The 56,808-nt window shown below is 67.1% G+C and carries 50 protein-coding genes (1 of these 50 only partly in view); 36 read left to right on the top strand and 14 right to left on the bottom strand.

Annotated elements, in window-relative coordinates; all coding sequences use genetic code 11:
- On the bottom strand, positions 1 to 593 hold the 5' portion of the coding sequence (locus tag TBU01S_RS16105) for a response regulator transcription factor (protein WP_068637957.1). Its footprint begins 70 nt before the window's first position; 593 of the gene's 663 nt are visible here — the first part of the coding sequence; it begins with the start codon at positions 591 to 593; its stop codon lies beyond the left edge, outside the window.
- Entirely contained in the window at positions 586 to 4,047 is a 3,462-nt protein-coding gene (locus TBU01S_RS16100) for an ATP-binding protein (RefSeq protein ID WP_245650941.1), read from the bottom strand. The genes TBU01S_RS16105 and TBU01S_RS16100 overlap by 8 nt, the downstream gene beginning before the upstream one ends.
- A gap of 326 nt (positions 4,048 to 4,373) precedes the next feature.
- Here TBU01S_RS16100 and urtA (TBU01S_RS16095) point away from each other — a divergent pair, with 326 nt between their 5' ends.
- The 7 genes from urtA (TBU01S_RS16095) (at position 4,374) to TBU01S_RS16065 (ending at position 11,035) form a co-directional block, all read left to right on the top strand.
- Positions 4,374 to 5,624, top strand: a complete 1,251-nt coding sequence (gene urtA / locus TBU01S_RS16095) for an urea ABC transporter substrate-binding protein (protein ID WP_068637953.1) — start codon at positions 4,374 to 4,376, stop codon at positions 5,622 to 5,624.
- Positions 5,625 to 5,694: 70 nt separating this feature from the next.
- Positions 5,695 to 6,609 (top strand): urea ABC transporter permease subunit UrtB, encoded by a 915-nt coding sequence (gene urtB / locus TBU01S_RS16090; RefSeq protein WP_068637951.1) that lies wholly within the window; start codon positions 5,695 to 5,697, stop codon positions 6,607 to 6,609.
- Positions 6,610 to 6,647: 38 nt separating this feature from the next.
- Positions 6,648 to 7,892 carry an urea ABC transporter permease subunit UrtC gene (urtC, locus tag TBU01S_RS16085; protein WP_068637949.1) on the top strand — a complete coding sequence of 415 codons (1,245 nt, stop codon included), beginning with the start codon at positions 6,648 to 6,650 and terminating at the stop codon, positions 7,890 to 7,892.
- Positions 7,893 to 7,913: 21 nt separating this feature from the next.
- On the top strand, positions 7,914 to 8,657 hold the full coding sequence (gene urtD / locus TBU01S_RS16080; RefSeq protein ID WP_068637947.1) for an urea ABC transporter ATP-binding protein UrtD: 744 nt from the start codon (positions 7,914 to 7,916) through the stop codon (positions 8,655 to 8,657).
- Between the two features lie 30 nt (positions 8,658 to 8,687).
- Entirely contained in the window at positions 8,688 to 9,377 is a 690-nt protein-coding gene (urtE, locus tag TBU01S_RS16075; protein ID WP_068637945.1) for an urea ABC transporter ATP-binding subunit UrtE, read from the top strand.
- 22 nt (positions 9,378 to 9,399) lie between these two features.
- Positions 9,400 to 10,632, top strand: coding sequence for a formamidase (gene fmdA, locus TBU01S_RS16070; RefSeq protein ID WP_068637943.1), 1,233 nt, complete (start codon positions 9,400 to 9,402; stop codon positions 10,630 to 10,632).
- 58 nt (positions 10,633 to 10,690) lie between these two features.
- A complete protein-coding gene (locus tag TBU01S_RS16065; protein WP_068637942.1) occupies positions 10,691 to 11,035 on the top strand; it encodes an FmdB family zinc ribbon protein in 345 nt (114 codons plus the stop codon).
- A gap of 44 nt (positions 11,036 to 11,079) precedes the next feature.
- On the opposite strand, the gene TBU01S_RS16060 is transcribed toward TBU01S_RS16065, so the two are convergent.
- The gene (locus TBU01S_RS16060; protein ID WP_068637940.1) at positions 11,080 to 11,289 is read right to left on the bottom strand and encodes a hypothetical protein; all 210 of its coding nucleotides are present in this window, start codon (positions 11,287 to 11,289) and stop codon (positions 11,080 to 11,082) included.
- 235 nt (positions 11,290 to 11,524) lie between these two features.
- Complete coding sequence (locus tag TBU01S_RS16055) at positions 11,525 to 12,535, bottom strand: virulence RhuM family protein (protein WP_068637938.1); 1,011 nt, start codon at positions 12,533 to 12,535, stop codon at positions 11,525 to 11,527.
- Positions 12,536 to 12,866: 331 nt separating this feature from the next.
- On the opposite strand from TBU01S_RS16055, the gene TBU01S_RS16050 reads away from it, so the two are divergent.
- The 11 genes from TBU01S_RS16050 (at position 12,867) to TBU01S_RS16000 (ending at position 25,166) form a co-directional block, all read left to right on the top strand.
- Entirely contained in the window at positions 12,867 to 13,904 is a 1,038-nt protein-coding gene (locus TBU01S_RS16050) for an aliphatic amidase (RefSeq protein ID WP_068637936.1), read from the top strand.
- Positions 13,905 to 13,928: 24 nt separating this feature from the next.
- Positions 13,929 to 14,726, top strand: a complete 798-nt coding sequence (locus tag TBU01S_RS16045) for a CbbQ/NirQ/NorQ/GpvN family protein (RefSeq protein ID WP_068637934.1) — start codon at positions 13,929 to 13,931, stop codon at positions 14,724 to 14,726.
- A 14-nt stretch (positions 14,727 to 14,740) separates the two neighbouring features.
- A complete protein-coding gene (locus TBU01S_RS16040; protein ID WP_068637932.1) occupies positions 14,741 to 16,402 on the top strand; it encodes a nitric oxide reductase activation protein NorD in 1,662 nt (553 codons plus the stop codon).
- A 296-nt stretch (positions 16,403 to 16,698) separates the two neighbouring features.
- Positions 16,699 to 17,967: an urea ABC transporter substrate-binding protein gene (gene urtA / locus TBU01S_RS16035; RefSeq protein WP_068637930.1), complete on the top strand. Its 1,269-nt coding sequence runs from the start codon at positions 16,699 to 16,701 to the stop codon at positions 17,965 to 17,967.
- Between the two features lie 156 nt (positions 17,968 to 18,123).
- On the top strand, positions 18,124 to 19,707 hold the full coding sequence (gene urtB / locus TBU01S_RS16030; protein WP_068637928.1) for an urea ABC transporter permease subunit UrtB: 1,584 nt from the start codon (positions 18,124 to 18,126) through the stop codon (positions 19,705 to 19,707).
- 1 nt (position 19,708) lies between these two features.
- Positions 19,709 to 20,911 carry an urea ABC transporter permease subunit UrtC gene (gene urtC / locus TBU01S_RS16025; protein WP_068637926.1) on the top strand — a complete coding sequence of 401 codons (1,203 nt, stop codon included), beginning with the start codon at positions 19,709 to 19,711 and terminating at the stop codon, positions 20,909 to 20,911.
- On the top strand, positions 20,908 to 21,792 hold the full coding sequence (gene urtD, locus TBU01S_RS16020) for an urea ABC transporter ATP-binding protein UrtD (RefSeq protein ID WP_068637924.1): 885 nt from the start codon (positions 20,908 to 20,910) through the stop codon (positions 21,790 to 21,792). The genes urtC (TBU01S_RS16025) and urtD (TBU01S_RS16020) overlap by 4 nt, the downstream gene beginning before the upstream one ends.
- A 47-nt stretch (positions 21,793 to 21,839) precedes the next feature.
- A complete protein-coding gene (gene urtE / locus TBU01S_RS16015) occupies positions 21,840 to 22,532 on the top strand; it encodes an urea ABC transporter ATP-binding subunit UrtE (protein ID WP_068637922.1) in 693 nt (230 codons plus the stop codon).
- A gap of 197 nt (positions 22,533 to 22,729) precedes the next feature.
- A complete protein-coding gene (locus TBU01S_RS16010; protein WP_068637920.1) occupies positions 22,730 to 22,984 on the top strand; it encodes an AbrB/MazE/SpoVT family DNA-binding domain-containing protein in 255 nt (84 codons plus the stop codon).
- On the top strand, positions 22,981 to 23,394 hold the full coding sequence (locus TBU01S_RS16005; RefSeq protein WP_068637918.1) for a type II toxin-antitoxin system VapC family toxin: 414 nt from the start codon (positions 22,981 to 22,983) through the stop codon (positions 23,392 to 23,394). The genes TBU01S_RS16010 and TBU01S_RS16005 overlap by 4 nt, the downstream gene beginning before the upstream one ends.
- A gap of 26 nt (positions 23,395 to 23,420) precedes the next feature.
- Entirely contained in the window at positions 23,421 to 25,166 is a 1,746-nt protein-coding gene (locus TBU01S_RS16000; protein WP_068637916.1) for an ABC1 kinase family protein, read from the top strand.
- A gap of 83 nt (positions 25,167 to 25,249) precedes the next feature.
- Here TBU01S_RS16000 and TBU01S_RS15995 read toward each other — a convergent pair whose 3' ends face one another.
- Positions 25,250 to 25,969, bottom strand: a complete 720-nt coding sequence (locus tag TBU01S_RS15995; RefSeq protein WP_083953663.1) for a TetR/AcrR family transcriptional regulator — start codon at positions 25,967 to 25,969, stop codon at positions 25,250 to 25,252.
- Positions 25,970 to 26,042: 73 nt separating this feature from the next.
- Between TBU01S_RS15995 and TBU01S_RS15990 the strand changes: the two genes are divergently transcribed.
- The 4 genes from TBU01S_RS15990 to TBU01S_RS15975 all read left to right on the top strand — a co-directional run bounded on the left by TBU01S_RS15990 (position 26,043) and on the right by TBU01S_RS15975 (position 30,506).
- The gene (locus TBU01S_RS15990) at positions 26,043 to 27,638 is read left to right on the top strand and encodes a 4-hydroxyphenylacetate 3-hydroxylase family protein (RefSeq protein WP_068637912.1); all 1,596 of its coding nucleotides are present in this window, start codon (positions 26,043 to 26,045) and stop codon (positions 27,636 to 27,638) included.
- Positions 27,639 to 27,727: 89 nt separating this feature from the next.
- Positions 27,728 to 27,979: a type II toxin-antitoxin system ParD family antitoxin gene (locus tag TBU01S_RS15985; RefSeq protein WP_068637910.1), complete on the top strand. Its 252-nt coding sequence runs from the start codon at positions 27,728 to 27,730 to the stop codon at positions 27,977 to 27,979.
- Positions 27,980 to 28,113: 134 nt separating this feature from the next.
- Entirely contained in the window at positions 28,114 to 28,794 is a 681-nt protein-coding gene (locus TBU01S_RS15980; RefSeq protein ID WP_068637908.1) for a TetR/AcrR family transcriptional regulator, read from the top strand.
- On the top strand, positions 28,791 to 30,506 hold the full coding sequence (locus tag TBU01S_RS15975; RefSeq protein ID WP_068637906.1) for an acyl-CoA dehydrogenase family protein: 1,716 nt from the start codon (positions 28,791 to 28,793) through the stop codon (positions 30,504 to 30,506). The genes TBU01S_RS15980 and TBU01S_RS15975 overlap by 4 nt, the downstream gene beginning before the upstream one ends.
- 81 nt (positions 30,507 to 30,587) lie before the next feature.
- On the opposite strand, the gene TBU01S_RS15970 is transcribed toward TBU01S_RS15975, so the two are convergent.
- The 4 genes from TBU01S_RS15970 to TBU01S_RS15955 all read right to left on the bottom strand — a co-directional run bounded on the left by TBU01S_RS15970 (position 30,588) and on the right by TBU01S_RS15955 (position 33,191).
- Positions 30,588 to 30,959: a RidA family protein gene (locus TBU01S_RS15970; RefSeq protein WP_068637904.1), complete on the bottom strand. Its 372-nt coding sequence runs from the start codon at positions 30,957 to 30,959 to the stop codon at positions 30,588 to 30,590.
- A gap of 189 nt (positions 30,960 to 31,148) precedes the next feature.
- Positions 31,149 to 31,610: a methyltransferase family protein gene (locus TBU01S_RS15965; protein ID WP_068637902.1), complete on the bottom strand. Its 462-nt coding sequence runs from the start codon at positions 31,608 to 31,610 to the stop codon at positions 31,149 to 31,151.
- Between the two features lie 56 nt (positions 31,611 to 31,666).
- Positions 31,667 to 32,710, bottom strand: a complete 1,044-nt coding sequence (gene murB, locus TBU01S_RS15960) for a UDP-N-acetylmuramate dehydrogenase (RefSeq protein ID WP_068637900.1) — start codon at positions 32,708 to 32,710, stop codon at positions 31,667 to 31,669.
- Position 32,711: 1 nt separating this feature from the next.
- Positions 32,712 to 33,191 (bottom strand): PACE efflux transporter, encoded by a 480-nt coding sequence (locus TBU01S_RS15955; RefSeq protein WP_157659168.1) that lies wholly within the window; start codon positions 33,189 to 33,191, stop codon positions 32,712 to 32,714.
- 505 nt (positions 33,192 to 33,696) lie between these two features.
- Here TBU01S_RS15955 and TBU01S_RS15945 point away from each other — a divergent pair.
- From TBU01S_RS15945 to TBU01S_RS15935, 3 genes are all read left to right on the top strand, one after another.
- Complete coding sequence (locus TBU01S_RS15945) at positions 33,697 to 35,076, top strand: MFS transporter (RefSeq protein WP_083953665.1); 1,380 nt, start codon at positions 33,697 to 33,699, stop codon at positions 35,074 to 35,076.
- A gap of 158 nt (positions 35,077 to 35,234) precedes the next feature.
- Positions 35,235 to 36,647: a YdgA family protein gene (locus TBU01S_RS15940; RefSeq protein WP_068637898.1), complete on the top strand. Its 1,413-nt coding sequence runs from the start codon at positions 35,235 to 35,237 to the stop codon at positions 36,645 to 36,647.
- A gap of 144 nt (positions 36,648 to 36,791) precedes the next feature.
- Positions 36,792 to 38,795 carry a methyl-accepting chemotaxis protein gene (locus tag TBU01S_RS15935; protein ID WP_068637968.1) on the top strand — a complete coding sequence of 668 codons (2,004 nt, stop codon included), beginning with the start codon at positions 36,792 to 36,794 and terminating at the stop codon, positions 38,793 to 38,795.
- 60 nt (positions 38,796 to 38,855) lie between these two features.
- On the opposite strand, the gene TBU01S_RS24400 is transcribed toward TBU01S_RS15935, so the two are convergent.
- The 5 genes from TBU01S_RS24400 to TBU01S_RS15915 form a co-directional block, all read right to left on the bottom strand.
- Positions 38,856 to 39,761 carry a sensor domain-containing diguanylate cyclase gene (locus tag TBU01S_RS24400; RefSeq protein ID WP_174524545.1) on the bottom strand — a complete coding sequence of 302 codons (906 nt, stop codon included), beginning with the start codon at positions 39,759 to 39,761 and terminating at the stop codon, positions 38,856 to 38,858.
- Positions 39,758 to 42,349, bottom strand: a complete 2,592-nt coding sequence (gene dosP, locus TBU01S_RS15930) for an oxygen-sensing cyclic-di-GMP phosphodiesterase DosP (RefSeq protein ID WP_174524544.1) — start codon at positions 42,347 to 42,349, stop codon at positions 39,758 to 39,760. The genes TBU01S_RS24400 and dosP overlap by 4 nt, the downstream gene beginning before the upstream one ends.
- Positions 42,350 to 42,388: 39 nt before the next feature.
- Entirely contained in the window at positions 42,389 to 43,966 is a 1,578-nt protein-coding gene (locus TBU01S_RS15925; protein WP_068637897.1) for a methyl-accepting chemotaxis protein, read from the bottom strand.
- Positions 43,967 to 44,393: 427 nt separating this feature from the next.
- Positions 44,394 to 44,633 (bottom strand): helix-turn-helix domain-containing protein, encoded by a 240-nt coding sequence (locus TBU01S_RS15920; RefSeq protein ID WP_245650942.1) that lies wholly within the window; start codon positions 44,631 to 44,633, stop codon positions 44,394 to 44,396.
- 82 nt (positions 44,634 to 44,715) lie between these two features.
- Positions 44,716 to 47,805, bottom strand: a complete 3,090-nt coding sequence (locus tag TBU01S_RS15915; protein WP_068637893.1) for a transglycosylase domain-containing protein — start codon at positions 47,803 to 47,805, stop codon at positions 44,716 to 44,718.
- A gap of 222 nt (positions 47,806 to 48,027) precedes the next feature.
- On the opposite strand from TBU01S_RS15915, the gene TBU01S_RS15910 reads away from it, so the two are divergent.
- From TBU01S_RS15910 to TBU01S_RS23975, 11 genes are all read left to right on the top strand, one after another.
- Positions 48,028 to 49,047, top strand: coding sequence for a sulfate ABC transporter substrate-binding protein (locus TBU01S_RS15910; protein WP_068637891.1), 1,020 nt, complete (start codon positions 48,028 to 48,030; stop codon positions 49,045 to 49,047).
- Between the two features lie 14 nt (positions 49,048 to 49,061).
- A complete protein-coding gene (locus TBU01S_RS15905; protein ID WP_004338061.1) occupies positions 49,062 to 49,277 on the top strand; it encodes a TOBE domain-containing protein in 216 nt (71 codons plus the stop codon).
- A 7-nt stretch (positions 49,278 to 49,284) separates the two neighbouring features.
- Entirely contained in the window at positions 49,285 to 49,968 is a 684-nt protein-coding gene (locus tag TBU01S_RS15900; RefSeq protein ID WP_068637889.1) for an RBBP9/YdeN family alpha/beta hydrolase, read from the top strand.
- A 165-nt stretch (positions 49,969 to 50,133) separates the two neighbouring features.
- A complete protein-coding gene (locus tag TBU01S_RS15895) occupies positions 50,134 to 50,631 on the top strand; it encodes a rhodanese-like domain-containing protein (protein WP_068637887.1) in 498 nt (165 codons plus the stop codon).
- Between the two features lie 24 nt (positions 50,632 to 50,655).
- Positions 50,656 to 51,633 (top strand): cysteine synthase A, encoded by a 978-nt coding sequence (cysK, locus tag TBU01S_RS15890; protein ID WP_068637885.1) that lies wholly within the window; start codon positions 50,656 to 50,658, stop codon positions 51,631 to 51,633.
- Positions 51,630 to 52,610, top strand: coding sequence for a serine O-acetyltransferase EpsC (epsC, locus tag TBU01S_RS15885; RefSeq protein ID WP_088178890.1), 981 nt, complete (start codon positions 51,630 to 51,632; stop codon positions 52,608 to 52,610). The genes cysK and epsC overlap by 4 nt, the downstream gene beginning before the upstream one ends.
- Positions 52,594 to 52,833: a helix-turn-helix domain-containing protein gene (locus tag TBU01S_RS25000; protein WP_068637883.1), complete on the top strand. Its 240-nt coding sequence runs from the start codon at positions 52,594 to 52,596 to the stop codon at positions 52,831 to 52,833. Before epsC ends, TBU01S_RS25000 begins: the two co-directional genes overlap by 17 nt.
- Before the next feature lie 101 nt (positions 52,834 to 52,934).
- Positions 52,935 to 53,873, top strand: coding sequence for a family 2A encapsulin nanocompartment shell protein (locus TBU01S_RS15875; protein ID WP_068637881.1), 939 nt, complete (start codon positions 52,935 to 52,937; stop codon positions 53,871 to 53,873).
- Positions 53,842 to 55,755, top strand: a complete 1,914-nt coding sequence (locus tag TBU01S_RS15870; protein WP_083953660.1) for a family 2A encapsulin nanocompartment cargo protein cysteine desulfurase — start codon at positions 53,842 to 53,844, stop codon at positions 55,753 to 55,755. The genes TBU01S_RS15875 and TBU01S_RS15870 overlap by 32 nt, the downstream gene beginning before the upstream one ends.
- 44 nt (positions 55,756 to 55,799) lie before the next feature.
- Complete coding sequence (locus tag TBU01S_RS15865; RefSeq protein WP_068637879.1) at positions 55,800 to 56,237, top strand: hypothetical protein; 438 nt, start codon at positions 55,800 to 55,802, stop codon at positions 56,235 to 56,237.
- Positions 56,238 to 56,262: 25 nt separating this feature from the next.
- On the top strand, positions 56,263 to 56,793 hold the full coding sequence (locus TBU01S_RS23975; protein ID WP_157659166.1) for a hypothetical protein: 531 nt from the start codon (positions 56,263 to 56,265) through the stop codon (positions 56,791 to 56,793).
- The last annotated feature ends 15 nt before the right edge of the window (positions 56,794 to 56,808 follow it).

The raw sequence follows: 56,808 nt of genomic DNA, 5'->3' as shown, positions 1-56,808 counted from the left end.
ATGTGCTCGAGATGCTTGTTGACGGTGCGCGGGCTCATGTCGAGGATTTCCGCCACGTCGCGATTGGTCTTGCCGCGCGCCACCCATTCCAGCACGTCCATTTCGCGCGGGGTCAGCGGATTGGGAAGCGGGCTCGACGGCGCACCTTCCTCCGCAGCCTCGCTGCTACGAGTTTGCATCGCAGCGTTCATTTCGCGCGCGACACGCAGATGGGCCCGCAGCCGGGCAACCAGTTCGTCAGGCACCACGGGCTTCACCAGGTAGTCGATGCCGCCGGCCGACAGGCCTTCGACCAGGCGCTCGGTTTCCGCCAGCCCGGTCATGAAGATCACCGGCACGGTGCGCATGCCCGAGACCTGCTTGAGCCGGCGGCAGGTCTCGAAACCATCCATGCCCGGCATGCAGGCATCGAGCAGCACCGCGTCGGGAATGACGCGCTCGACCCGCTTCAGCGCGGTGGCGCCATCGGTCGCCACCAGCACGGTATAGCCGGCATCGTCGAGCGCCTCGGCGATCATGCGCACGGTGTCGGGCGCATCGTCGATCAGCAGCACGACCGCGCGCTCACGCGGCGTGCCATCCAGTTCAGTCATCGGCAGCCTCATCCAGCACTCGAAGCAGGGAGTCGAAGCGCAGCGCCATCGTCATCTCGCGCAGCGAGCCCAGCGGCACCTGCAGTTCGGGATGCAGGACCTCGAGTTCGTCGAGGCGGCGGACCAGGCCCTGCAGGTGGCCGAGATCGGCGAAGTCGCGCAGTTCGGCGCGGACGCGTGCGGACAGTCCCGACAGCCCGGGGGCCGGTGCGGCGGCGAGCGGACCAGCGGCCGGCGGCGACGCTTCGCCGGCCTCTCCCGCGCCCCGCCGCAGTGCATCCGACGCCGATGCCTGTACCGGCATGGCCTGCCCGGCGCCTGCACCGTGCGCGTCCGCATAGATCCAGCTCAGTCCCAGCCAGGCGCTCAGGCGCGCGAAGAGTTCGGTTTCCAGCACCGGCTTGACGATGAAATCGTCGCAGCCTGCCGCCTCACGCCGCTGCAGCAGGTTCTCGTAGGCATTGGCCGATACCATCACGATCGGCATGCCGTGACCGGCGTCACGCAGCCGGCGGCACAGCGTCCATCCGTCGAGCAGCGGCATCGACACATCGAGGAACACCAGATCGGGCCGCAGGCTGTCGAGCAGGCCCGGCACTTCGTCCGGCTGGCTGCACTCATGCACCAGGAAGCCGCGCGGCCGCAGCATGTCGGCGATCAGGCGGCTCTGGCCGGGCTGGTCGTCCACCACCAGCAGGCAGCGGCGGCGGCCGGCATGGCCGCGGATCTCGCGCTCGGGCCGCATTGCCAGCCTCGGCCGGGCGACGCGCGGCAGGTGGAGCTTGACGCGGAACACGCTGCCGCGCCCCGGCGTGCTGCTGACGGTGAGCTGGCCGCCGGCGAGCTCGACCAGCAGGCGGGTGATCGTCAGCCCCAGGCCGGTGCCCGGTACGCTGGCCACATCCGCCCCGGCGCCGCGCTCGAAGGGCAGGAAGATGCGCTCCATGTCCTCCGGCGCGATGCCGCAGCCGGTGTCGCAGACTTCGAACACCGCGGTCTCGCTGCGCCAGGCGATCTTCAGCCGCACTTCGCCGCGCTCGGTGTAGCGCACCGCGTTGGCAAGCAGGTTGATCAGGATCTGGCGCAGGCGGCCGGTGTCGCCCTGCACCACTTCGGGCATGCCGTCGCCGGACTCGGTACGGAAATCCAGCCCCTTCTTCATCGCTTCGAGGCGGAACATCTTTTCGATGTGAGCGAGAAATTCGCCGAAGCGGATTTCCTCGCGCCTGAACTGCAGGCGGCCGGCCTCGATGCTGGCGATGTCGAGCAGGCCGTCGATCAGCCCCAGCAGGTGTTCGCCGCTGCGCTGGATGGTGGAGATCGCATCGCGCCGCCGCCGCGGCAGGTCGGTGTCGCGCAGCATGATCTGGCAATAGCCGAGGATGGTGTTGAGCGGTGTGCGCAGCTCGTGGCTGATGCCGCGCACGTAGCGGCTCTTGGCCGCGTTGGCGGCCTCGGCATCTTCCTTGGCCTGCTGCAGCTTGGCATCGGTGTCGCGGTGGGCCTCGATCTCGCGCAGCAGCAGCTGGTTCTGGCGCTCGGACTCTTCCTGCGCCACGCGCCGGCTCTCATTGACCAGCACCAGCCACCAGATGCCCAACGCGGCCAGCAGCACCAGCACCGCGAAGATGCGCACGAAGGCGATGCCGAGATCGGTCTCGCCGGCTTCGGCGGCGATCAGCTCCTGCTGGTAGACCAGTGCCACCACTGCGGCGAGCACCAGGCAGCAGACCGAGAACACCAGCAGGAACTGCCCCACCCGCCGCGCCACCCGCGCCGAGGCCGGCGAGGGCATCCAGCCCGCCACCAGCGGCGCCAGACGCCCAAGCAGGCTGGGCGCCGGCTTGCAGCGGTCGCGGCAGCGCGCATCCAGCGTGCAGCACAGCGAACAGATCGCGCCGCCGTAGGCCGGGCACTGCGCCATGTCTTCGGACTCGAAGCGGTTCTCGCACACCACGCAGCGCAGCAACTGCGCCGGCCGCCACTGTGTCTCGCGCGGCCGGGCGAGGTAGTATCGGCCGCCGGTGGCCCAGGCGAGCAGCGGTGCGAGCACGAAGGCGGTGCCGAGCGAGATGAAGGGCGCGAAAGCCTGCGCCGCGGCACCCAGATGGCCGCCGAAGGCGACGATGCCCAGCACCGAACCGGCCAGCATCGAGCCCACGCCCACCGGATTGATGTCGTACAGGTAGGCGCGCTTGAACTCGATGCGGCGCGGCGACAGGCCGAGCGGCTTGTTGACGACGAGATCCGCCACCACCGCGCCGATCCACGCCACCGCCACGGCGGCATACACCCCGAGCACCTGCTCCAGCGCCTCGAATACCCCCAGCAGCATCAGCATCAAAGCGATCAGCACATTGAAGATCAGCCATACCACCCGCCCCGGATGGCTGTGGGTGAGGCGCGAGAAGAAGTTCGACCATGCCAGCGAGCCGGCATAGGCATTGGTGACGTTGATCTTGACCTGACAGATGATGACGAAGATGCAGGCCAGCGCCACCGCCGCACGCGGATCATCCACCACGTGGCTGAAGCCGGCCAGATACATCTGCGTCGGCTGCAAGGCCTTGTCCGGCGGCACCATCGCCTGCAGCGCGACGAAGGCGAGGAAGGCGCCGCCCAGCATCTTCAGCGCGCCGGGAATGATCCAGCCCGGACCGGCGGCGATCACCGAAGCCCACCAGCGCAGCGTGTTGCGCCTGCCCGGCGGCGGCAGGAAGCGCAGGAAGTCGACCTGCTCGCCGATCTGCGAGATCAGCGCCACCGCCACGGTACAGCCGGCGCCGACCGCCAGCCAGTCGAAGGTATTGCCGCCGTGGCGGCCGCCAAAGTCGGTGAAGGCGGCGTACAGCCCGGGTTCGCGCACCAGCATGAAAAAGAAGGGCGCCAGCAGCAGCACGACGAACACCGGCTGGGTCCACGCCTGCAGGCGGCTGATCCAGGTGATGCCGTGCGTCACCAGCGGGATCACGACCAGCGAGCTGAGCAGATAGCCCCACTGCAGCGGCAGCCCGAACCACAGCTCCAGCGCCAGCGCCATGATCGCCGCCTCGATGGCGAAGAAGATGAAGGTGAAGGAGGCGTAGATCAGCGAGGTGATGGTCGAGCCGATGTAGCCGAAGCCGGCGCCGCGCGTCAGCAGATCCATGTCCAGCGCCTCGCGCGCGGCGTAGTAGCTGATCGGCAGGCCGGTGAGGAAGATCACCAGCGCCACCAGGCCGATCGCCCATACCGCGTTGGTGAAGCCCCAGTTCAGCGCGATGGTGCCGCCGATCGCTTCCAGCGCGAGGAAGGACACCGCGCCGAGCGCGGTATTGGCGATGCGCGAGAACGACCACTTGCGAAAGCCGAGCGGCGCGTAGCGCAGTGCGTAGTCCTCCAGCGTCTCGTCCGCGACCCAGGCGTTGTACTCGCGGCGGATGGGGAGAATGCGCTGGGTGGCGGGAGCGGTCACGGCGATGGGCTGCGAATGGAAAAATCGGGTCGGCCCCGAGGTTCAGCAAAAGGCATTCCTGTCCGGCACATCCTGCAGCTGCGGCCCCAGGGCGGCACCGCGTCCGCCGCGCATGCACCGCGCCGGTGCATGCCGTTGATGCCCATGCACCGGCACGCGGCATCGCGGCTGTGCGCTGCACAAGACCATAGCGCCGCCGCCCACGCATCCCCATACGTCGTTTGACGTATTCGCCGCATCGCACCCGATGGGTAATTTGTGCACCGCAGCGAGACGACAAGCCGTCCCGCCTCCCGCACCGCCGCCCACCCATCAAGGAGCGATCCATGTCCGACCAGCACCTGCCCTCCTCCCCGCGCCGCAAGTTCATGCTCGGCGCCGCTGCCCTCCCGCTCGCCCTGGCGATGTCCCGCATCGGTCATGCCGCCGCGCTGCCCACTGCCCAGGTCAACACCACCGGCCTGGCCGTCACCGACACCGAAGTCGTGGTCGGCCAGCTGCACTCGGCCACCGGCACCATGGCGATCTCCGAGACCGGCTCGATCCAGGCCGAACAGCTCGCCATCGACCAGATCAACGCGATGGGCGGCATCCTCGGCCGCAAGATCCGCGTCATCAAGGAAGACGGCGCCTCCGACTGGCCGACCTTCGCCGAGAAGTCGCGCAAGCTGCTGGTCAACGACAAGGTCGCCACCGTGTTCGGCTGCTGGACTTCGGCCTCGCGCAAGGCGGTGCTGCCGATCTTCGAGAAGGAAAACGGCCTGCTCTACTACCCGACCTTCTACGAAGGCCTGGAGCAGTCGAAGAACGTCATCTACACCGGCCAGGAAGCCACCCAGCAGATCCTGTACGGCCTCGACTGGGCCAAGCAGGAAAAGAGCGCCAAGACCTTCTTCCTGATCGGCTCCGATTACATCTGGCCGCGCACCTCGATGAAGATCGCGCGCAAGCACGTCGAAGCCTTCCAGGGCGGCAAGATCGTCGGCGAGGAGTACTACCCGCTCGGCCACACCAACTTCAACTCGCTGATCAACAAGATCAAGATCGCCAAGCCGGACTGCATCTTCGCCGCCGTGGTGGGCGGCTCGAACGTGGCCTTCTACAAGCAGTTGAAGGCGGCCGGCATCACCGGCGCCAGGCAGTTCCTGCTGACCCTGTCGGTCACCGAGGACGAGATGCTGGGCGTCGGCGGCGAAAACTTCGCCGGCTTCTACTCCTCGATGAAGTACTTCCAGTCGCTCGACAACGCGAACAACAAGGCCTTCGTCGAAGCCTTCAAGAAGGCCTACGGGCCAAAGGCGGTGATCGGCGATGTCACCCAGGCCGCCTATCTCGGCCCCTGGCTGTGGAAGGCAGCGGTCGAGAAGGCGGGCAGCTTCGACGTCGACAAGGTTGTCGCTGCCTCGCCGGGCATCGAGCTGCCGACCGCGCCCGAAGGCTACGTGAAGATCCACGAGAACCACCACCTGTACAGCAAGGCCCGCATCGCCGAAGGCCAGCCCGACGGCAGCTTCAAGGTGGTGGCGGAATCGCCCGAGCTGATGGTTCCGGACCCCTTCCCCAAGGGCTACCAGTAAGCCCCGCCAGCCGCCGCGCCGCTCACGGTGCGGCGGCGCTGCCCCATCCGACCTTCCCCGGAGAAGCGCCATGTCCTTCGACGAAATCTACAACATCACCCTGATGCAGGGTTTTGCCGGCCTGAGCCTGTTCGCGGTGCTGCTGCTGATGGGTCTGGGCCTGGCGATCATCTTCGGCCAGATGGGCGTCATCAACATGGCGCATGGCGAGTTCATGACCATCGGCGCCTACACCATCTTCCTGCTGTCCAGCCTGACCGAAAGCCATGCGCCAGGACTGATGCAGGCCTATTTCCCCTTCGCCATCCTCTGCGCCTTCATCGTCGCCTTCGCCTTCGGCTGGCTGGCGGAATGGGCGCTGATCCGGCACCTGTACAAGCGCCCGCTCGACACCCTGCTCGCCACCTGGGGCCTGTCGCTGGCGATGCAGCAGGCTTTCCGCACCCTGATCGGGCCGAAGGAAGTCAGCCCCACACTGCCCGACTGGCTGATGGGCTCGTGGGAAGTCACCGAAGGCCTCGACATCCCGATCAACGGCATGTTCGTGCTCGGCCTGACCGTCCTCGTCACCGGCGGCGTGCTGCTGGCGCTCTACAAATCGCGCTGGGGTCTGCGCGTGCGCGCCACCGTCGCCAACCGCGCCATGGCCAACGCCACCGGCATCAACACCACCCGCACCGACCGCGTCACCTTCGCCATCGGCTGCGGCATCGCCGGCGTTGCCGGCGCGGCCTTCACCACCATCGGCTCGACCGGTCCGACCAGCGGCTCGCTGTACATCGTCGACGCCTTCCTGGTGGTGACCTTCGGCGGCGCCGCCAGCCTTTGGGGCACCGTGGTGTCGGCCTTCGGCATCGCCCAGACGCAGTCGATCTCGGAGTTCTTCCTGTCCGGCTCGATGGCCAAGGTGCTGACCCTGCTGCTGATCGTGACCATCCTGATGCTGCGCCCGCAAGGCCTGTTCGCATCCAAGGTACGCCGCTGATCCGGCGCCCTGACACACGAACCAACGGAGAGCCAATCATGGATGCATTCAAAACCTGGCTGGATCGCAGCGGCCTCGCCAGCATCGCGATCCTCGCCGTCCTGCTGCTGGTGGTGTTCCCGCTGGCGATGGACAGCTTCCGCCTGAACCTGGTCGGCAAGTACCTGAGCTACGGCTTCGTCGCCGTCGGCCTGGTGATGCTGTGGGGCTACGGCGGCGTGCTGAGCCTGGGCCAGGGCGTGTTCTTCGGCCTCGGCGGCTACGCGATGGCGATGTTCCTGAAGCTGGAAGCGTCCGACCCGCAAAGCACCGCCATCCAGTCGACGCCGGGCATCCCCGACTTCATGGACTGGAACCAGCTCACCGCGCTGCCGCTGTGGTGGGAGCCGTTCAACTCCTTCGGCTTCACGCTGTTCGCGGTGGTCGCGGTGCCGGTGCTGCTGGCCTTCATCATCGGCTACGCGATGTTCAAGCGCCGTGTCGGCGGAGTGTATTTCGCCATCATCACCCAGGCGGTGGCGTTGATCCTGACCGTGCTGATCATCGGCCAGCAGGGCTACACCGGCGGCGTCAACGGCATGACCGACCTCAGGACCCTGCTCGGCTGGGACATCCGCAGCGACGAAGCCAAGACCGTGCTGTACTTCGTCACCGCCGCGCTGCTGCTGGCCTCGGTGCTGCTGTGCCGCTGGGTCCAGCTCAGCAAGCTCGGCACGCTGCTGCTGGCGATGCGCGACAAGGAAGACCGCGTGCGCTTCTCGGGCTACGACGTGTCGATGTTCAAGGTCTTCGCCTTCTGCCTGGCGGCGGCGCTGTCGGCGATCGGCGGCGCGATGTTCACGCTGCAGGTCGGCTTCATGTCGCCAACGCTGATCGGCATCGTGCCCTCGATCGAGATGGTGATCTTCGCCGCGGTCGGCGGGCGCATGAGCCTGGTCGGCGCGGTGTATGGCGCGCTGCTGGTCAACTTCGGCAAAACCTACTTCTCCGAGACCTTCCCCGACCTGTGGCTGTTCCTGATGGCCGCGCTGTTCATCGGCGTCGTCATGGCCTTCCCCAACGGCCTGGCCGGCCTGTACGAGAGCCACGTCAAGCCCTGGCTGGCGCGGCGCAAGGGCGCCGCCGCCAAGGCCGGCGAGCCGCCTGCCGGCACGCCGGGCGAAGCCGGCCAGCAGGCAAGCGCTCCGGCTTCGTCCAGCCCCGCGGCCTCCCACTCCACGCAAGCAGTCGCGGCGGACGGCGGCCTCGGCATCGGCACCAAGGTCAGCAGCCAGTCGGCCTGACGGCACAGGGAGACAGACATCATGAGCAACACCGACTTCGTCCTCGCGGTGGAAGACCTGACGGTCTCCTTCGACGGCTTCAAGGCCATCGACAGCCTCAACCTCTATGTGGATCGCGGCGAGCTGCGCGTGGTCATCGGCCCCAACGGCGCCGGCAAGACCACGCTGCTCGATCTCATCTGCGGCAAGACCAAGGCCTCGGCCGGCAGCATCAAGTTCAAGAACCAGGAAATGACCAGGCTACCCGAGCACATGATCGTGCGCGCCGGCATCGGGCGGAAGTTCCAGACCCCGTCCATCTACGAAAACCTCAGCGTGTTCAAGAACCTGGAAGTCTCCTACCCGCGCGGCCGCGGCGTGTTCGGCGCGCTCGGCTTCAAGTGCGACGAGGCAGTGAAGGCCAAGGTCGACGAAATCGCCGACATGATCGGCCTCGCCGACCGCCTCGAGCTCGAAGCCGGCCTGCTGTCGCACGGCCAGAAGCAGTGGCTGGAGATCGGCATGCTGCTGATGCAGGACCCCGAGCTGCTGATGCTCGACGAGCCGATCGCCGGCATGAGCGCGCGCGAACGCGAACTGACCGCCGAGCTGCTCAAGCGCATCTGCCGGAACCGCTCGGTGATCGTCATCGAGCACGACATGGAGTTCGTCGCCCGCATCGCCCACAAGGTCACGGTGATGCACCAGGGGAAGATCCTCGCCGAGGGCGCGATGGACAAGGTGCAGTCCGACCCCAAGGTCATCGACGTCTACCTGGGCCACTGATTCCGGCCACACCCCCCAATGGAGAACACCATGCTCAAGGTATCCAACCTCGTCGTGAACTACGGCCAGAGCGAGGCCCTGCACGGCATCTCGTTCGCCGCGCAGCGCAATGAAGCCGTCGCCATCATGGGCCGCAACGGCATGGGCAAGACCACCTTGTTCAAGTCGCTGATGGGCGTGCTGCCGCTGAAGTCCGGCAGCGTCGAGGTCGACGGCGTCGAAGTCGGCAAGGACGAAAGCTACCGCCGCGTCGCCAAGGGCATCGCCTACGTGCCGCAGGGCCGGATGATCTTCCCCACTCTCACCGTGCAGGAAAACATCGAGACCGGGCTGGAAAACGCCAGGGTCAAGAAAGTGCCCGAGGAAATCTACGCCCTCTTCCCGGTGCTGTGGGACATGCGCCGGCGCAAGGGCGGCAACCTGTCGGGCGGCCAGCAGCAGCAACTGGCGATCGCCCGCGCGCTCGTCACCGAGCCCAAGGTGCTGCTGCTCGACGAGCCCACCGAGGGCATCCAGCCCTCGATCATCAAGGACATCGCGAAAGCGCTGAACGAGATCCGCAAGATCCGCCGGATCACCATCGTCGTGTCCGAACAGGTTCTGTCCTTCGCGATGGACGTGGCCGACCGCCTGTTCGTCATCGAAGGCGGACGCCTCGTCCATGAAAGCGCGCGCGCCGACACCGACGAAGCCCACATCAAGCAGTTCCTCTCCGTGTAACCCATCAAGAAAGAGGTGTGCCATGCCTGAAACCCTGATCAAGGTCGATCTGAAGCAGTCCCCCTACGAAAACGAGATGGTGCACAACCGCTGGCACCCGGACATCCCGATGGCGTGCTGGGTCAAGCCGGGCGACGACTTCGTGCTCGAAACCTACGACTGGACCGGCGGCGCGATCAAGAATGATGACGATGCCGCCGACGTGCGCGACGTCGACCTGTCGACGGTGCATTTCCTGTCCGGCCCGGTCGGCGTCGAAGGCGCCGAGCCCGGCGACCTGCTGGTGGTCGACCTGCTCGACATCGGTGCCAAGGACGAGAGCCTGTGGGGCTTCAACGGCTTCTTCTCCAAGACCAACGGCGGCGGTTTCCTGACCGAGCACTTCCCCCATGCGCAGAAGTCGATCTGGGACTTCGAAGGCATGTTCACCAAGAGTCGCCACATCCCCGGCGTGCGCTTCGCCGGCCTGATCCACCCCGGCCTGATCGGCTGCCTGCCCGACCAGAAGATGCTCGACACCTGGAACGAGCGCGAAGTGGACTTCATCGCCACCCAGCCCGACCGCGTGCCGCCGCTGGCCAACCCGCCGGCACCGAGGACCGCGCACATGGGCAAGCTCAAGGGCGAGGCGCGCGACAAGGCCGCCGCCGAAGGCGCCCGCACCGTGCCGCCGCGCGAACATGGCGGCAACTGCGACATCAAGGACCTGTCGCGCGGCGCGCGCGTGTTCTTCCCGGTGTACGTCAAGGGCGCCGGCCTGTCGGTGGGCGACCTGCACTTCTCGCAGGGCGACGGCGAAATCACCTTCTGCGGCGCCATCGAGATGGCCGGCTGGGTGCACATGCGCGTCAGCCTGATCAAGGACGGCATGGCCAAGTACGGCATCAAAAACCCGATCTTCAAGCCCAGCCTGATCACGCCGAGCTACAAGGACTACGTGATCTTCGAAGGCATCTCGGTCGACGAACAGGGCAAGCAGCACTACCTCGACGTGCATGTGGCCTACCGCCAGGCCTGCCTCAACGCCATCGAATACCTGAAGAAGTTCGGCTACTCCGGCGCCCAGGCCTACTCCATCCTCGGCACCGCGCCGGTGCAGGGCCACATCAGCGGCGTGGTCGACATCCCCAACGCCTGCGCCACGCTGTGGCTGCCGACCGAAATCTTCGAGTTCGACATCAACCCGGCGGCCGCCGGCCCGACCCGGTTCATCGATGGCGCCGTCGACATGCCGATCGCCTACGACAAGACCTGACCGCCACACGCCAGACGGGTCGCCGCCCTGGCGCGGCGGCCCGTGCCGGGAGCACACCATGCCAACCTACGAATACTTCTGCGAAGACTGCGGCGACTTCTCCGCGCTGCGTCCGATGAGCGCCCGCAACGAAGCCTGCCCCTGCCCCCACTGCGGCACCGCCGCTTACCGCGTGATGCTGAGCGCTCCCACGCTGGCCACAATGGACAGCACCAGCCGCAGCGCCCACGCCACCAACGAACGCGCCGCCCACACACCGATGACGAGCGCCGAATACGCCGCGCGCCACAAGCACGGGCCGGGCTGCGGATGCTGCGGCGGCAAGCCCTCGAAAGCCACCCTGCGTGCACCCGACGGCTCGAAGGCCTTTCCGACCAAGCGGCCGTGGATGATCAGCCACTGAAGAATCCAGCCACGACCGGACACGCAGCCCGCAGTTCGACTGCGTCAACGCCCCAGATCCTCCGCCACGCTTTTCACCACGGCACGGAAGAATGCCGCGCGCGGAAAGTCGGCAGACGAAGCGATGGTACGAACCAGCAGGCTGGGGTGTCCCGACAGCAGCAGCACATAAATCCAATGGTCGGACTTCACTTCGGCCAGCAGTCCCGATCCCGGCAGCAGGCTCCAGCCGGCGATCACCTGTCCGTCGTTCATCGGGCCCAGCGTGGCCAGTAGATCGTGGAAGTGAAGCAGGCCCGGCGAAACCGCGGTATGAGCAACCGCCGAATAGAGCGCGATGCTCTCCGGCAGGCGCCGGGCGACGAGCCAGGGCAGCCGCTCCCGTAGACAGCGAGGAACAAGCAGCGCACAACACGGCTGCCAGCATCAAGCCCGTACGCATCAAGCAAGACGCGTCATTGCTCCGCCTCCCAAACAGCCCTGTCACGAGTCATGGTTTCAGGCGTTTCTTCAGGGCATTTTCCAGAGCCTTCAGTTCGGCTTCGTCCTGCTCGTCGGCCTGACGTGCCTCGTCCTGTTTGCGGCGCCGGTCATAGTCCAGGTAGCGCAAGCCCGTGGTGCGCTCCATCTGCGCGTGGCTCACTTTGCCTGCATGCGTGAGCACAGGAAAGCCATTGCTGCTGATGATCTGGTCCACGTTCTGGCGCCAGAAACTCATGCGAATCTCCTCGCGGCGCTTGGTACGCAGCTCCGCCGTTTCCAGAAAGATCACCACCAGTCGGTTCAGGGTGTCGATCTCGTCCTCGGTCAGGTAGTTCTTGGCGATCAGAATGTCCTGCTTGCGCACCTTGTCGCCCGGCCAATGCAACAGGCCGAAGTATCTGTCGTCGGGGTTGGCACGAGCCACGATCAGTTCCGCCGCGGTCTGCTGCGTCACGGCGTAGAGCAACAGGTTCTGTACCGTGGCAAAGAATATCTGCGTGGCCTTGTCGGTTTTGTCGTAGTCGCTCGCCAGGGAAAACAGATCGCGAACCTTTTGATAAAAGCGCTTTTCCGAGGCACGGATGTCCCGGATGCGGGCCAGCATCTCGTCGAAGTAGTCCGGGCGGCCATCCGGGTTCTTCAGCCGCTCGTCATCCATCGCGAAGCCCTTGAGCAAGTACTCCTTGAGCACCGTGGACGCCCAGCGGCGAAACTGCACCCCGCGCGGCGAGCGCACCCGGTAGCCCACGGCCAGAATGGCATCCAGATTGTAGAGCGTGACGCTGCGCCGCACCTGGCGGGAACCTTCGGTTTGAACTGTCAAGGATTCCTTGACAGTTGTCGCCGGGTCCAACTCCCCGTCCCCAAAGATGTTCTTCAAGTGCAGCGAAATATTCTGCTTGGTAGCGTCGAACAACTCGGCCATTTCAAGCTGGGTCAACCAGACCGTCTGCTGCTCGGCCCTCAGCTTGATCTGGCTGCGCCCGTCTTCGGTGGTGTAGAGGATCAGTTCGCTCATACGGCCGGCGTCTCGTTAAGGTGGCATTCGAGAATTCTATCTTGAGGCATCTCACGCAAGACCTTCGCCTGGCACTCCAGACCCGGGAATCCCGTGCTCTCGCAGCAACCGCCCCGGAACACGGCCTCGCGCCGGTGGCGCGCAACACCAAGGATTGCGCCGGTCTGTCCGTCGCGGTCTTCAAACACTGAACGCACTGATGCAGCGGCTCCCTACGACCTCATCCGGCACTGCCCCCAATACGTCAAACGACGTATTTGTGCATCGCACAATCCTTCCCACAATGGCGCCAGGCCTTTCGACCACCCGCCCTACACCGGAGACCCAGCCGATGAGACACGGAGACATTTCCAGCAGCGCCGATTGCGTGGGCGTTGCCGTCGTCAATTACAGGATGCCCCGCCTGCATACCCGGGCGGAGGTGCTGGACAATGCCCGCAGGATCGCCGACATGGTGGTCGGCATGAAGCAGGGCCTGCCCGGCATGGACCTGGTGATCTTCCCCGAGTACTCCACCCACGGGATCATGTACGACCCCAAGGAGATGTACGACACCGCCGCCACCGTGCCCGGCGACGAAACCGAAATCTTCGCCGCCGCCTGCCGCAAGGCCAGGGTCTGGGGTGTGTTCTCGCTGACCGGCGAGCAGCATGAGGAGCACCCCAACAAGGCTCCCTACAACACGCTGATCCTGATGAACGACCAAGGCGAGATCGTGCAGAAATACCGCAAGATCATGCCCTGGGTGCCGATCGAAGGCTGGTATCCGGGCGACTGCACCTATGTCTCCGACGGCCCGAAGGGGATGAAGATCAGCCTCATCATCTGCGACGACGGCAACTACCCCGAGATCTGGCGCGACTGCGCGATGAAGGGCGCCGAACTGATCGTCCGCTGCCAGGGCTACATGTACCCGGCCAAGGACCAGCAGGTGATGGTGTCGAAGGCGATGGCCTGGATGAACAACTGCTACGTCGCGGTCGCCAATGCCACCGGCTTCGACGGCGTGTATTCCTATTTCGGCCATTCCGCCATCATCGGCTTCGATGGCCGCACGCTGGGCGAATGCGGCGAAGAGGACATGGGCATCCAGTATGCCGAACTGTCCACCGGCCTGATCCGCGATTTCCGCAAGAACGCGCAGTCGCAGAACCACCTGTTCAAGCTGCTGCACCGCGGCTACACCGGCAAGATCAACTCCGGCGAGGATGCTGCCGGCGTCGCTGCCTGCCCCTACAGCTTTTACGGCGAGTGGATCAACGACCCTGAAGGCACGCGCAAGAAAGTGGAAGCCATCACCCGCTCGACGGTGGGCACGGCGGAATGCCCGATCGACGGCATTCCCAACCAGGAAACCCGGCACCGCTGAACGCCCCCCCCTGCCGAGCCGCACATGGACCTCTCTTCCTACCGCATCGCCACCGAGCCCTACTACCACCCGACCGGCCACGAGATCGCGCTCTACGAGCACGCCTATGCCCACCGCCTGCCGCTGGTGCTGAAGGGCCCCACCGGCTGCGGCAAGACGCGCTTCGTCGAGTACATGGCCTGGCGCCTCGGCAGACCGCTGATCACGCTGGCCTGCAACGAGGACATGAGCACCGCCGACCTCGTCGGCCGCTACCTGCTCGACGCCGACGGCACCCGCTGGCACGACGGTCCGCTCGCCACCGCGGTGCGCCACGGCGCCATCTGCTATCTCGACGAAGTCGTCGAGGCGCGGCAGGACACCACCGTGGTCATCCACCCGCTCACCGACAGCCGCCGCATCCTGCCGCTCGACAAGAAAGGCGAGATCGTCACCGCCCACCCCGACTTCCAGTTGGTGGTGTCCTACAACCCCGGCTACCAGAGCCACAGCAAGAGCCTGAAGCAATCCACCCGCCAGCGCTTCGCCGCGCTGGAGTTCGGCTATCCCGCCGCTGCGGCCGAAACCGACATCGTCGCCCATGAGGCCGGCATCGAGCCGACACTCGCCGCGCGCCTGGTGGATATCGCGGTCAAGTCGCGCCGGCTGCGCGAGCGCGGGCTGGAAGAAGGCATCTCCACCCGGATGCTGATCTATGCCGGCATCCTGATCCGCGACGGCCTGCCGCCGATCGACAGCTGCCGCATGGCAATGACCGCACCGATCACCGACGATCCGGACATGCAGGCCGCGCTGGACGCGATCCTGGAAGCGACGTTCTGACACGGCGAGCTGCCATGCCCTCGGCGCCGACCAGCGATGCCCCTGCCTCGCACCTGACCCGGCTGACCCACCTGCTCCACGCCTTCGGCGTCGATGATGGCGAAGTCCAGCTGCTAGAGCGCCCGCCGCAGGACGGCCCGCCGGCACGCCCGGTGCTGCACGGCGCCACCCTGCTGCTGCCGGCCGTTCCCAGCGGCTGGCACGGCGATGGTGGCCACTGCCACCTCGCCGCCACACTTCACGCCATCGGCCACCTTCTGTATTCGCCGCGCCGGCAGCCGACGGGCAAGCGCAAACCGATGGGGCTGGCGCTCGCCGCGGCGATCGAGGACGTGCGCGTCGACCGCCTGCTGATGCGCCGCTATCCGGGCATCGCGCGGCTGATCCGCCACCTGATCCGCACCCAGAACGAACTGCCGCAAGTCGGCTTCGAAGCCCGCATCGCCCGCTTGCAGCGCGTGCTGCTCGATCCGCGGGCCGGCGACAATGACATCTGGGTCATCAAGGGCCGCGCGCTGTTCGAGGAGCAGACGGACCAGCTGGACGACGCCGAGGCTTTCCAGCCCATGATCGACGTGCTCGCCTACGACCTCGGCCAGCTGCGCGTGCGCATGAACCTGCAGACCCATGCTCCGCCCTTTCCCTGGCACGACGACAACAGCCACCTGTGGGCGCACGCCGCCGACGCCGAGCAAGCAGATATCCCATTGCGCCGCCCGCCGCCACCGGCCGGAGAGGCCGGCGCCGCTGCTGCGCAGACATCGGCCTCGCCGCCTGAAACGGTGGCCCTGCCCGAAATCGCCCGTCACGATTATCCCGAGTGGCACCATCAACTGGCACGTGTACGCAGCAACTGGTGCACCGTGATCGAACGCGCCGTACCGCCTCCGGCCCCCGACGAAACCGGAATACGGACGAGCGACAACCTGCGCCTGCAACGCGGCCTGCGCCTCGACCGCCGCGAACGCATCCGCCGCCAGTGGGAAGGCGAGGACATCGACCTCGACGCCGCCACCGAAGTCTTCATCGACCGCCGCCTCGGCCTTGCCCCCGATCCCCGCCTGTTCCGCCGCGCCGGCCGCGCCCCGCACCACGCCAGCATCCTGCTGTTGCTCGACCTGTCGGCCTCGACCGCCGATCTGCTGACCGACGGCCGCAGCGTGCTCGCGCTCGAACACGAAGCCGCCGGCATGCTGATGGCGGCACTGCGGGCGGGTTCCGACCGGCTGGAAGTCGCCGGCTTCGACTCCGACGGACGCCAGGCAATCAATTACCTGCGCCTGCTCGACTTCGGCCAGCCGATTCCAGCCGAACCGGCGTCGCTCCTCGCCTTCGCGCGCAGCGGCCTGTCGACGCGCATGGGTGCAGCCATCCGCCACGCCACATCCCGCCTGACCACGGAGCGCAACGACACCCGGGTGCTGCTTCTGCTTTCGGACGGCGCCCCCTCCGACATCGACGTCTTCGATGAGCGCCATCTCGTCGAAGACGCCGCCTTCGCCGTCGGCGAAGCGAGACGCAAGGGCATCCGCTGCTTCTGCCTGACGCTGGACCGCCAATCCGAAGCCTATGTGCGCCGCATCTTCGGCCGCGGCAGCTACCGCATCATCGATGACGCACACAGGCTCGCCAGCGCATTGCGCGACACCTGCGCGCGGGTGGTGGACAGCAGTTGACGCCCCAAGGCAGTGCCGGAGAGCCTGGCCGCTAGCAGACATAACGGCCCCCGGACAGCCGCCATGCACACAACTGATGCCGACGGGCTCGGCAGGCGTTCGCATTGCGCACGACATTGGTGCGCCGCACCGCTTTTTCAGCGCAATGCACCGTTCGAGAGCGTGAAAGGGCGAGCCGCAAAATCCTGCTGAACCGCCGCAGTCAAGGGCTTCCGGGCGAATGGCACAGCCTTTGCTAAAGGGACGACAAACCCGCCAATCCGGCGGCATTCAGCCCTTCGGAGGACATCTTCACCATGAGCCCGCGCCATTTCAGCCTCAAGACTCTCGCTGCCGCCGTCGCCGCGGCCGGCCTGTCCCTGTCCTTCTCCGCGCAGGCTGCGGACACCATCAAGGTCGGCGTGCTGCATGCGCTCTCCGGCACGATGGCGATTTCCGAAACCGCGCTCAAGGACATGGCGCTGATGACCATCGAGGACATCAACGCCAAGGGCGGCGTGCTGGGCAAGAAGCTGGAGCCGGTCGTCATCGACACCGCCTCCAACTGGCCGCTGGCGGCGGAAAAGGCCAAGCAGCTCATCGGCCAGGACAAGGTGGCCGTCACCTTCGGCTGCTGGACTTCGGTGTGCCGCAAGTCGGTGCTGCCGGTTTATGAAGAAAACAACGCACTGCTGTTCTACCCGGTGCAGTACGAGGGCGAGGAGCTGTCGAAGAACGTGTTCTACACCGGCGCTGCGCCCAACCAGCAGGCCATTCCCGCAGTGGAATACCTGATGAGCGAGGACGGCGGCGAAGCCAGGCGCTGGGTGCTGCTGGGCACCGACTACGTGTATCCGCGCACCGCCAACAAGATCCTGCGCGCCTTCCTGAAGGCCAAGGGCGTGGCCGACAAGGACATCATGGAGACCTACACGCCTTTCGGCCACAGCGACTACCAGACCATCGTCGCCGACATCAAGCGCTTCGCCGCGGGCGGCAAGACGGCGGTGGTGTCCACCATCAACGGCGACTCCAACGTGCCCTTCTACAAGGAACTGGGCAACGCCGGGCTGAAGGCCACCGACGTGCCGGTGGTCGCCTTCAGCGTCGGCGAGGAAGAGCTGCGCGGCCTCGATCCCAAGCCGCTGGAAGGCCATCTGGCGGCGTGGAACTACTTCATGAGCGTCAAGAACCCGGCCAACGACGCCTGGATCAAGCAGTGGAGCGACTACGCCAAGGCCAAGCGCCTGCCCGGCCAATCGACCAAACCGCTGACCAACGACCCGATGGAAGCCACCTACGTCGGCATCCACATGTGGAAGCAGGCGGTCGAGAAGGCCGGCAGCACCGAGCCCGACAAGGTCATCGCGGCGATGGCTGGCCAGAGCTTCGAGGCGCCCAGCGGCTTCACGCTGACGATGGACGAGAAGAACCACCACCTGCACAAGCCGGTGCTGATCGGCGAGATCCGCGGCGACGGCCAGTTCAACGTGGTGTGGAAGACGCCCGCGCCGGTCAAGGCCCAGCCCTGGAGCCCCTACATCGAAGGCAACGACAAGAAGAAGGACGAGCCGGAAAAGCAGTAAACCTCCTCTTCCGTCCCTCGCCCTGGCGGATCGCCCGGGCACGGCGTGCGCCGTGTCCGCGGCCCCCTGCGTCCGACACCGGTGCGTGCCGCGCCACTCGCTGCAATTCGCGTGCCGCCAGGCGCAAGCCGCACCGTTTCTTTCGAGTGTTTCCCCATGACTGGATACTTGCGAACGCTGGCCCTGCTGGCCTGCCTGGCACTGCCTTGCCTGGCGCACGCGCTGACGCCCGAAGCCGCGCTGGCGATGGCCCGGGGCGAAGGCAGCAGCCGCATCGCCGCCATGCAGGCGGCCATCGCCGACGACCCCGACGAGCGCACCGCCGCCTTCCTGCGCGCACTGGCCGCCAACGAAGTGGCGGTCGCCGACGGCCGCGCCCTGATCGTGCGCAACGGCCAGGCGCAGGATCCCGTCAGCGGCGAAACCCTGCCGCTGCCAGCGAGCGCGGAAGGCGTCATGAACAACAACCGCATGCGCGGCGCGATCAACGCCGCGCTGGCCGCGCTCGACCTGTTCGCCGCCGATGCCGGCAAGCGCCTGCAGGCCGCACACGCCATGCGCCAGGGGGCATCGGCCGAGCGCCTGCCGCTGGTGGATAAAGCCCTTGCCCAGGAAACGGATGCGCGCGTGAAGCAGGCGCTGGAACAGATCCGCGCCTCGGTGCACCTGAATGCCGAACTGCCCGCCGAACGGCTGGCCGCGATCGCCACGCTGGCCGGGGATGCCAGCCCCGCCACCCGCCTGCTGCTCGGCGAGCGCATGGCCGCCGAAACCGACGACCAGGTGCGAAGCGAGCTGCAGCGCGCGCTGCGCAAGATCGACGACAGGCTCGCCTGGGGCGAGCGCCTGGGCGTGGTCTTCACCGGCGCGAGCCTGGGCAGCATCCTGCTGCTGGTGGCGCTCGGCCTGGCCATCACCTACGGCCTGATGGGCGTCATCAACATGGCGCACGGCGAACTGATGATGATCGGCGCCTACGCCACCTACCTGGTGCAAGGCGTGTTCCGGCAGTATTTCCCCGGCGCCTTCGACGCCTACCTGCTCGCCGCGGTCCCGGCCGCCTTCCTCGCCTCGGCGCTGGTCGGCGCCATCCTCGAACGCAGCGTGATCCGCTTCCTGTACGGCCGCCCGCTGGAAACCCTGCTGGCCACCTGGGGCATCTCGCTGATCCTGATGCAGCTGGTGCGCACCGTGTTCGGCGCGCAGAACGTGGCGGTGGAGAACCCCTCGTGGATGAGCGGCGGCTGGCAGGCGCTGCCCAACCTGACGCTGCCCTACAACCGCATCGTCATCATCGGCTTCGCCTTCGCGGTGCTGGCGCTGGTGGCCTGGATCATCTCGCGCACGCGCATGGGCCTGTTCGTGCGCGGCGTCACCCAGAACCGCCCGATCGCCTCGTGCATGGGGGTCAATACCGCGCGCGTCGACACCATGGCCTTCGCGCTCGGCAGCGGCATCGCCGGGCTGGCGGGCTGCGCGCTGAGCCAGGTCGGCAACGTCGGCCCGGACCTGGGGCAGAGCTACATCGTCGATTCCTTCATGGTCGTGGTGCTGGGCGGCGTCGGCCAACTGGCGGGCACGGTCTACGCGGCACTGGGGCTGGGCGTGCTGAACAAGTTCCTCGAAGGCTGGACGGGCGCGGTGCTGGCCAAGATCGCCGTGCTGGTATTCATCATCGCCTTCATCCAGAAGCGCCCGCAGGGCCTGTTCGCAATGAAGGGCCGCAGTGCGGAGGCATGACATGCAAGCTACCACTTCTTCGACTCCTGCCGTACCCGCGGTACAACTCCCGGGCCGCAGGCCGCTGCTGACGCGCAAGGGCTGGGGCGCGTTCTGCGCCGCGCTGCTGGCGGTGTGCGCGCTCGCGCCGGTGCTGAATCTGTGGGTACCGCCGGACAGCGCCTTCCACCTGTCGGACTACGCGGTGGCGCTGCTCGGCAAGATCATGTGCTACGCGATCTGCGCGCTGGCGATGGACCTGATCTGGGGCTACACCGGCATCCTGTCGCTGGGCCACGGCCTGTTCTTCGCCCTCGGCGGCTACGTGATGGGCATGTACCTGATGCGCCAGATCGGCACCGAAGGCAACTACGGCAGCGACCTGCCCGACTTCATGGTCTTCCTCGACTGGAAGGAACTGCCCTGGCACTGGATGCTGTCCGACAGCTTCGCCGCCACGCTGATCCTGATCGTCGCCGTCCCCGGACTGTTGGCCTTCGTGTTCGGCTGGTTCGCCTTCCGCTCGCGGATCAAGGGCGTGTATTTCGCCATCATCACGCAGGCGCTGACCTACGCGGCGATGCTGCTGTTCTTCCGCAACGAGACCGGTTTCGGTGGCAACAACGGCTTCACCGACTTCAAGCGCATCCTCGGCCAGCCGCTCGCCACGCAGGAAATGCGCATGCTGCTGTTCGTGCTCACCGGCTGCACCCTGCTGGGCTTCTTCCTGCTGGCGCGCTGGCTGGTTCGCAGCAAGTTCGGCCGCGTATTGCAGGCGATCCGCGACGCCGAGAGCCGGGTGATGTTCTCGGGCTACTCGCCGCTGCCCTACAAGCTCACGATCTGGGTCATCAGCGCGATGATGTGCGGCGTGGCCGGCGCGCTGTACGTGCCGCAGGTCGGCATCATCAACCCCGGCGAGATGAGCCCGGCCGCGTCGATCGAGATCGCGGTGTGGGCCGCGGTGGGCGGGCGCGGCACGCTGATCGGGCCGATCGCCGGCGCCTTCCTGGTCAACGGCGCGAAGAGCTGGCTGACGGTGGTGGCGCCGGAGTTCTGGCTGTACTTCCTCGGCGCGCTGTTCATCGCCGTCACGCTGTTCCTGCCGCAAGGCATCGCCGGCCTGGCGCGCAAGCTGCGCCGCAGCGGCGGCGATGCCCGGCCCCTTGCAGGCGCACAGGCGGAAGGCCGCAGCCCCGCTGCCAAAGAGGAGACGCGCGCATGACTCCCGAACTGATGAAGGCGGGCACGGCCCGCTTCGAACGCCACCTCGAACGCGAGGCCCAGCGCCGCGCCGCGCTCACCGAATCGGGCGGCCGCAGCGCCGGCTATGCCCGCCACGCGGTGGCGGGCGAAGTGGACGTGACTCACGGCCGCATCCTGTACCTGGAAGACGTGCACGTCAGCTTCGACGGCTTCAAGGCCATCAACGGCCTGAACCTGGACATCGCCCCCGGCGAGCTGCGCTGCATCATCGGCCCCAACGGCGCGGGCAAGACCACGATGATGGACATCATCACCGGCAAGACCCGGCCCGACAAGGGCACGGTGTTCTTCGGCTCGACCATCGACCTGCTGCGCCACAACGAGCCCGGCATCGCGCAGCTCGGCATCGGCCGCAAGTTCCAGAAGCCCACGGTGTTCGAACAGCTCAGCGTGTTCGAGAACCTCGAACTCGCGCTGAAGACGCACAAAGGCGTGAAGCACTCGATGTTCTTCCAGCTCGACAGCGCGCAGAGCGATCGCCTGGCCGAGGTGCTGCACACCATCCACCTCGCCGGCAGCATGCGCCGCATGGCGGGCGAACTCTCCCACGGCCAGAAGCAATGGCTGGAGATCGGCATGCTGCTGATGCAGGACCCCAAGCTGCTGCTGCTCGACGAACCCGTCGCCGGCATGACCGACGAGGAAACCGCGCGCACCGCCGAACTCTTCCTGCGCCTGAAGGGCAGGCACTCGCTGATGGTGGTGGAGCACGACATGCACTTCATCCGCGCCATCTCGGAAAAAGTCACCGTGCTGTGCGACGGCGCGGTGCTGGCCGAAGGCACGCTCGACGACGTGCAGGCCGACGAGCGCGTGATCGAAGTCTATCTGGGGCGCTGAAGCCCCGGCATGCCCTCTCCCGATGGATAAGCGATAAAGACCGAACCATGCTCAAAGTCCACAACCTGCACCAGTACTACGGCGGCTCGCACATCCTGCGCGGGGTCGGCCTCACCGCCGAGCCGGGCCGGATCACCGTGCTGCTGGGCCGCAACGGCGTCGGCAAGACCACCCTGCTCAAGAGCCTGATGGGCCTGGTGCCGATCAGGGACGGCACGATCGAATGGCAGGGCCAGTCGCTGTCGGGCCGCGCGCCCTATGAACGCGCCCGCGCCGGCATCGGCTTCGTGCCGCAGGGGCGCGAGATCTTCGGCCGCCTCACGGTCGAGGACAATCTGCGCATGGGCCTGGCCTACCAGCGCGCCGGCACGCCGATACCGCCCGACCTGTACGAACTGTTCCCGGTGCTGAAACAGATGCTGCAGCGCCGTGGCGGCGACCTGTCGGGCGGCCAGCAGCAGCAACTGGCGATCGCACGCGCGCTGGCGCCGGGGCCGCAGCTGCTGATCCTCGACGAGCCCACCGAAGGCATCCAGCCCAGCATCATCAAGGACATCGGCCGCGTGATCCGCATGCTCGCCAAGGAACGCGGCATGGCCGTGCTGCTGTGCGAGCAGTACTACGACTTCGCCGAGGAACTGGCCGACGCCTACCTGGTGATGGAACGCGGCGAAGTCATCGCCCAGGGGCCGGGCAGCGAGATGCAGGAGAAAAACATCCGGAGCCTGGTGGCGATATAGCCTAGAGCTAGGCGAACGGCGGGTGGGGCAAGCCTCGCGATGAGGCGAGATGCGGAGCGCCGACACCGTGGACACGCCAGGCGCAATCGAGGCCGGCGAATCGATTCGCGACCTGAAAGGGCTGCAGGCGTGGATGCCGCCTTGTCTTACCAGTAAGACACGGATAGGATGGCCGACAGGCCCCCTCGGAGTACGCCATGACCACGGTCATTCTCTCATCCAAGGGCCAACTGGTGCTGCCCGCCGAGGTGCGGCAGCACTTTGGCCTGGTCCCCGGCAGCCGGCTCGAACTGGTCGAGGAACCGGACGGCATCCGGCTGATCGTTCCCCATCCCGCGCCCCAGGCAGACGTGGAGTCCGGCTACGGCATGCTCAAGCCTCGATCCAGGGGCAAGCCGCGGCGCCTGGCGGATTTCGATGCCGCCGGTCTGCTTGCCAAAGCCAGGCCATGAAAGCCGTCGACACCAATGTGCTGGCACGCTTCTTCGTGGATGACCCGGACGATCTGGAAGCCGCGCGCCGGCGCCCTGCCGCGCTGGAGGCGATGCGGGGCCGTGTGTTCGTTTCCGTCACCGTGCTGCTGGAGCTGGAATGGGTGCTGCGCGGCTTCTACGAACTGCCGCGTGCGTCCATCCACCGCGCCCTGAGCGCACTATGCACGTATGGCAACGTCGTCGTCGAGGACCGTGCCCGCGTGCTGGCGGCCTTGCAGGCCTTCGAGCAGGGGCTGGACTTTGCCGATGCGCTGCACCTGAGCCGCGCCGCATCCTGCACGGCGCTGCTGACGTTCGACAAGCGCTTCATCAAGCGGGCGTCCAGCTTGCCGGATGCCATTCCATGCGAGCAGCCCCGCTCGTCCTGAATGATGCTCCCGTGTGAGGAAACGCGATGTTCTGGCAGGCTCTGACCACGATGCGCGATCTGGGGCGCTTGCACGAAATCGCCTCGATCCTGGTCCGTTACGGATTCGGCGACGTCGTGCGGCGGATGGGGCTGGCCAACGCCCTGGAACGCGCGGGGACGGCGCTGCACTGGCGTGAAGCGGCCGACTTCGCCCACATGACGCCGCCCGAACGGGTGCGGCGGGCGCTGGAAGACATGGGGCCGGCCTTCGTCAAGCTCGGCCAGGTGCTCGCGACCCGGGTCGATCTGCTCGAACCCGAGTGGATCGCCGAATTCGGGAAACTGCAGGACAGCGCACCGCCCGCGCCCTGGGCTGCCGTGCATCAGCAGCTCGGCGAAGACCTCGGTGCGCCACCCGAGGAAGTCTTCGCCGCGTTCGAGCCCGAGCCGCTGGCAGCCGGCTCGATTGCACAGGTTCACCGGGCGCGTCTCGACGACGGCAGCGAGGTCGTGGTCAAGGTGCGGCGGCCGGGCATTCGCCCGATTCTGGAAGCCGACCTGCGCTGGCTTGCACGCCTGGCCGAACTTGCCGAGGCCGAGAGCCCCGAATGGCGTGTCCTGCATCCGCGCGAGATGGTGCGCCAGTTCGCCCAGTCGCTGCGCAACGAACTCGACTTCGCCGGCGAATGCCGCAACGCCGATCGCATCGCAAGAAACTTCGCGGGCTATGCCGACCAGGACTCTGCCGCTGCCGTTCCCGGCAGCGGGGAGCCGGATCCCGCCGGTGACCCGGCCATCATCGTCATTCCCCGCGTCTATTGGCAATGGATCGGCGAGCGGGTCTGCGTACAGGAATTCATCGGCGGTATTTCCGGGCGCAGGCTGCAAGCCGTAGAGCAGGCCGGCCTGGACCGCAAGCTTCTCGCCCGGCGCGGCGCCAATGCGGTACTGAAAATGATCGTCGAGGACGGGCTGTTCCACGCCGACCCTCACCCGGGCAACGTGTTCTACCTGCCGGGCAATCGCATCGCCTTCATCGACTTCGGCATGGTCGGACGACTCTCGGAAGAACGCCGCGACGAGTTGATCCGGCTGATGCTGGGGCTGGTGAAGAACGATGCCCGCAGCGTCGTCGACGTCATGCTCGAATGGGCGAACGACGGTGCGGCAAATGAACAGGAGCTGTTGCTGGAAATCCAGTCCTTCGTCGACCGCTACCACGGCGTGCCACTGAAGCAGCTGCGCCTGAGCGAACTGCTGAGCGACCTCGTGGCGATCCCGCGACGCCACCATCTCGTGCTGCCCAACGATCTGGCCTTGCTGGTCAAGGCCTTCGTCACCCTCGAAGGCCTGGGCCGCGAACTCGACCCCGGTTTCGACATGGCCAACCAGGCCCTGCCCCTGCTGGAGCGTACCATGCAGGCGCGCTACTCCCCGGCTGCGCTGCTCAAACGGGGGCAACGGTCAGCAGGCGAGGTTTTCTCCTTGCTGGCGAGCCTGCCCCAGGATCTCTCCCGCCTGCTGCGCCTTGCCCGTCGCGGCCGGCTGGAGATGCACATCGACGTCCCCCATCTGAAACGGCTCGGCGATCAACTCGATCGCGCCGCCAACCGCCTCGTGATCGGAGTCGTCGTCGCCGCGCTCATCGTCGGTTCGTCCATCGTCATGACCGTGCCGGGAGGACCGACGCTCCTGGGCTTGCCGGTCTTCGGCCTCATCGGCTTCCTCGGCGCGATGGTCGGCGGCGTATGGCTGCTGCTCTCCATTCTGCGCAGCGGAAAAGGACGATGAATACTGACGGGGCAGGTGAATACCTGCACCGCGGTCGAACCGGGTGCATGCGATCGCCGGGCTGATGCCCCACATGAGCGACGTCAGCCCCGCACACACCTCAAGCTCGCCGACAGCCGGCGAACCAGCGAATCCATGTAGCGCTCGAACAGCGCGTCCGGGTTCTGCCTGAACAGCCGGATCCGCCCGGTGTTGTTCAGCACCAGCACGCCGACGATGTGGGCGAATGCGGCGGTGGTCTCGGCCACCGCTTCGTCGGCATCCAGGCCCAAGGTCTTCAATTGCTGCTCGACCGGTCGCAGCGCGGCCATCAGCCGTTCGTTCAGTTGCTGGTTCAGCTCCGGCGTCAGGCCCCGCGGCTTGACGCCGTCGAACAGGTAGAAGCCCAGGTCCAGCTCCTTCGGGTTGTCGCGGTAGAACACGTAGAAGGCGGTGGCCTTGGCCCGCAGCAGCTCGACCGGCCCGGCCGCGTCCGCCCCTGCCGCATCGACGACGCCGTTCAAGCGCTGCAGCGACTCGCCGAGCAGCGCGCCGTAGATCTCTTCCAGGTTGGCGAAGTAGCTGTAGATGGCACCGGGGGTGTAGCCCGCCCGCTTGGCGATCTCCCGCAGGCTCGCCCCGTCCAGTCCCAGCTCGAAGAAGGCCGAGCGCGCCGCATCCAGGATCAGCGCACGGCGCGCCTGGTTGAGCGTGTTTTCCCTGATTGCCCTCGATTCCGTCCGCGACTCGGCTGCCATTCCGGCAGCGGCCGCACGGGCGCGTGATCGAGGCGGACTCTGGCGGGCGGTCGTTGACTTGGACATGAGCAGAATTCTACACTGCGCGACATATTGAACACTGTTCAATACAGTCAACGCCACTCAAAAAGGAGCCACCATGTCTGCCACCAACACCAGCGGCCTGATGGACGGCCGGCAATTCCGGGAATCCCTGCGGAAGTACGAGCCCGTCGTCTATGTCGATGGCCAACGGATCGAATCGGTCGTCGATGCTCCTTCGCTGCAGCCCGGCATCAATGCCCTTGCCGTCACCTACGACTTCGCCCACGACCCCGCGCTGGCACCGCTGATGCTCGCGAAGCAGACGGCCTCGGGCAGGACGGTCAACCGCATGCTGCACGTCAACGAATCGGCCGGCGACCTGCTCAACAAGCTCGAAGCGGTCCGCGTGCTCTGCCAGGAGACGGGCTGTGCGCAGCGCTATCTGGCGCACGACGCGCTCAACGGCATCGGCCAGGCGATGGCCAAGCTGGACGATGCCAGGGGTTCGACCGAATACCGCGCGAAGTTCGCCGCCTGGCTGCAGAAGGTGCAGGACGAAGACCTGACGCTGGGCATCGCGATGACGGACGCCAAGGGCGACCGCAGCAAGCGCCCCAACCAGCAGCTGAACCAGGACGTCTATGTCCATGTCGTCGAACGCAATGCCAAAGGCATCATCATTTCCGGCACCAAGGCCATCGTCACCGGCGCGCCCTACGTGCACGAATTCCTCGTCATGCCCTCGCGCAACATGCGCGAAGACGACAAGGACTTCGCCCTCTGCTGTGCGGTGCCGGTCGACGCGCCGGGCATCACCATCGTCGCCCGGCCGGCCGGCCGCCCCGGCGAGAAGCCCGAGCACGGCGCGCCGCTGTTCTCGCGCAAGTACGGCCAATCGACCGGCGTGGTCATCTTCGACAAGGTCTTCGTGCCCTGGGAGCGCGTGTTCCTGGCCGGCGAATGGGAGTTTTCCGGCGACATCACCTACAACTACGCCACCCATCACCGCCACAGCTGCATCGGCGCGCGGGCGGGCTTCGGCGACCTGCTGATCGGCGCCGGCGCCCTGATGTGCGAAGCCAACGGCCTCGATCCGGACAAGAAGGCCAATCTGCGCGACCCGATGGTCGAGCTGATCAAGATCACCGAAGGCTTCTACGCCTGCGGCGTCGCCGCGAGCGTCTATTCGGTGCAGGACCCGTACTCGAAGAGCTTCATGCCCGAGCCGGTGTATTCGAACATCGGCAAGCTGCTGCTCTCCACCCAGATCTACGACATGCACCGGCTCGCCCACGAAGTCTCCGGCGGCCTGATCGTCGCCCTGCCGGGACCGGACGAGGACCACAACCCGGCCACGGCGGCGACGCTGGCCGAAGTGCTGCGCGCCAACCCGGCCATCCCCTACGACAAGCGGATCGAAGTGTCCCGCTTCATCGAAGACCTGACCGCTTCCTACCAGGGCGGCTGGTACTCGCTGATCAGCCTGCACGGCGGCGGCTCGCCGACCGCACTGAAGCAGGAAATCTGGCGCAACTACCCGGTGGGCAACAAGGTCGAGCTGGTCGAGCGCCTGCTGGAACGCGGCGTGCTGGCCGAGGACGGCCGCTCGATCAGCAGGAACAAGCAGCCCGGGCGCTGCTGCGACGCCGGCTGCAGCCAGCCCGGCCAGCCGGTGATGGTGCCGCTGCCGAAGGTCGGCAGAAGCGGCTGAAAGCGGGCGCCACCTTCAGGCTGCGGCCCGGGAGCGGCCTTGCTGGAACCGGCATTACCAATTCTTGCCATGCCGCCTAAGCTCAGGCCATGAGCACGATGAACATCTCATTGCCCGACAGCCTGAAGGCCTTCGTGGATGAGCAGGTCAACGAACGCGGCTACGGCACCAGCAGCGAGTACGTGCGCGAATTGATCCGCAAGGATCGGGATCGCCAGCATGTGCGCGGCCTGCTGCTGGCAGGCGCTGCTTCTGCGCCCACCTCGCCAGCCGATGCCGCTTACTTCCAAAGCCTGCGCGAACGGGTGGCCAAAGCGGCAGAATCTGGCTCCGGGAATTGAAGGCCAGGCCACATCGACGTCTGGCCGCATACTGCACGATCAACTTGCAGCGTCATCGCCATCCCGATCGACATGCTTGCATTCCACGATGAAGTGAATTAGCGTTCACAAAATGAATCTCTGTTCACTTCATCATGGCCTATCGCAAGACAGAACGCATCGAAGCACGCCTTGCCGACAACCGGCAGCGCATCCTGGACGCCGCGCGCAGGCTGGTTTCCGAGGGCGGCTGGGCCGAGGCGCAGATCGGCCACGTCGCCTCCGCCGCCGGCGTGGCGACCGGTTCGGTGTATCGCTACTTCCCGTCCAAGGTGGATCTGTTCGTCGAAGTGCTGTCCGTCGTGTCCCAGCGCGAAGTCGACGTGCTGAAGGCCATCGCGGAGAGCGACGACGCGCCCTGGCAGACCCTCCACGTCGCGGTCTCGACTTTCGTCGAGCGTGCGATGCGCAACCGGCGGCTGGCCTATGCCCTGATCGCCGAGCCCTGCGAACGGGAACTCGATGAAGCCCGGCTGGTGTATCGCCATGCCATCAGCAAGCAGATCATGCGCATCGTCAAGGATGGCCAGGCGCAGGGCGACTTCCGTGCAGATCTCGACCCGAGCATTGCCGCCACGGTGATCGTGGGCGGCTTCATGGAAAGCCTGATCGGTCCGCTTTCGCCCCTCAACGCCGATTTCGACCGCTCGGGCAAACGGACGCCCGACGCGGTTCACGCCCTGGCAAGCCAGATTGCCGATGTCTGCTGCGCGGCAGTCGCCACACAGAACGGCAAGCTTGCTTCATTCGACGCCACCCGAAGGAGACAGAAATGAACGCCCCGATTCCCTCGAGCAATGCGCTCAAGCCGGCATCCGACCGCCATTCCACCCATGTCGTCAGAAACCAGGCCGCGATGCCGACCGGCTTCAACGCCTTCGACGACGACGTGGTGCTGAAGGCCGCCATCGAACGCGAGGCGCCATGGGCCGCGTCGCGCTGCTCGGCCATCGGCAAGCTGGCCGGCGACGACGCAGTGCAGGAGCTCGCCCGCCAGGCCAACCGCAACGCTCCCGAACTGAAGACCCACGACCGCTTCGGCAACCGCATCGACTGGGTCGAACTGCATCCCGCCTGGCACGAGTTGATGTCGCTGGCCTGGAAGCACGAAGTGCCGACGCTGTCGTGGACCAGCAAGGAGAAGCAGCCGCATTTCGCCCGCGCCGTGCTCTCCTATCTGTGGAACCAGATCGAGCAAGGCACCGGCTGCCCGACCGGGATGGCCTATGCGTCCTACGCCGGCTTCCGCCACGAGCCGGCGCTGAAGATCTGGGCAGAGAAGAGCCTCGGCACGGTCTATGAAAACAGCCGCCGCGAAGTGGCCGACAAGCCCTCGGTGGTGATCGGCTACGCGATGACCGAGAAACAGGGCGGCTCCGACCTGCGCGAAACGCAGACCACCGCGGTGTTCTCGCACACGGCCGATTATCACGGTGCCACGGCCCACTGGTACGAGCTGACCGGCCACAAGTGGTTCTGCTCGGTGCCGCAGTCCGACGGCTTCTTCACCCTGGCCAAGGTCGATGGCGGCGTCACCTGCTTCTTCCTGCCACGCACGCTGCCCGACGGCAGCCATAACCGCTTCTTCATCCAGCGGCTCAAGGACAAGGCCGGCAACCGCTCCAATGCCAGCAGCGAAGTGGAATACAGCGGCACCCTGGCGATCCGCGTCGGCGAGGAAGGCGCCGGCCTCAGGGAAATCCTCTCCCACTCCCACCTGACCCGGCTGGACTTCGCCGTCGGCTCCGCCGGCCTGATGCGCCAGGCGCTGACGCTGGCGCTGAACCACGCCACCACCCGCAACGGCTTCGGCTCCAGCCTGGCCCGGCGCCCGATGATGGCCAACGTGCTGGCCGACATGGCGGTGGAAGTCGAGGCCGCGACGCTGATGGCCTTGCGCATCGCCAGGGCGACGGACCATATCGACACCGATCCGCAGGAAAAGGCCTTCGCTCGCGTGACGACGCCGATGGCCAAGTACTTCAACTGCTCCCGCGTCGTCGCCGTCGCCAACGAAGCCCTGCAATGCCACGGCGGCAACGGCTTCGTCGAGGACGGCCCGATGGCCCGCCTGTACCGCGAAGCGCCGCTCAACAGCGTTTGGGAAGGCACGGCGAACATGATGTGCATGGACGTCCGCCGCGCGATGCTGAAGGACGCCAGCTGCCGCGACGCCCTGTTCGCCGAACTGGCCGACGTGCGCGGCCAGGACACGCGCTTCGACGCCTACGTCGCCGCGATGGGGCCGCTGCTGGACGCCATGCTGCAGGACGAATTCCTCGCCCGCCCCGCATCCGAAGCGATCGCCCGCTCGCTGCAGGGCGCCGAACTGCTGCGCCATTCGACGCCGGAGGTGATCGACGTGTTCATGAAGACCCGGCTGGGCGGAAGCATGAACAGCTGGGGCGCCATGTTCGGCTCGCTGGGCCCGGGCGTGACTCAGGCGCAGGCGGACATCATCGTCGAACGGGCACAGGTCAAGCGCTGAACGTTGCTGGTCGCGTTTTTCATGAATTGATGCTGCCGACCACCTGCGCGAGCACCAGAATCGCGTGGGCGACCGGGGGCGTCAGCACTCGACCGCGCCGACCACCACGATCTCGATCCGGTAGGCCGGGTTGGCCAATTGCGCCTGCACCGTCACGCGCGGCGGCGTGTGGCCGGGCACGACCCACTCGTCCCAGACGGTGTTCATCGCGCCGATCTCGCTGATGTCGGCCAGGAAGATCTGGCATTGCAGGATGCTTCGCTTGCTGGAACCGGCTTCCTCCAGCAAGCGCTCGACGTGGCCCAGCACCTCGCGGGTCTGCGTGGCGATGTCGGCACCGGGGCTGTTCTCGGGCACTTGCCCGGCCAGATAGACCACGCCGTTGAACACGGCACTTTCGGACAGGCGCGTGCCGACGTGGCGGCGTTGCAGGGCGGATTCGGGTGTGGACATGGCGGTTTTTTCCTTTCCGGGGTTCAATGGCGAACAAGCTTACACTTACATCCTGCCGGGCAAGCAGGTAGCGATGCAGGGGAACAGGCACAGCAACACCAAGGCCGCGATCATCAAGCAAGAACATGGCGCACAGCCCGGCGATGCCGCTGGTGATCTACTTGCCTGCCATGCTTCGATTGCCAGGGTTCACAGCCAACGCCGGGTTCGCTTGCAGAAGCTGGCGTACGCTTCCGGGAAGCGAGCGGATAGATGCCGCTCCTCCGGCCGGATCTGGAATCGCGTGATGTAGCGCACGAAAGCCGGAACAGCCACCAAAGCCGCGGCATTGCCGAGGCATAGCGTCCATCCCAGCAGGATTACGGAGTCACCGAGGTACATCGGGTTCCGGGTATGGCGATAAATACCGGATGTCACCAGACGCGTGGCCGAAGCGGGCCGGAGCGGATTGAAGGTCGTACCCGCGCGCAGAAAGGCGAGTGCAGGAAGGATATTCAACGCCAGGCCTGCAAGGGCCAGCGCAATCGCGAGAGTGGTGCGCAGCGCAAATTCAAAGGAGAGCACGGGCAGCAAAGGTGCGACGCCATATGCGGCAGCACCAAGCAGCACCATGACGATCGGCGGTGGAATTTTTGTCTCGAGCCACTGCATTGTTTGAACGAGGCTTCAAGTCGTGCCGCACGACAGCGGCGGCCCGAGGCAGCTTACTACCGACTGTCCCCACCCACAAACACCGGCTCCGCCTCCAACACCACGCCGAAGCGCCCCTCCACATCGGCCACGATCGCCCGCGCGATCCGCTCCACATCCGCCCCCGTCGCCCCACCCCGATTGACCAGCACCAGCGCCTGGCGCTCGAAGCAGCCCACCGGGCCGAGGTCGCGACCTTTCCAGCCGGCCTGTTCGATCAGCCAGCCGGCGGCGAGCTTCTCGCGGCCGTCGGGCTGCGGGTAATGCGGCATCGTCGGGTACGCTGCCAGCAGGCGGGCGCAGTGGGCGGCGTCGACCACGGGGTTCTTGAAGAAGCTGCCGGCATTGCCGATCTCGGCGGGGTCGGGCAGCTTGCGGCGGCGGATGGCGACGACGGCGTCGGAGATGTCGAGCGGCGTCGGCGTGGCGATGCCTGCGGCGGCCAGCTCGCGTTCGACGTCGGCATAGCGCGTCACCGCCTGCCAGGGTTTCGGCAGGCGGAAGCGCACCGCCGTCACCAGCCAGCGCCCCGGGTTGCGCTTGAACACGCTGTCGCGGTAGCCGAAGGCACAGTCCGCCAGGCTGAAGACCTGGCATTCGCCGGTTTCGAGGTCCACCGCGTCGAGCGAGTCGAAGCGGTCGGCGGTCTCGATGCCGTAGGCGCCGACGTTCTGGATCGGCGCCGCACCCGCAGTGCCGGGGATCAGCGACAGGTTTTCCAGTCCGGGCCAGCCCTGCTCCAAGGTCCAGCGCACGAAACCGTGCCACGGCTCGCCCGCGCCGGCCTCAACGATCCAGGCCTCGGCATCCTCGCGCACCAGGCGGCGGCCGGCGATCTCCACCTTCAGCACGGTGCCGGCAAAGTCGCCCCGCAGCACCAGGTTGCTGCCGCCGCCGAGCACCAGCCGCGGTTCCGGCGCCCGATCGGGCGCGGCGATGAGGGCGCCGATCTCATCCGCCGAGCGCAGCCGCAGCAGCCGTGCCGCGCGCGCGCGCAGGCCGAAAGTGTTGAGCGCGGACAGGTCGGCCTGCGTCTCGATGCGCGGCGATGCGGCGGGCATGTCAGCGCTCCAGCCTCGCCGTGTCGCGCTCGGGGGCGGCAGGCGTGTCGGGGATGGGGAACAGGCGGTCGTAGCCCATGTTGAACAGCAACGCGTACACGGTATAGGTGATGGCGAGGAAAATATCGGCGATCGCCGCCTCGATCCAGCCCATGCCGGTCCACCAGACGATGATCGGCAGCGTCATGCAGAACAGGCCCAACTCGAAGCCGACCGCGTGGATGCAGCGCAGGCGGAAGGGCCGGCGGTCGGCGCGGCGGCCGGTAAGCCGGCCTTCGATCCAGTCGAAGCTGGTGTTGTAACAGCCGTTCCAGATCGCCGCGATCAGCGCCAGCAGCGCCAGCAGACCGAGCGATTCGGTGATGGGGACGCCGCTGCCCCAGGCGAAAGGCGGCGTGACGATCAGCAGCCCGCCGACCTCGAACATCGTGATCTGGCGCAGTCGGTCGCCCAGCGAGCGAAGTTTGGGTTTTGAAGACACGGTGAAATCCTGCAATGAAGGTGCGACCCCGAGGGTTGAACCCAGGGGGTTGCCGTCAGCACGGGTCGTCCCGTGGGTAACCGACGGTCGCTGCGTCATTGCGCATGGCGGGCGGGGCCGTCCCCGCGTCGGAACACGAGGCCCACTGGCGTGGACCAGCGAACCTTTTAGCAAATCCCCCTCACTTCTGGCAAGCGTGGCACGCGGCGGCGGGTGCGGCATCACGCTGCCAAAATATAAGCCATCACTGATTCTCATCCCGTGCCGCGCTGACCGCCTGCGCGATGCAGGACATGGGCTACACACGGGTGCGTGCCATCGTCGGCGGCTTCGATGCGTGGGCAGCCGCCGGCAAGCCGGTCGAGCAGCCGAGCCTGCCATCCTTCGAGTAACAAAGTGCCACATGGGCGGCTCCCGTTCCGCAACGCACGCCGGCTAAACTATTTGCCCGAATAGTCGTCAAGACGTGCTTGTGCCGGCATCGCCGGTCTTCGAGATTCCGCCCATGCTCCCCACCCTGCTGCCGATCGGCTCCCTGCTCGCCGGCATCGCCCTGCTGCTGCTCGGCTCCGGCCTGCTCAATACCATCGTCGCCCTGCGCGGCGGCCTGGAAGGTTTTTCCGACACCACGCTGGGGCTGATCGGCTCAACGTATTTCCTCGGCTTCTTCCTCGGCGCCTTCGTCGCGCCGCGCCTGATCCGGCGCATGGGCCACATCCGCGCCTTCGCCTTCTTCGGCGCAGCGGTGGCCGCCTGCATGCTGCTGCACGTGCTCGTCGTGCACGCGGCATTCTGGATGGTGCTGCGCGTGATCACCGGCGTGGCGCTGGTCGGCTTCTACACCGTGATCGAAAGCTGGCTCAACGAGCAGACGACCGCCGACCGGCGCGGCCAGGTGTTCGCGGTGTACATGGTGGTCAACCTGCTGGCGCTGGCCGGCGCCCAGCAACTGCTGCGGCTCGACGGGCCGGGGAACTTCACCCTGTTCGCGGTCGCCGCCATCTTCGCCTGTCTGTCGCTGCTGCCGGTGACCATGACCCGCCTGCCCCAGCCGCAGCTCGGGCACACGCCCAGGCTCGACTTGCGCATGGTGTGGCGCGCCGCGCCGGCGGCCTTCGTCGGCGCGCTGTCGTCCGGCATCGGCATGGGTGCGTTCTGGAGCCTGGGGCCGATCTACGGCCAGCGCATCGGCCTCGACCCGGCCGGCATCGCCATGCTGATGAGCAGCGCCATCCTGGGCGGCGCGCTGCTGCAATGGCCGATCGGCCGCCTGTCGGACAGCGGCGACCGCCGCCGCGCACTCGGCCTGGTCGCCGCCGCGGCGGCCGTCACCGGCGCCGTCATGGCCGCGCTGGGCGGCGTCACCGGCAGCATCGAAGCCGTCGCGCTGGCGGGCTTCTTCATCTTCGGCGCCGCCGCCTTCACCATCTACCCGGTCACCGTCGCCCACCTGATCGACCATGTGCACCAGCAGGACATCCTCGCCGGCAACACCGGCGTCCTGTTCCTGCACGGCGTCGGCGCCGCCATCGGCCCGATGATCGCCGGTGCGCTGCTCGGCTTCGCCGGCCCTGCCGGCCTGCCGCTGCACTTCGCCATCGCCTTCGCGCCGCTGGCGGTCTTCGCGCTGCTGCAGGCCCGGCGCGGAAGCGACGAGATCGTCGACGAGGCCGCGCACTTCTCGCCCATGCTGCGCACCTCGCCCACGGCGCTGGACATGGTGTCGCCGGATGCGGAAGCAAGCACGAAGGCGCAACCCGACACTGATGATCAATCCGCCAGCGCCCCCCTCGACGCGTCCGCGGACGGCACCACGGACGCCGCTGCCGAGCCCTTCGTCGAAACGGCCGACGCGCCCAGGACTGCCCCTTCGCCGAATTTCTGAGCAACCGGCCGGACGGCTACTCCCGGCCATCACCCCACTCACATATACTGTGCGCCGTTTTGCGATGCATCAATGACATGGACACGATGGCCTGTACATACGGCGGCGCCCACCTGCGGCCCGCCACGACCTCTTGACCGGAAAAAGGACCCCCCCGGATGAACCGCCCCACCAAGATCGCGGCCGCGCTTGCCGTGATCGCCCTGAGCTACCCCGCCGCCGCCTGGTTTGCCGGCCAGAAGATCCAGACCATCCTGGATGAACAGTACGCCGAGATGCAGTCGCACCCCACGCTGAAGATCACCGAACGCAGCTACGAGCGCGGCGTGTTCGCCAGCACCGAAAAAGTCAGCTTCGAGATGGCGATGCCGGCCGTCGCCGAAGACGGCACGCTGCAGGCGGGCGAGCCGTTCCGCATGCATGCCGTCAACCAGATCAAGCACGGCCCGCTGCCGGGCCTGTCGACGCTGGCCGCGGCAACGATGGACACCGAACTCGTGATCGACGGCGAACAGGGCGAAAGGCTGGCAGCGACGCTGGCCGGCAAGGCGCCGCTGACGGCCCGCACGGTGTTCCAGTTCGACGGCAGCGGCCACTCGGCGGTCGACAGCCCCGCACTGGAATTCGGCATGCCCGACGGCAGCGGCAACGAACTGCGCATCGGCCTGGGCGGGCTGAAGGCGGACGTCGCCTTCAGCGCCGGCCTGCGCAGCTACACCACCAAGGGCAGCGCGGAAAGCATGTCGATGGAAGACCCCAACATGCGCATCACGCTGTCCGGGCTGGTCTTCGACGGCGACCAGCGCCGCCTGTTCGACGACGAGCCCTGGCTGCATGTCGGCAGGCAGCGCGCGACGGTGGCGTCGATGGACGTGAGCGGCAAGGAAGACAGCGAGCTCGACGGCATGGCCTTCCAGCTCGAACGCATGAGCTACGACATCGACGCTCCGGCCAAGGGCGACTACGTCGACATCAAGGCGCTGATCGGTACCGACGTGCTGCGCATCGGCGATGCCGACTATGGCCCCGCCCACTACGACTTCTCGCTCACGCACCTGCACGGACGCACTCTCGTCACGCTGTGGCGCAAGCTGATCGAGATCAGCTCCGACCCCGCGGCGCTTGCCGCCCAGGCCGAAGACCCCACGGCAGTGTTCGCGCCGCTGGCCGAGCCGGCGATGGCCTTGCTGGGCCACAACCCGGCGTTCAGCATCGACCGCATCAGCTTCACCAGCCCGCACGGCAAGACCGACCTGTCGGCGCAGCTCAGCCTCGACGGCCTGCAGCCCGAAGAACTGGCCAATCCGATGATGCTGATCGCCAAGCTGCAGGCGGCGGCCGATCTGTCGGTGCCGCAGGCCCTGCTGCAGGCCTTCGGCAGCGGCCAGGCCGAAAACGAGGACGAAGCGGCGTTCGCGGCGGCGCAGCTCGACGCCCAGCTCGGAGCGCTGGAAGCGCAAGGCTACCTGCAGCGCAACGACGGCATCGTCAAGACTCAGGCAGCCTTCCGCCAGGGTCAGTTGACGGTGAATGGCAAGCCGTTCAACCCGCTGGCGCTGGGCGGACACTGAGGCCGTCGCAGCGCAGCCCGATCCGCCCGCGCCCGTTCCGCGGGCAGATCGGATGCAGGACAGGTGCGGAATGCGTCCGCACTTGACCTTAAAGAATGCCGCATGATCGCCGTCAACCTGGATTCCCAACGCACGAGGTCGATCATGCGCCTGAACGCTCTGAGCTTCCGCGCGAAGCTTTTGTCCGCCACGGTCATCACCGTATTGCTGTGCTTCGCCATCACCCTGGGCGTGCTGGCCTGGCGCAGCCACCAGGCGGTACTCGAACAGGGCATGGCGCGCGCCGAGGGCGAAGCCGCATCGGTCGCGCACGGCGTCGGCGCCCACCTCGACGAAGCCATGGCGGTTTCATCCACGCTGGCCCTGTCGCTGGACGGCCTGCGCACCGGCAGCGTGCCGGACCGGAGCACGGTGAACAAGGTGCTGCAGCGCGTGCTGGAAGGGCGCCCCGGCCTGCTGGGCGTCTATACCGGCTGGGAAGCGGATGCCTTCGACGGCCGCGACGCCGATTTCGCCGGCCATGCGGGCCATGACGCCAGCGGCCGCTTCGTGCCGTACTGGAGCCGCAGCGGCAATACCGTCGTGCTGGAGCCGCTGGTCGACTACGACCAGCCCGGCGCCGGCGACTACTACCAGCAGCCGAAGCAGAGCGGCCGTGCCTACCTCGCCGAACCCTACGAATACGTCGCCGGCGGGCGCAACCTGCTGATCACCTCGCTGGTGAAGCCGCTGCAGATCGACGGCCGCTTCGCCGGCATCGCCGGCGTCGACGTGGCGCTGGACGAACTGGCCGAACGGCTGGGCCGGATCAAGCCCTTCGGCGTCGGCAGCGTCGCGCTGTACACCCCCAAGGGCCTGGTGGTTGCGCACCAGGACGCGACACGCATCGGCAAGCCGGCATCCGAGCTGCCGGCCGAAGCGCTGGCCGCCCTGCGCGAAGGCCGTGCGATGCACTGGAAGGACGGCGCCGGCGTGCTCCACTTCCTGCAGCGCGTATCGCTCAGCGACAGCGATGCCTGGTGGAGCAGCGTGGTATCGGTGCCGGAAGGCATCATCACCGCCTCGGCCGATACGCTGCGCACCACCGCCATCGTCATGGGCGCCGTCAGCGTGCTGCTGACCGCCGCGGTGCTGTCCCTGCTGCTGGCCGTCCTCACCCGGCCGCTGGCGACGCTGGCCGGCGCGATGCAGGCACTGGCCGGCGGTGAAGGCGATCTGACGCGCCGGCTGCCGGAAACCCGCAGCCGCGACGAACTCGGCCGTGTCGCCAGCTCGGTGAACACCTTCCTTGCCAGCCTGCAGCGCATGTTCATCGAAGTGCGCGACCAGAGCCACACGCTGGTGGACGGCATCCGCGAAGTCTCGAACGCGACCGAGCGCATCGCCGGCAGCTCGCACACGCTGGCGGCCACCACCGGCGACAACGCCGCCACCATCGAGGAGATCACCGTCTCCATCGGCCATATCGCCGGCAATGCCAACGAAGCCAACGGCGTCATGCTGGAAACCTGCGCCGCCTCGCAGCGCAGCGGCGAAGCGGTGCGCGACATGCAGACCCACATGCGCGACATCGCCGGCAACATGGAAGCGCTGGCCACGTCGCTGAACGGCCTGGCCGAACGCTCGACCCAGATCAACGGCATCGTGCAGGTGATCCGCGACATCGCCGACCAGACCAACCTGCTGGCGCTGAACGCGGCGATCGAGGCCGCACGCGCGGGCGAACAGGGCCGCGGCTTCGCCGTCGTCGCCGACGAAGTGCGCAAGCTCGCCGAACGCACCAGCAGCGCCACCACCGAAATCCGCGACATGATCGAAGCCATGCGCGGTGAAACCGGACAGGCGGTCAGCAGCATGCATGCCACGCGCGAAGCGGTGGAAACCGGCGTCGAACGCGCCTCACACGTGGCCGACGAAATCGCCGCCATCGAGGCCAGCATGCAGCGCGCCGCCGGGCGCGTGCGCGAAATCGCGGAAGCAACGCAGGAGCAGTCCGCCGCCACCACCGCGCTCGCCCAGTCCGCGGAGCAGGCATCCGGCGTGGTGCAGAGCACCGACGACGCAATCCAGCAGACTTCGCAGACGCTCGCACAGATCGGCAGCGCCTCCGAACATCTCGGCGCACTGGTCGGCCGCTTCAAGCTCTAGGAAAAATCCGGCTCCGCATCTGCGGAGCCTGCCGGAAGCGCCCGATCGACATCGAAGGCTTCAACGGGCGGGCGCCCACCACTGCCACTGCCCCTTGCGCGATTTCTTGATTTCATACAGCGCGAGATCGGTCCGCTGCAGCAGCTGATGCAGGTCCGCCGCCTGATCGGGATGGATGCAGGCGCCCATGCTCGCCGTGACATGGACCGTTCTGTCCGCCAGCACGATGGGCTCGCCGACCAGGTCGATGATGCGCTGGCAGATGGCGTCCATCCGCTCGAGCTTTTCCGGCACCTCGAGCAGCAGGCCGAATTCGTCCCCGCCGAGCCTGCACACCAGGTCGGAGTCGCGCACCACCCGCTTCAGGCGCTTCGCGACCGTGCACAGCACCGCGTCGCCCACCAGGTGGCCGTGGGTATCGTTGATCGGCTTGAAGCCATCCAGGTCCAGCATCAGGAAGGCCAGGCGCCGCTGCAGCGGATCGGAGGTCGCCTCGCGCCAGTGCTGCTCCAGGCCCCGCCGGTTGGCGATGCCGGTGAGGGGGTCGAGAAACGCGAATTCCTTGAACAGCAGGCTGTCGCGCTTCAGCCGTGTGATGTCCTTGCAGATGGCGACGGCCAGCTTCTGCTCGTGCAGGACCAGGCCGCAGTGCAGGGCAGTGCGAACCTGGCCATCGCCGCAGTGGATGTCGATCTCGATGTCCGGCACGACGCCCACGTCCCCGCCAGCCGGGCGCCGCAGGGAAACATCCCAGTGCCGCAGCAGCAAGGCCTTTTGCCGCTCATGGACGCAGGCTCTCGCGATCAACTGCCGCGCTGTCCTGAACTGGCCGGGCGGACAACCCAGCAAGCTGTCGAACGCATGATTGCTGTAGCGGATCCGGGCATCGGGCATGGTGGCCACCACCACGGCGACGGGCAGCGCATCGAGAATGCGGGTGAACAGCGCATCCGGCAGGAATGTCATCCACCCATCCCCGGGCGGGCTTCCACGGCTTCCGGCGCAGCGGCAGCCGCCCGGAAGCGTTCGAGCCACGAGGGGATGTCCCGGGGTTCGAGCGGGCGGGAGAACAGATAGCCCTGCACGACGGGGCAACGCTGCCGCCTGAGCAGCTCGCATTGCCCCGCGGTTTCCACGCCTTCGGCAACGACCGCCAGGTTCAGGCTCCGGCCGATGCCGATGACCGCCGTCACCAGCGCCTGCAGGCGGCTTTCCTGCAGGCATCTGTCGATGAAGCTGCGGTCGATCTTGACCTCCGTCACCGGCAGGCTGGCCAGATTGGACAGGCTGGAGAAGCCGGTGCCGAAATCATCCACCGACAGGCCCACCCCCAGCGCGCGGATGCCGTGCACGATCTCCAGCATTTCCGGGGTCAGCACCATTGCCGCGCTCTCGGTGATCTCGATGGTCAGGCTGTCGCCGCTCAGCGCATGCTCCTGCAGCAGCCCGGCGACGAAATCCGGCAGCTCGCGGCTGCGGAAACTGCGTGGCGACAGATTGACCGACACCACCGGCACATGCACGCCCTGGCCGCGCCACGCGGCCATCTGCCGGCAGGCTTCGCGCAGGGCCCAGAGCCCGATGGCCTCGATCTCGCCGATCTCCTCGGCCAGCGCGATCATCCTGCCGGGCGGGATCTCGCCGAAATTGTCGTCGTGCCAGCGCGCCAGCGCCTCCACGCCGTACAGCTCGCCATCCTCCGAGCGCACCTGCGGCTGATACACCAGGCGCAGGCCGGCCCCCGCGACGGCCCGGCGCAGCGCCGTGCCGAGCAGCAGGCGCTCGCGCGCGAGCTCGTTCATGCCGGCATCGAAGAACAGGATGCCGCCGCCATGCGATGCCTTGACCTCGTCCATCGCGCTCTTGGCGCTCTGCAGCAGTCCGTCGCGGTCGCGGCAGCCTTCGTCGGGATAATGGCTGACGCCGATGCAGGCCGACAGATCCAGCAGCACGCCGGCGATGTCGACCGGTTCGCTGATGACCTGCTGGAGGTGCCAAGCCACCTGCGCGGCACGGGCCGGGCTGCAGTCGGACACGACCAGTACGAAGGTGCAGCCCTCGAGCCGCGCAAGGAAGGCGCCGCCGCTCAGGCGGGACCGCAGGCGATTGGCGACCTCGACCAGCATCTGGTCACCCACCCTGTGGCCCAGCGTGTTGTTGACGTCCTTGAACCGGGCCAGGCCGATGCAGAAGAAGGCGATTTCCTGCTCCACACCGGAGGCCAGCAGATCGTCGGTATACCGATAGAGATTGTTGCGGTTCGGCAAGCCGGTCAGCGCGTCGTGGTGAACCAGCTCGTCGAGCCGCCGCCGGCTTTCCTCGCGCTCGATCGCCAGCGCGCACAGATACATGCTGATATCCGCAATCCGCCTCAGGTAGGCGTCCTGCGGGGCGCCCTGGCGGAGGTAGAGCGCAAAGATGCCGATCACGCTGCCATCGCGCCGCTTGACCGGATAAACCATGCACGCCCGGCAGCCGGCCGGCGGCACCCTCCCGCAGTAGGCCGAGCGCAGCGGTTCGGCCTTGATGTCGGCCAGCATCACCGGCTCGCCGCGATGGGCGCAGGTGCCGTAGCCTGCCACGCTTTCGCCGATCTCCACGCCCTCCCAGCCGGCCGCATACGAGGCCTGGAAGCTCGGCGCGGCCCAGTGCCGTAGCCTGCGCCCGACGACCCTGAACACCGAGACCAGCACGCCCGGCGCAATGGCCTCGATGCGCTGGCAGATGAAGTTGCCCAGCCCGATGAAGGACAGGTTGCTGGTCAATGCCTCCAGCACGTCGCGCTCGAGATCCCTGATCCGCCGTGCTTCGGTGATCTCGGACACGGCAATGACCTGGTTGCGCAGCTGTCCGCTGTCCTCGTCGAAGATGGGATTGACCGAAGCCTTCACCCACATGTCCCGGCCGTCCTTGCTCCTGGCCAGGATCTCCTCGTTGAATCCCTCCGTGCCCCAGGCCTTGCTGCGCACCCGCGCCAGCGTCTCGGCATCGGTGTGCGGGCTGGCCAGCAGTTCGCTCGGCAGGCAGCCGACCGCCTCGGCGGCGGTATAGCCGAACAGGTCACTGAAAGCGCGGTTGATCTGCACGATGCGGCGTTCGCCATCGACGACGAACAGCGGGCGCTCGGTATGGTTGACCGCCAGCAGCAGCAGGCGATTCTGCTCGCGCCGGTCCACCTCGTCCGACACGTCGCGGGCGAAGGCCAGGTAGTGGATGCGGCCCGACAGCTCGATCTTCGACAGCGAGAACGACACCCACAGCTGCCGGCCGTCCTTGCGCTCCACCAGCAGGTCGCGGTTCATGCCGACGGCCCGTGGCTTGCCGCCTTCCCGGTTGCTGCGCATGTAGCTGCCATGGACGGCCTGCAGCGTCTTCGGCAGCAGCGGCTGCATGTCGCGGTCGATGATTTCTTCGCGCGCATAGCCCCACAGCCGCTCGGCGGCGGGGTTGAAATAGCGCACGCAGTTGTTCTCGTCGACCAGCACTGCCGCCATGATCGACTGCTCGAGCGCCGGGAGCAGCATCCCGTACACACTCACATCCGGCACGCTCATTCCTTGCTCTCTCCGCTCGAGTGGGCCATGCACGCCGGCTCAGCGGCTCAAGCTGCTGGCGAAATGGCTGGCGAGCACCCGCAGATTGGCGATGTGCTCGCCCAGCCTGGCAGTGTGCGCGTTGAAAGTCGCGCTGGACTCGATCGCCTGGTTCGCACTGCCGCGCAGCACGTCCATCTGCCGGCCGGTCTGCTCGCTGATCAGGGACTGCTCCCGCATCCCGGCATCGACGTTGCCTGCCAGCCGGTTGATGTTGTCGACCGACTCCAGGATCACGTCGAAAGCCCGGTCGGTCTGCCCGGCGATATCCACGGTCTGCTGCGAAACCGCCACTCCATTGCCGATCGCGGTCACGCACGCCTGGGTGCCATCCACCAGCCCCGAGATGGTCTCGCGGATGTCGCGCGTCGCATCCTGGGTGCGCTGCGCCAGGTTGCGCACTTCGTCGGCGACGACCGCGAAGCCGCGGCCGGTCTCGCCGGCGCGGGCAGCCTCGATCGCCGCATTGAGCGCCAGCAGATTCGTCTGGTCGGCGATCGCGGTGATGACGTCGATGACCCTGGCGATGTCGTTGCTGCGCTCGGCCAGGGCGCCGACGGTGCTGCGCGTTTCCTGCAGCCCGGACGCCAGACGATCGATGGCCCCCATCATCTGCGCCAGCTGCTCCCGCCCCTGCGCGGTCGCGCGCCGCGACTGCTCGGCAGCTTCCGCCGTGTGCGCCGAGGCTTCCGCCACCTGGTGCTGGCTGTCCAGCATGCGCGTCATGGCCCGGGATATTTCCGCCACTTCCTGGCCCTGGCCCTGAACGGCCTGGTTGGCCTCATCCACACAGGCGTCGGCGCTCTGCTTGGAATGCGAGATGAGCTGGCAGGAATTGTTCAGGCGGGCGACGACCGCACGCATTTCCGACGCCCGGCTCTGCAAGGACTGCATGATCGTGCCCAGCTCATCCTTGCGGCCGCTGTACAGATAGGCAAACGCCGGATGGCCGGCCGTGCGGCGGAAGTCGCGCACCATGGCGCGGAAGGGCTGCAGCAGCGTCGCGGCGGATGCGCCCGCCGCCACCGCCATCAGCAGCGCCGCGGCAGCCAGCACCGGTTCGCCGCGCCACAGCGCAAGCGCCGCCACGACCAGGCCCGGCAGGGCAGCCACCGACACCAGCTTCATCGCCAGGGAAAACAGCGGCGCCCGCGAGCCGGCGGGGGTGCCGCCGGCTCGCCAGCGCCGATACTCGCGCTCGGCGCGTGCCTTCGCCTCCGGAGACGGCAGGGTCCGTACCGACTGGTACTCGATGACCTCGCCATCCTTGACGATCGGCGTCACGTAGGCATCCACCCAGTAATAGTCGCCGTTCTTGCAGCGATTCTTGACCAGGCCCTTCCACGAACGGCCGGACTTGATGCTCGCCCACAGATCGGCAAACGCGCCGGGCGGCATGTCCGGATGGCGGATGACGTTGTGATGCTGGCCGACCAGTTCCTCGCGGCTGAATCCCGACACCGCGGTGAAATCGTCGTTGACGAAGGTGATCACGCCTTGCAGGTCGGTGGTCGTGATCAGGTGGGCATCGCGCGGGTAGACGACCTCCTTGTCGGTGACCGGCAGATTGGTTCTCATCTCAGCGCCCCCCCGCGATGCGCAGCCGCCCGATCGACCGGCAGGCACATGGCCCCGGGACTGCGGCACGAATGACGGCCTGCTGCGGCAGCCGCCTTGCTCCCCGGTCTGCACGAACATGCGATGCACACATAACTTTTCTCTCTCTCGGACTTTTCGGGCCGGATCGGATGCGCATGATCCGGCATGGACTGTAAATGTACCTATAACAGGTACATTATCAGCGCCGAAAGCTCCGCACGGTGACAAACCGCACGATCGCGTCGATCAAGTGATTGCGGGATGGATGCTACCCGTGCGGCAAGAGATGGGCCGCCCGTCAGGCGGCTGGAGTTACCCATTCCGGGCGGAGCTGGCAAGGACAGGGATTCGCCCGGCATGACATCCGGAAAGCGACGGCTTCAATCACCGTCCGGCGGGCCCGAGCTCACTCCTTGCCCCACTCGGGCATGTTCTCGGCGCACTTCAGCACCACGCCCAGACCTTCGCCGGGCTCCGCGTCTAGCGCCCGGCAATACCAGATGTATTCGACCACATCCAGCCGGCGCTCCCCGGATTCGACCTTCTGCACGTAGGAATGCGCGACGCCCAGGCGCTCGCCGAGTTCGCGCATGGTCAGGCCCCGACTCTTGCGCCTCTCGCGCAGCCAGCGGTTCAAGCAGGACATTTCCGGGGTGTGGATGCTCTTCGTCACCTGTACCTTTTATCGGCACAGACTGATGTACCCAACTTGGGGACGTGGCGAAAAATTACCCGCCCATGCGGGCGGAGCCGGTACGGGCGAATCCGGCGGATCGGATGCAGCCTGCATCGGCTTCCGGCTCCAGGTGCGGCACCAGAACCGGCGTCATCGACTTCAGTATCTGCACCGGCAGCGCCGAGGTGAAGCGGTAGGCGGCGGCGCCGGGGCCGGTGACGTAGGCGGTCAGGGTGCCGAAATGGCGCGGGCCGAGATAGAAGACGAACGTCGCGGTGCGGTTCAGCGCGGTGCCGGCGCGGCCGCCGATGACGATGCGGTTGTCGCCGGTGCCGGTCTTGCCGCCCAGCGCCAGCTCGCTGCCGTCGGCCAGGCGGAAGCTGCCCGCCAGCCGGCGCGCGGTACCGCTCTCGACCACGTCGGACAGCGCGTTGCGCAGCGCCGCCGCCACTTCCGGCGCCATCACCCGTTCGCCGCCCCCGGCGCGCAGCGTGAAAGCGGTTTCGTACGGCGTATCGACGGCAAAATCGATCCGCTCGATGCGCTGCATCGGCAGGCGCAGGCCGTCGTTGACGATGATGCCCATCAGTTCGGCCAGCGCCGCCGGGCGGTCGCCCGAACTGCCGAGCGCCGTCGCCAGCGAAGGTACGAGATGGCCGAAGGGATAGCCCAGCCGCGCCCAGCGGCGGTGGATCTCGAGGAAGGCTTCGACTTCCAGCATCGTGAAGATGCGCGAATCCTGCGCGCTGCGCGAGCGCGTGCGGAACAGCCAGCGGTACACCGCCTGGCGCTCGCCCTCGCTGGCGGCGATCGCCTCGCCCAGGCTCGCCTGCGGGTTGCGCATGCGGTAGCCGACCAGCCACAGCTCCAGCGGGTGCAGGCGCGCGACGTAGCCGCGGTCGGGCAGGTCGAAAGCCTCCGGCGCGTAGCGGCCGTAGAGCTGGGCGATGCGCGATTCGGATGGCAGCGCCTCGCCCAGGCGCTGGCCGAGGAAGGCGGCGAGCGCCTCGGGCGGCGCATCGGGTTCGAGATAGCGGAACACCGCGGCCAGGCGCTCGGCGCCGGGACGCAGGCCGTCGAGCAACAGCGCGCGCATGTCTTCCGCGCCCAGGCCCTGGTACTTGCGCCAGAAGCGGCGCAGGAAGACCTGGCCCTCGCGGTCGGCGAAGCGCGCCAGGTATTCGGCGCGACGCGGATCCTGGGCGTCTTCCAGCAGTTGCGCGGTGCTGCCCGGCACCTGGTACATGGTGTGGCGCACGATCTCGCGCATCAGCCGCACGAAAGGCAGGTTGATCGAGGCCTGCAGCGCTTCGCGCAGCGTCGGCATGCGCACATCGTCGCTGCGGTTGAAGTTGCCGAAACTGTGCAGCCCGCCACCGGTGAAGAAGCCTTCGCCCGGGCTGGCGGCGAAGCGCCGCTCCAGCGCCGCGTCCAGCATCGCCGGCAGGCTGCGGTCGCTCGCGGTGGCGAGGTGGTCGATGGCCCAGCGCGTCAGGTTGTCCTGGCGGGCGATGTCAACCCGGCGCAGCGCCGGCATGTCCAGTTCGGCCAGTTGTCCGTGCAGTTCGGCAACGATTTCCAGATAGGTCGCCAGCACGCGCAATTTGGCGGTGGAGCCGAGTTCGAGCTTGCTGCCTTCGTTGATGTCGAACAACTGGTCGGAGGTGTCGGTCTGCACCCGCACGCGGTTGCCGCCCGGCGTGCGCTCGACCAGGGTGAAGCTGTAGCGCACCGCGCCGAGCGTCGCCGGGTTCAGCATGCGATCGCCGACCAGCCCCTGGCTGCGGGCGAAGTCCGCATCGGCCAGGCGGCCCAGGTAATCGCCGACCGCCTGCTGCAGCCCGCCGTGCAAGCTCGTGCCGACTTCGGCATCGAGCCGGTCCAGGCGGTACAGCGAAATGCCCAGCATGCCCGCCAGCCGTGTGCGCACCGCGGTCGTGCCCTTGCCCGGACGGGCCGGCAACAGCGCCGGGTCGGCCGCCAGGTCGCGGAAAACCAGTCGCTGCGACAGCGCGGCATCACGCAGCGCGGCGTCGATGGTGCCGGCCTCGGCGAGCAGGCGCAGGTAGGCATCGGTGCTGCGCGCCAGTTCGTCGCGGCCGCGCGCCAGGTACCACGACGGCCGGCGGTGGGCGATCATCAGCGCCACCACCTGGCGCAGCGCCAGCCCTTGTTCACGCAGGATCCCGCCCTGCCCCGGCGGCGCCGACAGCAGCGCATTGACGCGATCGAAATCGGCGCCGAACCACACCCACAGGCCGTCACCCAGGCCATTGACTTCGCCATGCCCCGGCGCCGCCGACAAGGGCACGGTGTTCAGGTAGTCGAGCACCAGCCGCTGCCGCACCGGCAGGGTCCGTTCGCCTTCGCGGTAGGCGCGCACGCTGGCCGACATCATCTGGCGCAGCTTTTCACGCGCATCGACGGTGATGCCGTCGGGCGAGTGGCGGTACTTCTCGATCTGCGTCGCCAGCGTGCTGCCGCCGGGGGCGTCGAGGTCTTCCTTGACCATGCGCCCCAGTTGCGCCGCCGCCGCGCGCGCGAAGCGCACCCAGTCGACCGCCGGGTTCAGCGTCGGCCGGCTGTCGTCGAGCAGGTCGCGGTTCTCGATGAACAGCAACGCCTGCGCCACCACCGGCGGCACCGCGGCGAAGTCGGCATAACCGCGATACGGATAGCGGAAGTCGTACAGCGATCCGCCGCGGCAATCGAGCACGTCCAGGCCGGCACGGGTCTTCTCGCGGTAGGGCGGAAACAGGCCGCGATCGACGTAGTCGATGAGTTCCGGACTGAAGCGGGTCTGCGCCGCCAGCTCGAAGCCGCGCGCCTGCAGGCGCTCGATGAAGTCCGGCAGTTCGGTGTAGCCGAGGCGCTGGTCGAAGGGGCCGTGCGTCGGGTAGCGCAGCGCCTCGCTGCGGCCCGCGACGCGCTGGTAGTCGAGCTTCGCGGCAAAACGCGAGATCTCGCGCGCCTGCAGGCGGGAGCTGTGCAGTTCGTGGGCGAACAGCACGGCTCCCGCCACCAGGGCGACCAGAACCAGGGCGAGCAGCGCGGCACCGAACAAACGCCAGGGACGCAGGCGTCGCCGGACAGGGGGAGCAGCAGTTTCTTGTGCGGCGGGTGCTTCGGCTTCGGAATTCACGTCAGGGTGCAGGGCGGGACGAATCGATATTGCATCGCCGCAATTATGCGTTTTCCGACGCAAGAAAATGACACTGTTACAGAAGCGCCACAGCACCGGAGACGGCGCTTCGAGCCATTTCCACAGAAACGGAATAAGCAATCCGTTTTTTCTAAGTTCAGGTTATGAAGCAGGAAGACTAGATTTCCGCCATCGCAATCATCACTACATGGAGAAACACCGATGGCCTTCAATCCCAGCTTCAATCCCGTTCGCCGCGGCCTGATCGCCCTGGCGCTCGCCGCCAGCTTCGCCGGCACTGCCCAGGCGCAGACCACGCTGCTCAACGTGTCCTACGACCCGACGCGCGAGCTCTACCAGGAGTTCAACCCCGAGTTCATCAAGCACTGGAAGGCGCAGACCGGCGAAACCCTCACCATCAAGCAATCCCACGGCGGCGCCGGCAAGCAGGCGCGCGCGGTCATCGACGGCCTGGAAGCGGACGTCGTCACGCTGGCGCTGGCCTACGACATCGACGCCATCGCCGAACAGACCGGCAAGCTCCCCGCCGACTGGCAGAAGCGCCTGGCGCACAACAGCTCGCCCTACACCTCGACCATCGTCTTCCTGGTGCGCAAGGGCAACCCGAAAGGCATCAAAGACTGGGGCGACCTGGTGAAGCCCGGCATCGAAGTCATCACGCCCAACCCGAAGACCTCGGGCGGCGCGCGCTGGAACTACCTCGCCGCCTGGGCCTACGCGCTGCAGCAGCCGGGCGGCAACGAAGACAGCGCCAAGGAATTCGTCGGCCAGTTGCTGAAGCACGTGCCGGTGCTGGATTCGGGCGCGCGCGGTTCGACCAACACCTTCGTCCAGCGCGGCATCGGCGACGTGCTGCTGGCCTGGGAGAACGAGGCCTTCCTGTCGATCAACGAACTCGGCCCGGACAAGTTCGAGATCGTCGTGCCCTCGATCTCGATCCTCGCCGAACCGCCGGTCACCGTGGTCGATGGCGTCGCCGACAAGCGCGGCACCACCAAGGTCGCCCAGGCCTACCTGGAATACCTGTATTCGCCGGTCGGCCAGAAGATCGCCGCCAAGCACTACTACCGGCCGTCCGCGCCGGAACATGCCGATCCGGCCGACGTCGCCCGCTTCCCCGAAGTCAAGCTGGTCACCATCGACGACCTCGGCGGCTGGCAGGCGGCGCAGAAGAAGCACTTCGCCGACGGCGGCGTGTTCGACCAGCTCTACGCCAAGTGATCGGGAGGCCCGCCATGGCAATCCAGGCAATCAACGTCCGCAACCAGTTCCGCGGGCGGGTGAAGGAAATCATCCGCGGCGACGTCGTCAGCGAAGTCGACGTCGAGACGCCTTCGGGCATCGTCACCTCGGTGATCACCACGCGCTCGGTGGACGAGCTGGGGCTGAAGCCCGGCTCCGAAGTCGTCGCGCTGGTCAAATCCACCGAAGTGTCGATCGCGACGCTCTGAGCCCACCGTGCGCCACACGATACTGACCGTACCCGGCTACCACGGCAGCGGCGCCGGGCACTGGCAGACCTGGCTCGAAGGCGAGCTGCCGGACGCGCGCCGCGTCGGCGGCATCGACTGGGAAGACCCGCTGCTGGCGCGCTGGGCCGGCGAGGTCAGGCGCGAGATCGACGACGCCGCCGGCGCGGTATGGATCGTGGCGCACAGCTTCGGCTGCCTCGCCAGCGTCGTCGCCGCGGCGGACCGGCCACAGAAAGTGGCCGGGCTGCTGCTGGTGGCGCCCGCCGACCCGGAACGCTTCGATCCGCTCGGCCTGCGCCACGACGCCGGGCAGGGCCAGAGCCTGGCCGACTACCTGCCGCGCACCGCGTTCGACTGTCCCAGCATCCTCGTCGCCAGCCGCAGCGATCCCTGGCTCAGGATGCCCGCCGCCCGCGCCTGGGCCGAGCGCTGGGGCAGCCGCCTGATCGACGTCGGCGACGCCGGCCACATCAATACCGACTCCGGCCACGGGCCATGGCCGCAGGCGCTCGAGTTGCTGGCGCAGCTGCGCGCGGCCGCCGACACCCCGCTCGGCGTGATCGCGTCGCGCAAGGAAGGCCGGCGCGGACGCACCGGCGCACTGGCCCGGCTGCGCCACCAGACCCGGCGCCTGATCAACGGCGAGGCCCGCGTAGCGAGCCGGCCATAGAACTCGACCACATGCCCGCCATCCGGCTGGCGGGAGCGCTGGATTCTTATTCCCCGCACGGGAATCCATTGGAATTTTTGTTGGTTCGGATGCAGGCGGGGCAAGCGTAAGGTTTGCGCATATCGACGCAGGGCAAAAACGCCCGAAGACACAGGAGGAAGGAAGATGGCCATCAGCGTAAGCGCAGCACCCACCACCCCCGCCGCCTCGCAGCAGGCGCCGCTCCACCCGATTCTCGAGCGCGCCCTGGCACACGCGGCCGACGAAGGCCTGCCCTACGCCGGCGGCGTGACGCCGACCGAGGCTTGGGAACTTGTGTCGGCCGGCGAAGCCGTACTGGTGGACGTGCGCAGCGGCGAGGAACGCAAGTTCGTCGGCCACGTACCGGAATCCCTGTTCGTGCCCTGGGCCACCGGCACCTCGCTGACGCGTAATCCGCGCTTCGTCCGCGACCTGGAAAGCAAGACCGGCAAGGACGCGGTCGTGCTGCTACTGTGTCGCAGCGGCAAGCGCTCGGCCCAGGCGGCCGAGGCCGCCGCAAGGGCAGGCTTCAAGCATGTGTTCAACATCCGCGAAGGCTTCGAGGGCGACCTGGACGACCAGCAGCGCCGTGGCTCCTTCAACGGCTGGCGACACGCCGGCCTGCCCTGGGCCCAGGACTAATCACACGGAAACAGGAGTCACATCATGTCGCATTGGTACACCGACAACGCGCAGTCCATCGGCCATACGCCGCTGGTGCGCCTGAACCGGATCATCGACGGCGCGCCCGCGACCGTGCTGGCCAAGATCGAGGGCCGCAACCCGGCCTACTCGGTCAAGTGCCGGATCGGCGCGGCGATGGTCGAGGATGCCGAGAAACGCGGCCTGCTCGGCCCCGGCAAGGAGCTGGTCGAGCCCACCAGCGGCAACACCGGCATCGCGCTGGCCTTCGTCGCCGCGGCCAAGGGCATTCCGCTGACGCTGACGATGCCCGAGACCATGAGCATCGAGCGGCGCAAGCTGCTGGCCGCCTTCGGCGCCACGCTGGTGCTGACCGAAGGCGCCAAGGGCATGCCCGGCGCGATCGCCAAGGCCGAGGAAATCGCCGCCGCCGAGCCGGACAAGTACGTGCTGCTGCAGCAGTTCAACAACCCGGCCAACCCGGCCATCCACGAAGCCACCACCGGCCCGGAGATCTGGGACGACACCGACGGCGCGATCGACATCCTGGTGTCGGGCATCGGCACCGGCGGCACCATCACCGGCGTGTCGCGCTTCATCAAGCAGACCAAGGGCAGGGCCATCCAGGCGATCGCGGTCGAACCCGCCGCCAGCCCGGTGCTGACGCAGACGCGCAATGGCGAGCCGCTCAAGCCCGGCCCGCACAAGATCCAGGGCATCGGCGCCGGCTTCGTGCCGAAGGTGCTGGACCTGGCGCTGGTCGACGGCATCGAGCAGGTCAGCAACGAGGACGCGGTCGACTACGCCCGCCGCCTGGCGCGCGAGGAAGGCATCCTGTCCGGCATCTCCAGCGGCGCGGCGGTGGCCGTGGCGGCCCGCCTGGCGAAGAAACCCGAGAATGCCGGCAAGACCATCGTCGTGATCCTGCCGGATTCGGGCGAGCGCTACCTCAGCTCGGTGCTGTTCGAAGGTCTGTTCAACGAAGCGGGGCTGCCGGCGTGAGCGACCGTCCCGCAAGCCTCGCGCCGCTGTCGGCGGCAGCGCCCTCTTCGATACCCCATCTCGATTTGCGGGGCATCGTCGCCGGCCTGCACGAGGCGCGGGACCTCTGGCGCGCACTGCGCAAGCGCGGCGGCGAGGGCGGCGCGCGCGAGTTTCCGTCGCGCGACGCGCTGCGCGGCATCGCCACCGACTTGTGCGGCGCGCTGTTCCCGATGCGGCTCGGGCCGCCGGACCTGCACGTCGAAGGCGAGGATTTCTACGTCGGCCACACCCTGGACCGCGCCCTCACCGGCCTGCTGGCCCAGGTGCGGCTCGAACTGGCATACCAGGCGCGCCACGACGAAACGCTCGCGCCCCAGGTCGATGAGCGCGCCGCCGGCATCGTGCGCAGCTTCGCCGCCGGCCTGCCGGCGCTGCGCACACTGCTCGACGCCGACGTGATTGCCGCCTTCGAGGGCGACCCCGCCGCACGCAGCGTGGACGAAGTGCTGCTGTGCTACCCCGGCGTGCTGGCGGTCATCCACCACCGCCTCGCCCATGCGCTGTACGAGCTCGGCGTGCCGCTGGTGGCACGCATCCTGGCCGAGCTCGCGCACTCGGACACCGGCATCGACATCCACCCCGGCGCGCAGATCGGCGCCGGCTTCTTCATCGACCACGGCACCGGCGTGGTCATCGGCGAGACCGCGGTGATCGGCCAGCGCGTCCGCCTGTACCAGGCGGTCACGCTCGGCGCCCGGCGCTTCGACGTCGATAGCGACGGCCACCTCGCCAAGGGCGGCGCCCGCCACCCGATCGTCGAGGACGACGTCGTGATCTACGCCGGCGCCACCGTGCTCGGCCGCATCACGATCGGGCGCGGATCGAGCATCGGCGGCAACGTGTGGCTGACGCGCAGCGTGCCGCCGGGCAGCAACGTGACCCAGGCCGGCCTGCACCACGAACGGCTGGAGGGGCGGGATAGGGCCAACATCTAATTTCGGCCCGGTCGTCCGCAGCCTGCGCCAGCGCCAGCGCTGGTCGCAGGAGCGCCTGGCCGAACTGGCCGACCTCGACCGCAGCTACATCGGCGAGATCGAGCGCGGCGACGTGACGCCTTCGCTGCTGACGGCCCAGAAGCTCGCCACCGCGCTGCAAACCCCGCTGTCGGCGCTGATCGCAGTCTGCGAGCACGACCCCTCCGGCGCATACCGCGCCTGAATTTGATGGCGATAGCCGGTTGAGGCCGCCCCGCCCGGGGCAGGACACTTGGCGCGTCCCGCTTTCCATCCCATATGCTTTCTGACAGACAGGAGTCGACCATGGCAGTACAAGAAAGGGTGCATCACGCACTGGGCGACACGGCGGCCCGCCAGCTCGCCAACGCCACCAAGACCGTTCCGCAGCTTTCCACCATCACGCCGCGCTGGCTGGTGCACTTCCTGGAGTGGCTGCCGGTCGAGGCCGGCATCTACCGCCTGAACAAGGTCAAGAACCCGCAGGACGTGCGCGTGTCCTGCTCGCAGCGCGAGGACGAAGGCGATCTGCCGGAGATCTTCGTTGATTACGAGGACCAGCCGCGCGAGTACTTCCTCAACGCCGTCACCACGGTGCTGGACGTCCATACCCGCATCTCTGACCTCTACAGCAGCCCGCACGACCAGATCAAGGAACAGCTGCGCCTGACCATCGAGACGGTCAAGGAGCGCCAGGAGTCCGAGCTGATCAGCAACCCGGACTACGGCCTGCTGGCCAACATCGCCGACGAGCAGCGCATCTCGACGCTGACCGGCGCGCCGACGCCGGACGATCTCGACGATCTGCTGACCAAGGTCTGGAAAGAACCCGCCTTCTTCCTCACCCACCCGCTCGGCATCGCCGCCTTCGGCCGCGAATGCACCCGCCGCGGCGTGCCGCCCCCGACGGTATCGCTGTTCGGCTCGCAGTTCCTGACCTGGCGCGGCATCCCGCTGGTGCCGTCGGACAAGGTGCCGGTCGAGGACGGCAAGACCAAGATCCTGCTGCTGCGCGTCGGCCAGAAGCGCCAGGGCGTGTCGGGCCTGTTCCAGCCCGGCGTCGCCGGCGAACAGGGGCCGGGCCTGTCGGTGCGCTTCATGGGCATCAGCCGCAACGCGATCGCCTCCTACCTGATCTCGCTGTACTGCTCGCTGGTGGTCCATTCCGACGACGCCCTGGCCGTGCTCGATGACGTTGAAGTGGGCAAGTACCATGACTACTCCGCACTCGATACCTACAAGTGAGGGGCTGGCCGCCGTCGGCGGCCCACATCTGAGCCCACCTCCGAGCCTGCCTTCCGGCCTGCCGGCGGGCCTGGGCCTACCTGAGGAAGCGCTGCTGAGCCGGCTCGCGGGCGAGTTCTTCGCCCTGCTGCCGACCGGCGCGCCGGACGCGCAGCTTCCCTTCGGCGCGCCGCCGCAACCGCCGCAGACCGAGATCGCGCTCGGCAACCGCGCGCCTGCGCTGGCGCCACTGCCGGGCACGCCCGCTGCTGCGCCCGACGAAGCCGTCGATGCCGCCCCGGCTTTCGGCCGGGCGGCCAACCCGGTACTCGGCGTGCCCGAGGCCCACGCCGCGGCGCTGCCGCCGATCGCGCCGCCGCAGGCTTCGAGCGTGCCGGGCGCACCCTCCTCGCCCTACTACTTCCTCGGCGAAGCCAGCGCCTGGCCGTCGCAGGCGGAAAGCGCCGGCCTGCCCCGCGAAGACCGCGTCACCGCGCGCTCGTTCGGCCTGCCGGGCGAAGCGGAGCTGAACCACCTGCTCGGCGGCATCGAGGTCGGGCGGCACAGCCCGGTCCCCACATCCACCCTCACCCCGGCCAGCGGCCCGGCGTTCTATTTCCTCGACCCGGAGGCTGAACAGCCGGCACCGGCGGTGGCACCGAGCGCGCATCCGCCCTTCGACGTCAACGCGGTGCGCAGGGACTTCCCCATCCTGCAGGAGCGCGTCAATGGCCGGCAGCTGATCTGGCTCGACAACGCCGCCACCACGCACAAGCCGCGTGCGGTCATCGACCGGCTCGCGTACTTCTACGAGCACGAGAACTCCAACATCCACCGCGCGGCGCACGAACTGGCCGCGCGCGCGACCGACGCCTACGAAGGCGCGCGCAGCAAGGTGGCGCGCTTCCTCGGCGCCGCCTCGGCGGAAGAGATCATCTTCGTGCGCGGCGCCACCGAAGGCATCAACCTGATCGCCAAGACCTGGGGCGCGCAGAACGTCGGCGAAGGCGACGAGATCATCGTCTCCCACCTCGAACACCACGCCAACATCGTGCCCTGGCAGCAGCTCGCCGCAGCCAAGGGCGCGAAGCTGCGGGTGATCCCGGTGGACGACAGCGGCCAGGTGCTGCTCGACGAGTACGGCAAGCTGCTCAACGCGCGCACCCGCATCGTCGCCGTGACGCAGGTGTCGAACGCGCTCGGCACCGTGGTGCCGGTCAAGGAGATCGTCGCCATGGCCCACGCGGCCGGCGCCAAGGCGCTGGTCGACGGCGCGCAGTCGGTGTCGCACATGCGGGTGAACGTGCAGGACATCGACGCCGACTTCTTCGTCTTCTCCGGCCACAAGGTGTTCGCCCCGACCGGCATCGGCGCGGTGTATGGCAAGCGCGAAGTGCTGGAGGACATGCCGCCGTGGCAGGGCGGCGGCAACATGATCGCCGACGTCACTTTCGAGAAGACGATCTACCACGGCCCGCCGACCCGCTTCGAGGCCGGCACCGGCAACATCGCCGACGCCGTCGGCCTGGGCGCGGCGATCGACTACGTCGAGCGCATCGGCATGGAGAACATCGCGCGCTACGAGCACGACCTGCTCGCCTACGCGACGCACGGCCTGCTCACCGTCCCCGGCATCCGCCTGATCGGCACCGCCAGGGACAAGGCCAGCGTGCTGTCCTTCGTGCTGAACGGCTACACCACCGAGGAAGTCGGCCGCGCCCTCAACGAGGAAGGCATCGCCGTGCGCTCGGGCCACCACTGCGCCCAGCCCATCCTGCGCCGCTTCGGCGTGGAAGCCACGGTGCGGCCCTCGCTGGCGTTCTACAACACCTGCGGCGAAGTCGACACGCTGGTGGCCGTGCTGCAGCGGCTGGCATCGGGCAGAACGTCGGCACCACGCTGAGCCACACACCCGGCACCTCGCCGGGCAAGGAATGAAAAAGAGCCATGGGTCGCACCATGGCTCTTTTTCATTTCTCCGTCGCCAGCACCAGCCCCGCCAGGCCGTTGATGGCGACGAACACCACGTTGCTGGTCGGGAACAAGCTCCGGGCGATAGCAAGCAGCCGCAGACTCTTCTTCCCATCAGCATGCTCGTATGACCCATGTCACACACGGCATGTTGTATGGATGGCGGTTGCCGTGGGGAAGAATGTATCTTTTGATGCGGACGATCCGTGCTTTCTTGGTGTGCGGGTGATCCTGCTTGATGTAAGTGCACATCGGACAAGCACGGCACGGGCGACGATCGTGCCAAACATGTTAGGCGACAACATGACGGTGAAACTTATGCATCAAATGAAGGGAATCAACATGATGCGAGGGCCTCTTTCGAATCTTTCGATGTCGGATAACATCCTTACGCCGACATTTGTCGTCTCCTAATAGTTAGCGCGCACAAGGTTATCTCATGGATTCGTTTACCAAGTGGCTCGCCGATTTGCTCAAACAACCTGAAGTTCAGGTTGAGCGCTTCTTGCGCGACAAAGATGCTTTGCACTTCCTCATCGCTTGGTCAATTTTCGAATCAAAGTGCTTTACAGGGTTTCTTCGCGCAACTGACCTATACAATTTTTCTAAACGTATCAGTGATGAGGGTTTTGAGCATGAGACGATCTCCAGTGCCGCTAACCATTTCCACCAGAGATACCAAGATAGTGAGAGATTGAGAAATCTGCTGCACGACAAAACTCCACAGAAGGTAACTGAGCGGTTTAAGCAAGTGCTATCCAAAAACATTTCAGATATCACGCCATCTGAATCAATTTACCTTGTCTCTGTAGTCGTGTATCGCTTCAGGAACAACATCTTTCATGGGAGAAAGAAGGTCGATAGCTGGTTGAGGTATGGAGAGCAGATACGGATCTGTACTGAATCAATGCAGCATTTTATCCGGCATGCGGAAAGTCGGACAGTCACAATGGAAGCGGACGCTGCGTGATGCGTGCTAACAATT

Origin of the sequence: Thauera butanivorans NBRC 103042 (assembly GCF_001591165.1) — a bacterium.
GTDB classification, from domain to species: domain Bacteria; phylum Pseudomonadota; class Gammaproteobacteria; order Burkholderiales; family Rhodocyclaceae; genus Thauera; species Thauera butanivorans.
Note: the sequence above shows the minus strand (reverse complement) of the source record. Positions and strands in the feature narration are given on the sequence as shown.

What these genes read in the sequence shown, in the direction of transcription:
- urtA (WP_068637953.1), top strand. Translation starts at nt 4,374, where the DNA reads ATGTCCGACCAGCACCTGCCCTCCTCCCCGCGCCGCAAGTTCATGCTC.
- TBU01S_RS15875 (WP_068637881.1), top strand. Translation starts at nt 52,935, where the DNA reads ATGGCAGTACAAGAAAGGGTGCATCACGCACTGGGCGACACGGCGGCC.
- TBU01S_RS15970 (WP_068637904.1), bottom strand. Translation starts at nt 30,959, where the DNA reads ATGTCCACACCCGAATCCGCCCTGCAACGCCGCCACGTCGGCACGCGC.
- TBU01S_RS15920 (WP_245650942.1), bottom strand. Translation starts at nt 44,633, where the DNA reads ATGTCCTGCTTGAACCGCTGGCTGCGCGAGAGGCGCAAGAGTCGGGGC.
- TBU01S_RS15895 (WP_068637887.1), top strand. Translation starts at nt 50,134, where the DNA reads ATGGCCATCAGCGTAAGCGCAGCACCCACCACCCCCGCCGCCTCGCAG.
- TBU01S_RS15935 (WP_068637968.1), top strand. Translation starts at nt 36,792, where the DNA reads ATGCGCCTGAACGCTCTGAGCTTCCGCGCGAAGCTTTTGTCCGCCACG.
- TBU01S_RS16060 (WP_068637940.1), bottom strand. Translation starts at nt 11,289, where the DNA reads ATGAACGACGGACAGGTGATCGCCGGCTGGAGCCTGCTGCCGGGATCG.
- TBU01S_RS15985 (WP_068637910.1), top strand. Translation starts at nt 27,728, where the DNA reads ATGAGCACGATGAACATCTCATTGCCCGACAGCCTGAAGGCCTTCGTG.
- urtC (WP_068637926.1), top strand. Translation starts at nt 19,709, where the DNA reads ATGCAAGCTACCACTTCTTCGACTCCTGCCGTACCCGCGGTACAACTC.
- TBU01S_RS15980 (WP_068637908.1), top strand. Translation starts at nt 28,114, where the DNA reads ATGGCCTATCGCAAGACAGAACGCATCGAAGCACGCCTTGCCGACAAC.
- TBU01S_RS15965 (WP_068637902.1), bottom strand. Translation starts at nt 31,610, where the DNA reads ATGCAGTGGCTCGAGACAAAAATTCCACCGCCGATCGTCATGGTGCTG.
- TBU01S_RS15940 (WP_068637898.1), top strand. Translation starts at nt 35,235, where the DNA reads ATGAACCGCCCCACCAAGATCGCGGCCGCGCTTGCCGTGATCGCCCTG.
- urtE (WP_068637945.1), top strand. Translation starts at nt 8,688, where the DNA reads ATGCTCAAGGTATCCAACCTCGTCGTGAACTACGGCCAGAGCGAGGCC.
- urtD (WP_068637947.1), top strand. Translation starts at nt 7,914, where the DNA reads ATGAGCAACACCGACTTCGTCCTCGCGGTGGAAGACCTGACGGTCTCC.
- urtC (WP_068637949.1), top strand. Translation starts at nt 6,648, where the DNA reads ATGGATGCATTCAAAACCTGGCTGGATCGCAGCGGCCTCGCCAGCATC.
- urtD (WP_068637924.1), top strand. Translation starts at nt 20,908, where the DNA reads ATGACTCCCGAACTGATGAAGGCGGGCACGGCCCGCTTCGAACGCCAC.
- urtE (WP_068637922.1), top strand. Translation starts at nt 21,840, where the DNA reads ATGCTCAAAGTCCACAACCTGCACCAGTACTACGGCGGCTCGCACATC.
- TBU01S_RS16055 (WP_068637938.1), bottom strand. Translation starts at nt 12,535, where the DNA reads ATGAGCGAACTGATCCTCTACACCACCGAAGACGGGCGCAGCCAGATC.
- TBU01S_RS16045 (WP_068637934.1), top strand. Translation starts at nt 13,929, where the DNA reads ATGGACCTCTCTTCCTACCGCATCGCCACCGAGCCCTACTACCACCCG.
- urtB (WP_068637951.1), top strand. Translation starts at nt 5,695, where the DNA reads ATGTCCTTCGACGAAATCTACAACATCACCCTGATGCAGGGTTTTGCC.
- TBU01S_RS24400 (WP_174524545.1), bottom strand. Translation starts at nt 39,761, where the DNA reads ATGACATTCCTGCCGGATGCGCTGTTCACCCGCATTCTCGATGCGCTG.
- TBU01S_RS16050 (WP_068637936.1), top strand. Translation starts at nt 12,867, where the DNA reads ATGAGACACGGAGACATTTCCAGCAGCGCCGATTGCGTGGGCGTTGCC.
- TBU01S_RS16005 (WP_068637918.1), top strand. Translation starts at nt 22,981, where the DNA reads ATGAAAGCCGTCGACACCAATGTGCTGGCACGCTTCTTCGTGGATGAC.
- TBU01S_RS15870 (WP_083953660.1), top strand. Translation starts at nt 53,842, where the DNA reads ATGACTACTCCGCACTCGATACCTACAAGTGAGGGGCTGGCCGCCGTC.
- TBU01S_RS23975 (WP_157659166.1), top strand. Translation starts at nt 56,263, where the DNA reads ATGGATTCGTTTACCAAGTGGCTCGCCGATTTGCTCAAACAACCTGAA.
- TBU01S_RS16040 (WP_068637932.1), top strand. Translation starts at nt 14,741, where the DNA reads ATGCCCTCGGCGCCGACCAGCGATGCCCCTGCCTCGCACCTGACCCGG.
- dosP (WP_174524544.1), bottom strand. Translation starts at nt 42,349, where the DNA reads ATGAGCGTGCCGGATGTGAGTGTGTACGGGATGCTGCTCCCGGCGCTC.
- cysK (WP_068637885.1), top strand. Translation starts at nt 50,656, where the DNA reads ATGTCGCATTGGTACACCGACAACGCGCAGTCCATCGGCCATACGCCG.
- fmdA (WP_068637943.1), top strand. Translation starts at nt 9,400, where the DNA reads ATGCCTGAAACCCTGATCAAGGTCGATCTGAAGCAGTCCCCCTACGAA.
- TBU01S_RS15865 (WP_068637879.1), top strand. Translation starts at nt 55,800, where the DNA reads ATGGGTCGCACCATGGCTCTTTTTCATTTCTCCGTCGCCAGCACCAGC.
- TBU01S_RS16065 (WP_068637942.1), top strand. Translation starts at nt 10,691, where the DNA reads ATGCCAACCTACGAATACTTCTGCGAAGACTGCGGCGACTTCTCCGCG.
- TBU01S_RS16010 (WP_068637920.1), top strand. Translation starts at nt 22,730, where the DNA reads ATGACCACGGTCATTCTCTCATCCAAGGGCCAACTGGTGCTGCCCGCC.
- TBU01S_RS15905 (WP_004338061.1), top strand. Translation starts at nt 49,062, where the DNA reads ATGGCAATCCAGGCAATCAACGTCCGCAACCAGTTCCGCGGGCGGGTG.
- TBU01S_RS15910 (WP_068637891.1), top strand. Translation starts at nt 48,028, where the DNA reads ATGGCCTTCAATCCCAGCTTCAATCCCGTTCGCCGCGGCCTGATCGCC.
- TBU01S_RS16000 (WP_068637916.1), top strand. Translation starts at nt 23,421, where the DNA reads ATGTTCTGGCAGGCTCTGACCACGATGCGCGATCTGGGGCGCTTGCAC.
- TBU01S_RS15990 (WP_068637912.1), top strand. Translation starts at nt 26,043, where the DNA reads ATGTCTGCCACCAACACCAGCGGCCTGATGGACGGCCGGCAATTCCGG.
- urtB (WP_068637928.1), top strand. Translation starts at nt 18,124, where the DNA reads ATGACTGGATACTTGCGAACGCTGGCCCTGCTGGCCTGCCTGGCACTG.
- TBU01S_RS15925 (WP_068637897.1), bottom strand. Translation starts at nt 43,966, where the DNA reads ATGAGAACCAATCTGCCGGTCACCGACAAGGAGGTCGTCTACCCGCGC.
- urtA (WP_068637930.1), top strand. Translation starts at nt 16,699, where the DNA reads ATGAGCCCGCGCCATTTCAGCCTCAAGACTCTCGCTGCCGCCGTCGCC.
- TBU01S_RS15975 (WP_068637906.1), top strand. Translation starts at nt 28,791, where the DNA reads ATGAACGCCCCGATTCCCTCGAGCAATGCGCTCAAGCCGGCATCCGAC.
- murB (WP_068637900.1), bottom strand. Translation starts at nt 32,710, where the DNA reads ATGCCCGCCGCATCGCCGCGCATCGAGACGCAGGCCGACCTGTCCGCG.
- TBU01S_RS15995 (WP_083953663.1), bottom strand. Translation starts at nt 25,969, where the DNA reads ATGTCCAAGTCAACGACCGCCCGCCAGAGTCCGCCTCGATCACGCGCC.
- TBU01S_RS15945 (WP_083953665.1), top strand. Translation starts at nt 33,697, where the DNA reads ATGCTCCCCACCCTGCTGCCGATCGGCTCCCTGCTCGCCGGCATCGCC.